The organism is Streptomyces niveiscabiei (genome assembly GCF_033794345.1).
Taxonomy (GTDB): Bacteria; Actinomycetota; Actinomycetes; order Streptomycetales; family Streptomycetaceae; genus Streptomyces; species Streptomyces niveiscabiei.
Genome location: NZ_JARAYJ010000028.1, coordinates 57,672 through 115,342, shown reverse-complemented (window position 1 = coordinate 115,342; position 57,671 = coordinate 57,672). Strand labels below are relative to the sequence as shown.

The 57,671-nt window shown below is 73.4% G+C and carries 45 protein-coding genes and 1 pseudogene (1 of these 46 only partly in view); 31 read left to right on the top strand and 15 right to left on the bottom strand.

Going from position 1 to position 57,671, the window contains the following annotated elements:
* Positions 1-182: 182 nt before the first annotated feature.
* The gene (locus tag PV682_RS31180) at positions 183-1,352 is read left to right on the top strand and encodes a PucR family transcriptional regulator (protein WP_319735116.1); all 1,170 of its coding nucleotides are present in this window, start codon (positions 183-185) and stop codon (positions 1,350-1,352) included.
* Positions 1,353-1,373: 21 nt separating this feature from the next.
* Here the strand turns inward: PV682_RS31180 and PV682_RS31175 are convergent, their stop codons facing one another.
* The 6 genes from PV682_RS31175 to PV682_RS31150 form a co-directional block, all read right to left on the bottom strand.
* Complete coding sequence (locus PV682_RS31175; RefSeq protein ID WP_319735115.1) at positions 1,374-1,922, bottom strand: hypothetical protein; 549 nt, start codon at positions 1,920-1,922, stop codon at positions 1,374-1,376.
* Between the two features lie 31 nt (positions 1,923-1,953).
* Positions 1,954-3,303: a hypothetical protein gene (locus tag PV682_RS31170; protein ID WP_319735114.1), complete on the bottom strand. Its 1,350-nt coding sequence runs from the start codon at positions 3,301-3,303 to the stop codon at positions 1,954-1,956.
* On the bottom strand, positions 3,300-4,100 hold the full coding sequence (locus PV682_RS31165) for an ATP-binding cassette domain-containing protein (protein ID WP_319735113.1): 801 nt from the start codon (positions 4,098-4,100) through the stop codon (positions 3,300-3,302). The genes PV682_RS31170 and PV682_RS31165 overlap by 4 nt, the downstream gene beginning before the upstream one ends.
* A complete protein-coding gene (locus PV682_RS31160) occupies positions 4,094-4,894 on the bottom strand; it encodes a zf-HC2 domain-containing protein (RefSeq protein ID WP_319735112.1) in 801 nt (266 codons plus the stop codon). The genes PV682_RS31165 and PV682_RS31160 overlap by 7 nt, the downstream gene beginning before the upstream one ends.
* A complete protein-coding gene (locus PV682_RS31155; protein ID WP_319735111.1) occupies positions 4,891-5,451 on the bottom strand; it encodes an RNA polymerase sigma factor in 561 nt (186 codons plus the stop codon). Before PV682_RS31155 ends, PV682_RS31160 begins: the two co-directional genes overlap by 4 nt.
* A 114-nt stretch (positions 5,452-5,565) precedes the next feature.
* Positions 5,566-8,745 carry a family 78 glycoside hydrolase catalytic domain gene (locus tag PV682_RS31150; protein WP_319735110.1) on the bottom strand — a complete coding sequence of 1,060 codons (3,180 nt, stop codon included), beginning with the start codon at positions 8,743-8,745 and terminating at the stop codon, positions 5,566-5,568.
* 409 nt (positions 8,746-9,154) lie between these two features.
* On the opposite strand from PV682_RS31150, the gene PV682_RS31145 reads away from it, so the two are divergent.
* Positions 9,155-9,805 (top strand): TetR/AcrR family transcriptional regulator, encoded by a 651-nt coding sequence (locus tag PV682_RS31145; protein ID WP_319735109.1) that lies wholly within the window; start codon positions 9,155-9,157, stop codon positions 9,803-9,805.
* A 62-nt stretch (positions 9,806-9,867) separates the two neighbouring features.
* Here PV682_RS31145 and PV682_RS31140 read toward each other — a convergent pair whose 3' ends face one another.
* Positions 9,868-10,065 (bottom strand): hypothetical protein, encoded by a 198-nt coding sequence (locus tag PV682_RS31140; RefSeq protein WP_319735108.1) that lies wholly within the window; start codon positions 10,063-10,065, stop codon positions 9,868-9,870.
* Positions 10,066-10,081: 16 nt separating this feature from the next.
* Positions 10,082-10,897 (bottom strand): hypothetical protein, encoded by an 816-nt coding sequence (locus tag PV682_RS31135; protein ID WP_319735107.1) that lies wholly within the window; start codon positions 10,895-10,897, stop codon positions 10,082-10,084.
* A gap of 522 nt (positions 10,898-11,419) precedes the next feature.
* Between PV682_RS31135 and PV682_RS31130 the strand changes: the two are divergent.
* Together PV682_RS31130 and PV682_RS31125 are read left to right on the top strand one after the other, a co-directional pair.
* Positions 11,420-11,482 (top strand): annotated as a pseudogene (locus tag PV682_RS31130) (hypothetical protein); the annotation flags it as partial.
* Between the two features lie 169 nt (positions 11,483-11,651).
* Positions 11,652-12,074, top strand: a complete 423-nt coding sequence (locus PV682_RS31125) for an exo-alpha-sialidase (RefSeq protein ID WP_319735137.1) — start codon at positions 11,652-11,654, stop codon at positions 12,072-12,074.
* Here the strand turns inward: PV682_RS31125 and PV682_RS31120 are convergent.
* The gene (locus PV682_RS31120; protein WP_319735106.1) at positions 12,071-12,913 is read right to left on the bottom strand and encodes a helix-turn-helix transcriptional regulator; all 843 of its coding nucleotides are present in this window, start codon (positions 12,911-12,913) and stop codon (positions 12,071-12,073) included. The two genes, PV682_RS31125 and PV682_RS31120, sit on opposite strands and share 4 nt — an antisense overlap.
* A 139-nt stretch (positions 12,914-13,052) precedes the next feature.
* Here PV682_RS31120 and PV682_RS31115 point away from each other — a divergent pair, with 139 nt between their 5' ends.
* Entirely contained in the window at positions 13,053-13,832 is a 780-nt protein-coding gene (locus PV682_RS31115) for an NAD(P)H-dependent oxidoreductase (protein WP_319735105.1), read from the top strand.
* On the opposite strand, the gene PV682_RS31110 is transcribed toward PV682_RS31115, so the two are convergent.
* Entirely contained in the window at positions 13,751-14,962 is a 1,212-nt protein-coding gene (locus PV682_RS31110; RefSeq protein WP_319735104.1) for an MFS transporter, read from the bottom strand. The two genes, PV682_RS31115 and PV682_RS31110, sit on opposite strands and share 82 nt — an antisense overlap.
* Before the next feature lie 54 nt (positions 14,963-15,016).
* Between PV682_RS31110 and PV682_RS31105 the strand changes: the two genes are divergently transcribed.
* On the top strand, positions 15,017-15,757 hold the full coding sequence (locus PV682_RS31105; protein WP_319735103.1) for an AraC family transcriptional regulator: 741 nt from the start codon (positions 15,017-15,019) through the stop codon (positions 15,755-15,757).
* Here PV682_RS31105 and PV682_RS31100 read toward each other — a convergent pair.
* Entirely contained in the window at positions 15,743-16,720 is a 978-nt protein-coding gene (locus PV682_RS31100; protein WP_319735102.1) for an NAD-dependent epimerase/dehydratase family protein, read from the bottom strand. The genes PV682_RS31105 and PV682_RS31100 overlap by 15 nt on opposite strands.
* Before the next feature lie 345 nt (positions 16,721-17,065).
* On the opposite strand from PV682_RS31100, the gene PV682_RS31095 reads away from it, so the two are divergent.
* From PV682_RS31095 to PV682_RS31085, 3 genes are read left to right on the top strand one after another with little or no spacing between them, the layout of a single operon-like run.
* Entirely contained in the window at positions 17,066-18,445 is a 1,380-nt protein-coding gene (locus tag PV682_RS31095; RefSeq protein ID WP_319735101.1) for an acyltransferase domain-containing protein, read from the top strand.
* Positions 18,442-23,796, top strand: a complete 5,355-nt coding sequence (locus tag PV682_RS31090) for an SDR family oxidoreductase (RefSeq protein ID WP_319735100.1) — start codon at positions 18,442-18,444, stop codon at positions 23,794-23,796. Before PV682_RS31095 ends, PV682_RS31090 begins: the two co-directional genes overlap by 4 nt.
* Before the next feature lie 8 nt (positions 23,797-23,804).
* On the top strand, positions 23,805-24,578 hold the full coding sequence (locus PV682_RS31085; protein ID WP_319735099.1) for an SDR family NAD(P)-dependent oxidoreductase: 774 nt from the start codon (positions 23,805-23,807) through the stop codon (positions 24,576-24,578).
* 1 nt (position 24,579) lies between these two features.
* Here the strand turns inward: PV682_RS31085 and PV682_RS31080 are convergent, their stop codons facing one another.
* Positions 24,580-26,475 carry a protein-arginine deiminase domain-containing protein gene (locus PV682_RS31080; protein ID WP_407705767.1) on the bottom strand — a complete coding sequence of 632 codons (1,896 nt, stop codon included), beginning with the start codon at positions 26,473-26,475 and terminating at the stop codon, positions 24,580-24,582.
* 115 nt (positions 26,476-26,590) lie between these two features.
* The gene (locus PV682_RS31075) at positions 26,591-28,006 is read right to left on the bottom strand and encodes an amidohydrolase family protein (RefSeq protein WP_319735098.1); all 1,416 of its coding nucleotides are present in this window, start codon (positions 28,004-28,006) and stop codon (positions 26,591-26,593) included.
* 675 nt (positions 28,007-28,681) lie between these two features.
* Here PV682_RS31075 and PV682_RS31070 point away from each other — a divergent pair.
* From PV682_RS31070 to PV682_RS30970, 21 genes are read left to right on the top strand one after another with little or no spacing between them, the layout of a single operon-like run.
* Entirely contained in the window at positions 28,682-30,133 is a 1,452-nt protein-coding gene (locus PV682_RS31070) for a sugar transferase (protein WP_407705771.1), read from the top strand.
* Positions 30,134-30,164: 31 nt separating this feature from the next.
* Positions 30,165-31,475 carry a nucleotide sugar dehydrogenase gene (locus tag PV682_RS31065; protein WP_319735097.1) on the top strand — a complete coding sequence of 437 codons (1,311 nt, stop codon included), beginning with the start codon at positions 30,165-30,167 and terminating at the stop codon, positions 31,473-31,475.
* A 1-nt stretch (position 31,476) separates the two neighbouring features.
* Positions 31,477-32,682, top strand: a complete 1,206-nt coding sequence (locus PV682_RS31060; protein ID WP_319735096.1) for a glycosyltransferase family 4 protein — start codon at positions 31,477-31,479, stop codon at positions 32,680-32,682.
* Positions 32,679-33,998, top strand: a complete 1,320-nt coding sequence (locus tag PV682_RS31055; RefSeq protein WP_319735095.1) for a Wzz/FepE/Etk N-terminal domain-containing protein — start codon at positions 32,679-32,681, stop codon at positions 33,996-33,998. Before PV682_RS31060 ends, PV682_RS31055 begins: the two co-directional genes overlap by 4 nt.
* Positions 33,995-35,470, top strand: a complete 1,476-nt coding sequence (locus PV682_RS31050; protein WP_319735094.1) for a Wzz/FepE/Etk N-terminal domain-containing protein — start codon at positions 33,995-33,997, stop codon at positions 35,468-35,470. The genes PV682_RS31055 and PV682_RS31050 overlap by 4 nt, the downstream gene beginning before the upstream one ends.
* A gap of 3 nt (positions 35,471-35,473) precedes the next feature.
* On the top strand, positions 35,474-37,387 hold the full coding sequence (gene asnB / locus PV682_RS31045) for an asparagine synthase (glutamine-hydrolyzing) (protein WP_319735093.1): 1,914 nt from the start codon (positions 35,474-35,476) through the stop codon (positions 37,385-37,387).
* Between the two features lie 19 nt (positions 37,388-37,406).
* Entirely contained in the window at positions 37,407-39,581 is a 2,175-nt protein-coding gene (locus PV682_RS31040; protein WP_319735092.1) for a bi-domain-containing oxidoreductase, read from the top strand.
* Entirely contained in the window at positions 39,578-41,518 is a 1,941-nt protein-coding gene (locus tag PV682_RS31035; protein WP_319735091.1) for a heparinase II/III family protein, read from the top strand. The genes PV682_RS31040 and PV682_RS31035 overlap by 4 nt, the downstream gene beginning before the upstream one ends.
* Before the next feature lie 15 nt (positions 41,519-41,533).
* Positions 41,534-43,042 (top strand): right-handed parallel beta-helix repeat-containing protein, encoded by a 1,509-nt coding sequence (locus PV682_RS31030; RefSeq protein ID WP_319735090.1) that lies wholly within the window; start codon positions 41,534-41,536, stop codon positions 43,040-43,042.
* A gap of 1 nt (position 43,043) precedes the next feature.
* Positions 43,044-44,237, top strand: coding sequence for an O-antigen ligase family protein (locus PV682_RS31025; RefSeq protein ID WP_319735089.1), 1,194 nt, complete (start codon positions 43,044-43,046; stop codon positions 44,235-44,237).
* Positions 44,238-44,239: 2 nt separating this feature from the next.
* Positions 44,240-45,442 carry a glycosyltransferase gene (locus PV682_RS31020; RefSeq protein ID WP_319735088.1) on the top strand — a complete coding sequence of 401 codons (1,203 nt, stop codon included), beginning with the start codon at positions 44,240-44,242 and terminating at the stop codon, positions 45,440-45,442.
* Entirely contained in the window at positions 45,443-46,678 is a 1,236-nt protein-coding gene (locus tag PV682_RS31015; RefSeq protein WP_319735087.1) for a class I SAM-dependent methyltransferase, read from the top strand.
* Positions 46,675-47,451, top strand: coding sequence for a glycosyltransferase family protein (locus PV682_RS31010; RefSeq protein WP_319735086.1), 777 nt, complete (start codon positions 46,675-46,677; stop codon positions 47,449-47,451). Before PV682_RS31015 ends, PV682_RS31010 begins: the two co-directional genes overlap by 4 nt.
* Positions 47,448-48,095, top strand: coding sequence for a PIG-L deacetylase family protein (locus PV682_RS31005; RefSeq protein ID WP_319735085.1), 648 nt, complete (start codon positions 47,448-47,450; stop codon positions 48,093-48,095). The genes PV682_RS31010 and PV682_RS31005 overlap by 4 nt, the downstream gene beginning before the upstream one ends.
* A gap of 2 nt (positions 48,096-48,097) precedes the next feature.
* Positions 48,098-49,123 carry an NAD-dependent epimerase/dehydratase family protein gene (locus PV682_RS31000; RefSeq protein ID WP_319735084.1) on the top strand — a complete coding sequence of 342 codons (1,026 nt, stop codon included), beginning with the start codon at positions 48,098-48,100 and terminating at the stop codon, positions 49,121-49,123.
* Entirely contained in the window at positions 49,111-50,388 is a 1,278-nt protein-coding gene (locus PV682_RS30995; protein ID WP_319735083.1) for a DUF4910 domain-containing protein, read from the top strand. Before PV682_RS31000 ends, PV682_RS30995 begins: the two co-directional genes overlap by 13 nt.
* Complete coding sequence (locus PV682_RS30990) at positions 50,385-51,638, top strand: MATE family efflux transporter (RefSeq protein WP_319735082.1); 1,254 nt, start codon at positions 50,385-50,387, stop codon at positions 51,636-51,638. Before PV682_RS30995 ends, PV682_RS30990 begins: the two co-directional genes overlap by 4 nt.
* A complete protein-coding gene (locus PV682_RS30985) occupies positions 51,635-52,582 on the top strand; it encodes a glycosyltransferase family 2 protein (RefSeq protein WP_319735081.1) in 948 nt (315 codons plus the stop codon). Before PV682_RS30990 ends, PV682_RS30985 begins: the two co-directional genes overlap by 4 nt.
* Positions 52,579-53,769, top strand: coding sequence for a polysaccharide pyruvyl transferase family protein (locus PV682_RS30980; protein WP_319735080.1), 1,191 nt, complete (start codon positions 52,579-52,581; stop codon positions 53,767-53,769). The genes PV682_RS30985 and PV682_RS30980 overlap by 4 nt, the downstream gene beginning before the upstream one ends.
* Positions 53,766-54,317: a dTDP-4-dehydrorhamnose 3,5-epimerase family protein gene (locus PV682_RS30975; RefSeq protein ID WP_319735079.1), complete on the top strand. Its 552-nt coding sequence runs from the start codon at positions 53,766-53,768 to the stop codon at positions 54,315-54,317. The genes PV682_RS30980 and PV682_RS30975 overlap by 4 nt, the downstream gene beginning before the upstream one ends.
* Positions 54,314-55,621, top strand: a complete 1,308-nt coding sequence (locus tag PV682_RS30970) for a glutamate-1-semialdehyde 2,1-aminomutase (RefSeq protein ID WP_407705766.1) — start codon at positions 54,314-54,316, stop codon at positions 55,619-55,621. The genes PV682_RS30975 and PV682_RS30970 overlap by 4 nt, the downstream gene beginning before the upstream one ends.
* A gap of 473 nt (positions 55,622-56,094) precedes the next feature.
* On the opposite strand, the gene PV682_RS30965 is transcribed toward PV682_RS30970, so the two are convergent.
* A complete protein-coding gene (locus PV682_RS30965; RefSeq protein WP_319735077.1) occupies positions 56,095-56,727 on the bottom strand; it encodes a phosphatase PAP2 family protein in 633 nt (210 codons plus the stop codon).
* Positions 56,728-56,803: 76 nt separating this feature from the next.
* On the bottom strand, positions 56,804-57,424 hold the full coding sequence (locus tag PV682_RS30960) for a DJ-1/PfpI family protein (protein WP_319735076.1): 621 nt from the start codon (positions 57,422-57,424) through the stop codon (positions 56,804-56,806).
* A gap of 89 nt (positions 57,425-57,513) precedes the next feature.
* On the opposite strand from PV682_RS30960, the gene PV682_RS30955 reads away from it, so the two are divergent.
* Positions 57,514-57,671, top strand: the 5' portion of a protein-coding gene (locus PV682_RS30955) for an aminotransferase-like domain-containing protein (RefSeq protein ID WP_319735075.1). It continues 1,180 nt past the right edge of the window; 158 of the gene's 1,338 nt are visible here — the first part of the coding sequence; it begins with the start codon at positions 57,514-57,516; its stop codon lies beyond the right edge, outside the window.

Below are 57,671 nucleotides of genomic sequence, written 5' to 3'. Positions count from 1 at the left end.
ATTAAGCGCGCGGGCCTGCCCGCGGGCAACCGGTAACAGCGACAACGATGCCCCGTCCGGGGAACTTTGCGCCCCCTGACAAACCCACGGCCTCCACACCCTTCACACCTTCACCCTGACTGATAAACACAGGTCCGGTTTTCTCCTATGAGCCTCCCCCGCACCGGTGACATGCTCGCGCCATGGGAGGTCTCTTCATCGAACTGGCCCGGCAGGCGCCGGCCAACGCCCGTCGCGAGGTCGAGGCGTACACCCGTGAGTTCCCGGAGTTCGCCTCCCTCGACTCCGACCCCCGGGCGAAGGCCCAGGCCCTGGAGTACGCCGTGTGGTTCAGGCGCCGCACGATCGAACTCGCCCCGGACAACGGCGTGTTGACCGACAGCGACCTCGACTACATCGCGTCGATGGGCGAGTTGCGGGCCGGTGCCGGGATGTCCCTCGCGTCGCGGCAGGGGGTGCTGCGCGTGCACGCGGAGCTGATGCTGCGCGAGATCGACGAGGCGACGCGGGCCCGCAGCGACGGGAGCCTCGACGAACTCATGGGCGTCATGGGCTGGTTCGCCCCGCAGGGCGAGCGCGGCATCGACGCCTACTGCCGGGGGTTCGTGACGGCGCTGCGCCGGCGGATGCCGTACGTCGCCCAGGTCGCCCTGCTCACCAAGGCGTTGCTGGACGAGGACCCGGTGGCGAAGGAGCTGGCGCGGGTCGCCGGGGTCGAACTGGCCGACGCCTACGAGGTGTCGGTGGTCCGGGTGCCGGACCGGCCCGGCGACGAGCGGGACCTGGACGCGGAGGTCGAGGCCCTCGCGCAGGCGCACCGGGTGCCGCTGTGGTGGCGCCCCGCCGCGGCGGGCCGGGGCGGCGAGCTGATCGCGCTGACTCCCGAGGGGCATGACATCGCCGTCCTGGTACGGGACTTCGCCGAGGCGCTGGGGCACCCCTGCGCGGCCGGCACCGCCGACGGGCCGGTGCTCGCCGACGCCCTCGACCGGGCCCGGCACATCAGCCGTACGGCGCCCCTGCACCGGGCGCCGGCCCGGCTGCGCCCCCGCACCCTCGCGGACGTCTTCGTCGAACTCGCGGTCGCCGACGCCCCGTTCACCGACGCGTGGCTGCGGCAGGTGGCCCGGCTCCTCGCGCCCGGGCCCGACCTGCTCCTGACGCTCGACGCGTACTACCACTGCGACATGAACCGCGCCCTCACCGCGACCACTCTCAACGTCCACCCCCGCACCCTGGACTACCGTCTGCGCCGGGTCCGCGACCTCACGGGCCTGGACCCGGCGTCGACGCGGGGTGTGCGGGTGCTGAGCACGGTGGTGACGCGGGATCTGTCGGGGGCGTGGAGCTGAGGGTGCCTGGGCCGCCAGGCCTCAGCGTCTCGGTCCCGCCAGGGCGTACGCCGTGACCCCGGTGGCCGTGAGGGTCAGCGCGGTCCAGGCGGCTGCCGTCGAGTCGGGCGGCAGCAGGGGCCAGGACACGATCCGGGCCGCCGTGCTCGTCGGGGGCGGGGCGACGAACGCGAGGGCGAGCCAGGCGAAGGGGAGGGTCCAGGCGTGGTGGGCGCCGTGCAGGGCGGCGCCCAGGGCCGCGAGGCCCATCAGGCCCGCGCTGTCGCGGGCGACCAGGGCGGCGGATGTGCCCGTCCCCAGCAGGGCCGCTGCCAGGAGTGCGGCGGCCAGCAGGACGTGGGCGGCTCTGCGGGTCGTCCAGCGGATCGCGGCGGTGCGGTCGAGGGCGGGGTCCTGGCCGCCGAGGCCGATGGAGGCGGCCATCGCGCCCGCCGCGAGGGCGAGGGCCGGCAGGCGTGGGTCGCCGGTGCCGCCGCGGGTGGCCGCCCAGGCCAGGACCGTACCGGTCAGCACCACGGCGAGCGTCGCGGGGACGTGGCGGGAGCGGGCGTACAGCGTCAGCCATCTCATCGGCCCGCCCCCTTCAGCGCCGTCAGCCGCCTCATCGGCCCGCCCCCTTCAGCGCCTCGAACGGTTCGCCCCGGCAGGTGTACGCGGCCGTCCGCATCGCGTCGATCCGTGCGAGCTGTTCGGGGTGCGGCCGTGACGTCAGGTCCTGCCATGCCGTACGCGCCTCGGGGTCGGCGGTGGGTTCGAGGGCTCCGAGGACCCATGCCACGGCGACGGTCCGGGCGGTGTCCTCCGGCCCGATGCCCTGCCAGCCGACGGGTGTGCAGCCGGGGACCATCCCCCGTCCGATGAGTGCCCGGGTCAGGGCCTGGCCCTTGCCGGTGGGGAGGGTGTCGAAGTCGACGAGGACGGTGTCGCGGGACCAGCGGGGTGGGGAGCCCTCGGGCAGGAGGGCGGTGTTCTCGCGTACGGCGGTCGGCGCGCTGTCGCCGAGCGCGGTGTGCAGGCGGCGGAGTGCTTCCTTGCCGGGGCCGGCGAGGCCGGTGAGGCGGTCCCGGTGGCTTCTGGTGACGCAGACGGGTCCGTCGCAGACCGGTGCGGCGGCGGCCCGGTCGACGACGTACATGCGGGCGGGGTCCGTGGGCAGGAGCGGCAGGGCGAGGGCCGTGCAGGCGAGGGCCGGGGTGAGTGCGAGCAGCCGGGTGTGGGGTGTCGCGGCGACGAGCAGGGCGAAGCCGGTGGCGGCGAGGCCGAGGAACCAGAGGGTCTGGCCGAGGTCGACGGCGCCGGAGAGGGTGGCGAAGGCGGAGCGGATGTCCTCGGTCGTCGGGGAGAGGAGGGAGAGGCGGTTCGGCCGGGAGACGGGGAAGCCGTCCGGTGTGGTCGTCTCGGTGCGGCCCAGGGACATGTGCAGGAGCGTCGTGAACGCGAACGCGCCGACGGCCAGGGCGGGCGGGGTGAGCGGGAAGGGCAGGGCGCGGCCGATGCCCATGCCGAGGACGGCTCCGGCGGCGAGGGCGAGGACGGCGACCAGGGAGACCGGGAGCCAGCCCAGGTGCTGATAGGGGGCGTGGGCCAGTACCCGGACCCCGCCGGTGAGGACGAGCAGGGTGAAGCCGGCGGCCAGTGTCGCCGCCGTCGTACCGGCCTGGACGGCGGCGCGGTGCCAGGCGGGGCGCGGGGTGCTCGTCAGGAGTTCGGACATGGTGGAGCGGTGGTCGCGCAGGCCCTGGAGGGCGCCGATGCCGACGGCCATCGGCCACAGGTAGTAGAGGAGGGAGCGGGTCCACAGGGCGAGGGTCGTCCACTGGGCGGTCCATGCGGTGGTGCCTCTCCACCATTCGCCGTCGACGAGGTGGAGGAAGGCGAGCGAGGTCGTGAGGACCAGGGCGCCGGCCCAGGGGGCGGCGGAGCGCTTCAGTTCGGTGCGCAGGACGCTCACCAGGAGTCCTTCCCTCGTCCGGGGTGCTGGAGCAGGGCGGAGTAGCCGCGTTCGAGAGGGCTGTCGCCGATGTGGTCCGGGCCGCCCGCCGCGGCGAGTTCCTCGGGGGTGCCCTGGATGACGAGGCGGCCTTCGTCGAAGAGGACGACGCTGGTGCAGGCGGCGGCGACGTCCTCGACGAGGTGGGTGGAGACGACGACGCAGGTGTCCTGGCCGAGTTCCTGGAGGAGTTGGCGCAGGCGCAGGCGCTGGGCGGGGTCGAGGCCGACGGTGGGTTCGTCGAGCAGGAGGACCGCCGGGTCGTTGACGATGGCCTGCGCGATGCCGACGCGCCGTACCATCCCGCCGGAGAGGGTCTTCATGCGCGCGTCGGCGCGGTCGGCGAGGCCGACGCGTTCCACGGCGCGCTGCACGGCGTCCGGGACGGCGGCCTTGGGCACCTCTTTCAGCCAGGCCATGTACTCGACGAACTCGCGGACGGTGAACCGCTTGTAGTAGCCGAACTCCTGCGGCAGATAGCCGATCCGGCGTCGTACGGCCCGGTGTTCGCCCCGCTCCCCCACGGACTGTCCGAGCAGTTCCAGGCTTCCTTCCGCCGGTCGCAGGACGGTGGCCAGGGCCCGGATGAGGGTGGTCTTGCCGGCCCCGTTCGGCCCGAGCAGGCCGTGCACTCCGGTGCCGAGCGACAGGCCGAGCCCGTCGACGGCCATCCGGCTCCTGCCGGCCCTGACCCTCAGTCCGGTGGCCCGGATCTGCCAGGCGTACGCCGTCGGCGCGATGTCGGCCGCGTTCACCATGTCGTGTTCCTTCCCGAATCGGCGTACGCCCCTCGGCGCACGATGACGATGCCCACGCCTGCGGCGAGGACGATCCCCCACACCGGCATCCCGTCCGTCCCCAGGGCGGCGGTCGTCCGGCCGGCGGCGAGCGTCGGCGCCACCACCGCCCCGGCCCATCCGGCGGCGAGCGCGACGGCGGCCCGGGTCACCCCGACGAGCCCGCCGAGCGCCAGCGTCGTCGTGGTGAGCGCGAGGCAGGGCAGCAGCCACTGCGCGGCGCTCGCCCCGGTCGCCCAGCCGCACAGCAGCAGGACGGGGACGACGACGGCGAGGACGGACGCGGTGCGGCGCAGCACCAGGTAGAGCCCGGATCTCGGGGTGGAGGCGGTGAGTTCGTACGCCGGGTCCAGGCCGCGCGACCAGGACGCGGCGACGCCGAGGACGGGCAGGACGGGGGCGAGCAGCAGGACGAGCGAGACCTGGCCGGCGCCGGTCAGGTCCAGGAGCAGGGCGATCAGGGTGACGCTGACCGCCATGGCGAGCCAGGGGACCATCGCGGGGGTCAGCCAGCGGGCGAGGCGTGCGGAGCGGCGGCGCCGGGCGGGCGGTGGGGTGAGGCGGGGTTCGAGGGCGGTCCACACGGATTGCGTGAGGGCCGTGACGGCGGGGGGGACGGCGTGCGCGAGCTTCTCGCGGCAGGCGGGGCAGGTCTCCAGGTGGGCCTCCAGGGCCCAGACCTCGTCGGGGGCGAGGTTCGTGTCGCCGCGGGCGTATCCGTCGACGAGTCGTGCCGACGCGTGGTGCGGGGTCATGTCAGCGCCTTCCGCAGCTCGGTCCGGGCCCGGCGGGCGCGGGTCTTGACGGTGCCTTCGGGCAGGCCGAGCAGGACGGAGGTCTCGCGGACGGAGAGGCCGTCGAGGACCAACGCCTGGAGGACGTCCCGCAGTTCGGGGGCGAGGCGGTGCAGGGCGTCGCCGACCTCGCCGCCGACGGCCCTGGCGAGCGCCTCGTCCTCGGCGGCGGGGGCCGGGTGGCGCGGGGCGGCCTCGGGCGGGGGCTGCGCGTGGTGGGCGCGGCGCCGGAACGCGTCGACGAGGCGGCGGGCCGCGATCGTCCACAGCCAGCCGACGGCGCTCCCGCCGGCCGCGGTCCCGACGAAGGCGCCCGCCGCGCGCCACACCGCGAGGTACGTCTCCTGCATGACCTCGGCGACGATCTGCTCGTCGGCGCAGCGCCTGCGCAGCCGTACGGCCATCCAGGGCGAGGTGCGCCGGTACAGCTCCTCGAACGCGGCCCGGTCGCCGCGGGCGATCCGTCGGACGAGGTGTTCCTCGTCGAGTTCGCCGGGTGGTTCTCCTCGTGCTCTCACACCCCCAAGACGTGGGGCGGGGGCGTCAGGTTTTCCTCGGGGGGTGATCCGCGTCACATGTGGCGCGTGCAGCCGTACGCCGGCCGGGATACCCCGGCCGGCGTACGGGTCTGCTCAGGAGATGCGGGAGACGAAACGATACGTCCCGGAGCCCGCCCGGTAGACGGCCCGGTCTCCCTCGATGCCCTGGAGGACCGCTCCCCCGCCGGCGGCGGGCGGGGCGCCGCCGCCGGTCAGGACGCGGATCTCGGCGCTGGTGTTGGGCGGGATGACGACCGTGAGGCGGAAGACGCCGCCCTGGCGCGTCCACTCGGTGGTGACCTCGCCGTAGGGGCTGCGGTAGCGGCCGGCGGCCTCGGTGAGGTCGCCGACCGGGCGGGGGTCGATGACGAGGTCGCGGTAGGCGACGGAGGTGTCGGTCTGCCGGATGCCCGCGAGGGCGCTGTGGAACCACTCGTCGATCTGGAGGAGGATCATGTGGTTCTTCGAGTTGAGCAGGTCCCACTGTTCGGGGACGGTGGTCAGGCCCTGGGGGTTGGCGGTGGTGGGGGCCATGAAGTAGCCGTAGCTGGGGCGGGTGTTCTCCTGGAGGACGCGCCACAGGAGGTCGTCGCGGCCCCCGGCGATCAGGGACCGGATCACCGGGGACAGACCGATCGTCCCGGCGCCGAGGTGGGGGCCGCCGCCGAAGGGGTGGAAGCCCTCGACGAGTTCGGCCAGCGCGTCGAGGACGCGCCCGCGTTCCCCGTCGGGGACGAGCCCTTCGTCGAGCGCGAGGCCCTGGGCGGCCTGGGTGGCGCCGGCCGTGCCCTGGTCGCCCTGGCTGGTGTAGCGGCCCAGCGCGCTGTTGTAGAAGGCGTCGTTGAAGGCGCGCTTGATGGACGAGGCGAGGTCGCGGTACTCGCTCGCGTCGCCGTCACGCCCGATCAGTTCGGCCATCCGCGCCATCCGGTCGGCGACCTGGTGGTAGGCCCAGGTGCCGGTGATCCGCCCGGAGGTGGGCTCGGCGGAGCTCCAGTCGGCGAGGGCCGCGTCGACGATGTGCGCGTCGGCTCCCGTGCCCGCCTTCTTGGTGCGGATGTAGGTGAGGAATGCCTGCATCCGCGGGTAGACGCGGGCCATGGTCTGCGTGTCGCCGTACGTCCGGTACAGCAGCCACGGCGTGAGGACGATCCCGTCGCCCCAGTTGATCTCGTCGCCGTACCGGCCGAGGTAGCCGTAGTCGTACACGGGCGCCTTCAGCGCGACGTTGCCGATGTTGTCCCCGGCCCGCGACTGGCCCTCCACCAGGTGGCGGGCCATGGTGCGCAGGTAGGCGCCGTAGCCGAAGGTGCGGTGCAGGGCGCCGAAGGGCTGGAGGTAGTCGGCGGGGTAGGCGAGTTTCTCGCGGCCGGGGCAGTCCGTGAAGGTGGACATGGTGTTGCTCATGATCGAGTAACGGGCCATGCGGTGGACGCGGTTGACGCGCTCGCTGGAGGTGCGGACGTCGCCCGCGACGGGGACGTCGGCGTGCAGCTGGAGTCCGGTGAGCGTGTCCTCGGTGGGGGTGTAGCCGGCGGGCAGGCCGGTGACCTGGACCCACTGCATGCCGAAGTAGTGGAACCGGGGGTGCCAGGTCTCGCCGCCGGGCGCGCCGTACGTGGTGTAGGCGTCGAAGACGTCGGTGCCGCGCACGGGGCCGCCGCCCATGACGGAGAGCTGGTTGACGGTGCCATCGGCGTTGAGGGACTCGGCGGGCCGCATCGTGACGGTCGTCCCGGCGGGGAGGGGGTCCAGGCGGAGCTGGGGCCAGCCCGCGAAGTTCTGGCCGAAGTCGAAGACCCACACGCCGGGCCGGGGCTGGGTGATGCTCGCCGGGCGGAGGCGGGCGGTGATCTTCACGGGTTCGCCGATGCGCCAGACGAGGCTGGTGGTGAGGTTGGGCGGTGGGGCGAAGCCCGCGGCCGTCCAGCCGGTGGGGGTGCCGTCGCGGCGGCGCGCGGCCGGGGTGAGGTCGGCGCCGGGGGCGTCCCAGCCGGGTTGTTCGCGGCGGGCGTCGTAGTCGGTGCCGGAGAACCAGTTGGCGGTGGTGTCGGGGCCGAGTGCGGTGCGCCAGGTGCGGTCGCTGACGATCGCGGTGACCGTGCCGTCGGCGCCGGTCAGTTCGAGGCGGGCGATGAGGCGGGGGGTGACTGCGGCGCCCGCGCTGGGGTCGGTGCTCGCGAGGGGGTTGCCGGAGCCGGTGACCCGTGCGCCGGTGGCGTGGGCGTGGGTGAGGCCGGGTTCGAAGGTGATGCCGGTGCCGTCCGCGCCCGCCGTGCCGATGGCGGTGATCCTGCGGGACTCCAGGCGTACGCCGCCGTCGCCGGTGTCGACGTTGACGGTGCCGCCGAGGTGGTAGCCGGCGACGCCGCTCACCTTGACGGTGGTGGCGCCCGCCTCGGCCGGTGCCACGAGCGTGCCGTCGCCCTTGAACTGGCTCTGCCACCAGGTGTACGGCGCGGTGCGCCCGGTCGCCGGGCTGGTGACGGAGCGGGTGACCAGGGCGGTGCCGTGGCCCAGGGCGACGCCGAGGGTGTTGGGGCCGGGGCGGACGAGGTGCGTCACGTCGTAGGCGCGGTACTCGGTGGAGAGCTGGTAGTTGGAGTTGCCGGGGGCGAGGACCTCGTCGGTGACGGGGGCGCCGTTCAGGGTGGCCTCGTGCAGGCCGACGCCGGAGAGGTACAGCCGGGCCCTGGTGGTGCGGCGGGGTGCCTCGAAGGCGCGGGCGAAGAGCGGGAGGGGCTGGTCGAGGGTGCGGGCGGGGTGTTCGATCCAGCGGGCACCGCCCCAGTCGGAGGGTCTGAGCAGGCCCGTCTCCCAGGTCGCCGGGGTGCTCCAGCCGGTCGCCGAGCCGTCGGTGCCCCAGGTGCGGACCTGCCAGACGACCTCCTGCCGGGAGAGCGGCGGCGGCCCGCCCCAGGGGATGTCGTGCTGGGCCGCCGAGCGGACCGTGCCGGAGTCCCAGAGGTAGCGTCCCGCCGCCATGTCCCGTGCGCCGCGCGCGGCGCGGATGCGGTACGCGGCCTGGGTCCAGCCCCGGTTCACGCCCGCCGTGCGCCAGCCGAGCCGGGGCGCGGTGTCGTCGACGCCGAGGAGGCGTCCCGTACGGCCGTCCACGGTCAGGTCCCTGACGGTGGGTCTGGGGACGGCGTCGGGTTCGGCGGCCTCCGCCTCGGCGGGCAGCCCCGGAGCGACGGCCAGCGCCACTCCCGTCGCCGCCAGCCCTCCGACGACCTGTCTGCGGCTGAGGATGCCGCTGCGTTCCTCGGACATGCGAGCTCCTTCGAATCGGCCGTTCAGGGTGCGTCGCCTCGATCGGGCCCTACGGCGGGGGCGGTGTGCGAGTCGTCCAACTCCCCCTCCCCGCAAGCCGGAACCGATCCCTCCAAGGCTGCCCGGATCGGCGAGATCGCCAAGCGTGACGCCTGGGTCCGCAGGGGTGTGGCGACTCATATGAGCCGATCTCCCGACAGCCGTCGCCATTATGCGGAGCGCCTGCCGGTGTCCTGCCGCGACGCGCTGACGAGGCGTCAGTGTGTGTTCCGCGCAGATCACGGCGTCCTTCCGGCGCCGTCGAGGTTGTCCGGTTCCGCCGCCTCGCCCGGCGGGGGCCTTGCGCCGGGCGGGTCCGGGGTCCAGGGCGGTAAAGTTGGTGGTGCCGTCAAGTTATGAGGAGGGTTCGATGGCCCAGGCCACCACCTTGCGGGCGGACGCGCGCCGCAACATCGAGAAGCTGAAGGCGGCGGCCGTCGAGGTGTTCCGCGAGAAGGGGCTGCACGCGCCGCTGGAGGAGATCGCCCGGCGGGCCGGGGTCAGCGCCGGGACCCTCTACAACCGGTTCGGCTCCCGCGAGGCGCTCATCGACGCGGTCGTGCCGGACCTCGCGAAGGACACGCTCGACAAGGTCGTCGACAAGGCGCTGGCCTGCGCGGACCCTTGGGAGGCGTTCACGGGGTACGTCGAGGACGTCTGCCGCCTCCAGGCGTCCGACCCCGCCCTCAACGACGTCGTCTCCCGCCGTTACGCCGCCGAGCGGCTGGCCGTCGTGTGCCGGGTCACCGAGGAACGGGAACGCCGGATCATCGAACGGGCCCAGGCGGCGGGGGCGTTGCGGGCCGACTTCACGCGCGAGGACATGCTGTTCGTGTGGTGGTCGACAGCGATGCTGGTGCGCAACACGGGCGGGGTGGCGCCCGAGGCGTGGCGGCGCGGCGTCGGGTTCCTGCTCGACGGGCTGCGGGCGGAGGCCGCGCATCCGCTGCCGGTGGGGGCGCTGACGCCGGGGCAGACGGATGCGGCGATGCGGGGGTTCGGGGAGGCGGGGGCGGTGTAGGCGGCGAGGGACGAGTACTCCAGGACGTCGATCGGCCCGACGGGGGCCGTGCGCGCGGGCGTTCAGTGCTCGTCCGGGGGACGGTCGCGTACCGCCGCCTCGATCCGCAGGCCCGAGCCGAGGACGGTGAGGGAGACGACCAGGGGGGACACCCACACGTGGCCCCCCGTGGTCAGACTGTCGAGGGCGAGGACCAGGGCCGCGACGACGAGGGCCATCGTGCCGGTGGCCCTCGTCGCGTCGGCGCCGGGGCGCGTCATGGTGTGCCGGGTCCGTTCAGCTGCCGGCGGGGTTGTTGTAGTAGATGTCCGTCGACTTCTGCATCGTGTCCCCGCCGGATCCGGTGTAGGACAGGCTCATGCCCAGGACGGTGATGGAGACGCCCCAGCCGCCGTTGCCGTCCTGGTTGTGCTCGTAGTGGTAGGAGGCCGAGAACTTCTGGGAGTCGTCGCAGCCGTAGCCGATGCGCTTGAAGTGCAGCAGGTGCGAGCCGTGGTCGGCCTTCATCGCGAAGCCCTGGGTGGCGTCGTCGATGTTCCACACGTTCTCGGTCTTCGTGGCGGTGTGGCGCCACATCTGATCGTAGGGGTTGTTCTGCCAGTCCGCGGCGAGGAGGTTGCTGCCGTCGTTCTGCCAGCATTTGAAGTCGACGTCGTCCACCGCGAGGCCTGAGGCGTCGTCGGGGTCGGAGCCGTTGACGTAGTCGTCGCGGAAGTTCCACTGGCCGGAGGCCGTCCACCATTCCCCGTACTGGTCCTGGGTGTGGTACCAGGAGCCGGAGACCTGGAAGGCGTCCGTGGGGATGTCCTTGGTGGACGCGGCCCGGTCGTACGCCTCCTGGACCTGCGCGGCGGTGGCGCCGTGTAAGCCGACGGCGGGGACGTCGAAGCGGAGGCTGTCGCCGCCGGCGTCCGTGACGGCCCGTTCCAGGGCCAGGTAGTCGCCGGGGTGTTCGCGCCAGGACTCGGCGTACGCGGCGGCGGCCCTTTCCTTCGCCGTCCTCGGCGCGGCGTCGGCCTGACCGGTCAGGGTCACGGGGATCAGCGCGGTGGCGGCGAGCACTGCGAGGGCGGTGCTGGTCTTGCGGCTCAAGGCGGCACTCCTCCTCCCCGGTCTCCCGGGGCGTGTCCTGGGGCACGCCTGTGTCGGCGTGCCGACTGTCGAGGAGCGTTGTGGGTGCGGTCGGGGAGAGCCAGGAGGAAGCGCCTTTCCGCACACAAAGGTTTCACCGTGCACGCTGCTGTCCCAAACGGACGATCCGCTTCTGTCAGAGCGAGGCGCCGCCGCGCTCGCGGACGTCTTCGAGGCGGCGCGGGCGGGTGTCGCCGCCGGTATCCACAACCCGGACGGGTCGCGGGCGGCGAAGCGGCTCGCGGAGGGCTTCACGTTCGCGACCGCCGCCTGCGGCCTGGTGCACCTGGAGCAGTCCGCCCGCGACCACCTGGCCTCGGCCCGCACGCCTGGAGCAAGCCTGTGCCGACCGCACTCCCCGCCACGTACGACCGTGACGACACGGTCCTGCCCACACCGACCGTGCAGAGCCACGCCGCGAACCTGACCGTCCTGCCGGGCGGCGGCCTCGGCTGTGTCTGGTTCGGCGGCACGCAGGAGGGCATGGCGGACATCTCCGTCTGGTTCTCCCGCCTCGCGCCCGGCGCCACGCGGTGGACGGAACCGGTGCGTCTCTCCGAGGACCCGGCCCGCTCCGAGCAGAACCCGGTCCTCTTCCCCCCACCCCTCGGGCGCCCTGTGGCTCCTGCACACCGCCCAGCGCGGCGGCGACCAGGACACCAGCGCCGTGAAGATCAGCGACGACGACGGCGAGACCTGGACCTAGCCCGAGCCGCTGGACCTCCCCAACAACAACTCGTCGATCCAGTACGTCCCGCTCGCCGACGGCCGCCACGCCATGAGCAGCGCCCTGGACGCCACGGACCGGCGGGTCTCCCTGTACGGCGAGATCGACGGGGCGGGCGGCCTCGCCGCCCAGGAGGACACCGCCGACTCCCCGGTCTCGTCCGCGTTCTGGGGCGCCCCGAGGGCCCCGCTGTCCCTGGCCTTCTCCGACGACGCCGGCCTCACCTGGCCCGCGCGCGCCGACCTGGTGACCGGGGACGGCCACTGCCTCACCAACGACTCCCGCGACGGCCTGAACCGCGAGCTGTCGTACCCGTCGATCGTCCGGACCCCGGACGGGGATCTGCACATCGCGTACACGCACCACCGCAAGGAGATCCGGCACCTCCGGCCGCGCACGTCCCTCGGTTAGGGCAACGGCCGTACGCTGTCGGGCCGTTCTTCGCGGTCCGCGCCGAGGCGCGCGAGCAGCCGGACCCCGTCCTCGGCGGCGCTGCCGGGTGCCGCCGAGAGGACGATCAGCTCCATGCCCGACTCGTCCGGGAGGGCGAAGTTCTCCTGGTGGAGTTCGAGGAGGCCGACGAGGGGGTGGTGGAAGGCCTTGCGGCCATGGGTGCGGGCGCGGACGTCGGCGCGGGCCCAGAGGCGGCGGAAGCGTTCGCTGCCCATGGACAACTCGCCGATGAGGGAGGCGAGTCGGGGGTCGTCGGGGTATTTGCCCGCGGCCAGGCGGAGGTGGCCCACGACGTCGAGGGTGCATACCTCCCACTCGGGGTACAGGCCGCGTTCCTTCTCCTCCAGGAAGATGTGGCGGGCCGTGTTGAAGCCCGGGATCGGGCGGCCGAAGAGGAGCCCGGCGAGGCGGTTGCCGGCGAGGGCGTTCAGGCGGTGGTCCAGGATGAACGCGGGCGCGTCGGTGACGAGGTCGAGGACGCGCAGGAGCTGCGGCCGTACACGCCCGGCCGGGGCCTTCGCGCGGCGGCGGGGCTGGTGGGCGAGGCGGTGCAGGTGGTCGTGTTCGGTCTCGTCGAGGCCGAGGACGCGGGCGAGGGCGTCGAGGACCTGTTCGGAGGGCTGGGTGGCGCGGCCCTGTTCGAGGCGTATGTAGTAGTCGACGCTGACGCCCGAGAGGTGCGCGACCTCCTCGCGGCGCAGGCCCGCGACCCGGCGGCGCCGGTCGACGGAGATGCCGGAGGCCGCCGGGTCGACCCGGGCGCGCCGGGTCCGCAGGAAGCCCGCGAGATCGTCCATGGGCTCCAGTATGGCCCCGGTGGCGGGCGCGAGGGTGGTCCCGCGAATACCAGGAAGTCCGGTCCGACGGTATGGGCGGCCCTGAACAACGAGCGTTCGTGGCCCCAGGATCGACGGCATCCGATCCGAAGGAGTTCCCGTGAAGACGCTGATCGTCCACGCCCACCCCGAGCCGCGGTCGCTCAACGGCTCGCTGACGGACCTCGCCGTGCGGACCCTGGAGGGTGCCGGGCACGAGGTGCGGGTGAGCGACCTGTACGCGATGCGCTGGAAGGCGGCTGTGGACGCCGCCGACTTCGGCCCCGCCGCCTCGCCCCGGCTGAACGTGGCCCTCGACTCGGGCCGCGCCTTCGACTCCGGGACCCTCACGGCCGACGTCCGCGCCGAGCAGGAGAAGCTGCTGTGGGCGGACACCGTCATCCTCCAGTTCCCGCTGTGGTGGTACACGATGCCGGCGATCCTGAAGGGCTGGGTGGAGCGGGTGTTCACCTACCACTTCGGGTACGGCGTCGGCGAGCACAGCGACACGAAGTACGGCGAGCGGTACGGCGAGGGCACCCTCGCGGGGAAGCGGGCGTTGTTGTCGGTGACCACCGGTGGCCCCGAGTCGCACTACTCGGCACGCGGCATCAGCGGCCCTCTGGACGACCTGCTGTTCCCGATCCAGCACGGCATCCTCTACTACCCCGGCATGGAGGTGCTCCCGCCGTTCGTGGTGCACCGCGCGGACCGGATCACCGAGGAGGGGTTCCGGGACGTCGCCAAGGCGTGGGAGGAACGCCTGCTCACCCTGGAGTCGACGGAGCCGATCGCGTTCCGGCGGCAGAACTTCGGTGACTACGAGATTCCGTCGCTGCGGCTCAAGGAGGGGCTCGAGCCGGCGGGGCGGACGGGGTTCGGGCTGCACGTGCGGGGCTGACCGCCGGGTTCGGGCAGCCCGCGCAGGAACAGCAGGCTCAGCACCGGCATCAGGACGAGCGGGGTCAGCGCGGTTTGCAGGCTCGTGGCGTCGGCGAGGGCGCCGATGGCGGGGCTCGCGAGCCCGCCGACGCTGACGGTCAGGCCGAGGGTGATGCCGCTGGCTGTGCCGACGCGGGAGGGGAGGTAGTCCTGGCCGAGGGTGACCTGGAGGGAGAAGGGGACGTACAGGCCGATCGAGGTCAGGGCCACGAACAGGTAGAGCGCCGGGCCCGGTGTCCCCACGACGCCCGCGACGGACACGGCGGTCAGGACGTACGACCAGCGGGAGACGGTGACCCGGTCCCAGCGGTCGGCGAGGGCGCCGCCCAGCAGGGAGCCGACGGCGCCGCCGAGGTAGAGGACGGTCAGGGCGGCGGTGCCGGCTGCCGTGCCGCCGCCCACGCGCTGGCGGGCGTACAGGGCGATGAAGGTGCTCAGGCCGACGAAGGTGACCGACCGGAAGACCACGGCGAGGGACAGTTTCACGAAGGAGGCGGTGTCGTCGGGGCCGGGCGGGAGCACCGTACCGGGTCCCGCCGTGCGCTGGTGGAGGGCGTGGACCACCGGCAGGCACAGGGCGGTTCCGGCGAGGGCGGGCAGGAGCAGCAGGGGGGTCCAGCGCAGTCCGCCGGTGGCGATCACGGCGGTGACCAGGAGGGGGGCGAGGGCGAAGCCGATGTTGCCGCCGGTGGCGAACCAGCCCATCGCGCGGTGGCTGCCGCCGGCGGCGAGGCGGGCGACGCGCGCGGACTCCGGGTGGTAGGCGGCGACGCCGATGCCGGAGAGGGCGACGGACGCCAGGGTGAGCGGGTAGGAGCCGGTCAGGCCGCTGAGCGCGATGCCGAGGCCGCCCAGGAGGGTGCTCGCGGGGAGCAGCCAGGGCAGGGGCCTGCGGTCGGTGAGGACGCCGAACACCGGCTGGGCGACCGAGGAGAGCAGGGAGGCGGCGAGGACGATGCCCGAGGCGGCGGCGTACGGGTAGGCGCGCTCGGCGACGAAGAACGGCACCAGGGCCGCCACGGCGCCTTGGTAGACGTCGACGCAGGCGTGGCCCACGGACAGCAGGACGATCGAGGTGTTCCTTCGCATGCCGTCATGCTCCGGGCCGGACGCCCTGTCGCGCTTTCGATAAACTGCCAGGTGATGACGGAATTCCGCCACGATCCGGTGGCCCCGACCCGCACCCAGTGGCTGGCGTCCGGCGCGGCGATCGACGCGCACCGGCACGACGACCACCAGATCGTCTACGCGGGCCGTGGCGTGCTGTCCGTCACGACCGACGCCGGGTCCTGGGTCGCGCCGGGCACGCGCGCGATCTGGGTGCCCGCCGGCACGGTGCACGCGCACCGGGCGTACGGCGGACTCGACCTGCACCTGGTGGGGTTGCCCGCCGCCGAGAACCCGCTCGGCCTCGACGCGCCGACCGTCCTGGCCGTCGGCCCGCTGCTGCGGGAGCTGCTCATCGCCTACACCGGCACCGAGGGCGGCGACACCCCCGAGCGGTCCCGGCTGCGTGCCGTCCTCCTCGACCAGTTGCGTGCCTCGCCGCAGCAGCCGCTGCACCTCCCGGCGCCCACCGCTCCCCTGTTGCGCCGCCTGTGCGGCATCCTCCGGGCCGACCCCGGCGACAGCCGCACCCTCGCCGAACTCGGCCGCGAGGTCGGCGCGAGCGACCGGACGCTGTCCCGGCTCTTCCGCGCCGACCTCGGCATGACGTTTCCCCAGTGGCGCACCCAACTCCGGCTGCATCACGCGCTGGTCCTGCTGACCGAGGGGGTTGCGGTGACGGCGGTCGCGCACCGCTGCGGCTGGTCCTCGGCGAGCGCGTTCATCGAGGTCTTCCGCCGTACGTTCGGTCACACGCCGGGCTCACACGGCGGGTAGCAGCGGGGCGGCGACCTCCAGGCGGTCGTGGTCGATCAGCCAGCGGACGGATTCGAGGACGGCGGCCTCCGGTTCGTAGCACGGGGCGTAGCCGATGAGGGTCCTGGCCTTCTCGATGGTGAGGCAGTGGCTGCGGTGGAGGTGCTCCCAGCTGTTGCGGGCGTGGTCGGGGGTGGTGGTCGTACGGAACTCCTCCCAGGTCACCGGCTCAAGCCGCGCCGTCCGCCCGAACCAGCCGGCCGCGATGTCCGCGTAGCCGCGTACGGTCAGGGCGGTCGGGGCGACGACGTTGAAGTCCTCGCCCGCCGCCGCGTCCCGGTGGCCGATGGCGCGTTCGAAGGACTGGGCGACGTCGTCGGCGTGGACGTGGTGCATCGACTCGGCGCCGATGCCGGGGACCTTCAGGGGCTGTCCGGCGGACAGGGCGTACCAGACGGCGGGGTCGAGGTTGCCGAGCGCGTTGACCGGTTCCCAGCCGGGGCCGACGATGTGGCCGGGGTGCAGGGACGTGGTGACCAGGCCGCCGTTCGCGGTCTCCGCCTTCAGCATCCGGGCGATGCGGTCCTTCTGGATGCCGTACTCCCCCACCGGGGGTGTGCCGCCGGTCTCGGAGATCGGCAGCTTGTCGCTGGGGCCGTAGCGCCACAGGGTGCCGCAGTGCAGGAGGTGTCCGGCCCTGCCGCGCAGCCGTTCGACCAGGGCGGTCGCCGAGTCCAGGGTGAAGCAGACGAGGTCGACGACGACGTCCGGCGCGAGGGCGGCGACCCGGTCGCCGAAGGTGCCCTCGGCGTCCTCCCGCTGCCGGTCGGCGACGACCTGCCGCACCTGTTCCCATTCGGGGGCGGCGGCGTAGGCGGTGCTGGTGCCCCGGCTGATGTTGATCACTTCGTGTCCGGCGCGCACCAGACGGGGTACGAGGAAGGTGCCGATGTGGCCGCTTCCGCCGATGACGACGACTCGCATGCGTCTCCCGCTCCTTGCCTCGTCCTTGCCGTTCATGGCGCCAACCCTAAAGCCGGCCGGGGTGACGGGGCCCGTGCCGGAACCTTCCGCTCCGCTCCGGCGCACGACCCGGCGGGTCCGTGGGCGCCGGGGTCATGGCGACTGCCTTTCGGCGCGTGCGGCTCGTGCGGTGAATCGCGCTCCGGTGAAAGCGCCCTACACGCACCCCCGGGGCGGCACGGAGCATGACAACCGGTTCCCGGGATCTTCGGCGGGCGGCGCGTCCGGCGCTTCTTCGTGCCCTGCGCTTCTGCGTGTCCTTCGGCCTTCGTGTTCTTCGGTCTTCGTGTCCTTCGAGGGGTGTCCATGTCCAAGTGTGTCGTGTTGTTCCCTGGTCAAGGGGCCTATGTGCCGGGGGCGTTGCATGCGCTCGCCGAGTCCGAGCCGGTGGTGGGCGAGGTGTTGGCGGCGGTCGACCGGGCTGCTGCCGGGGTGGGGCGGGAGCCGGTTTCGCGGTTGCTGCTGGATCCGGGGGCGCCCGCGCTGGGGGAACTCGTGGACCGTGCGCCGCAGGATCTGCATCTGGCGATCTTCGCGTCCGAGATGGCGCTGTTCCGGCTGCTCACCGAGCGGCTGGGGGTGCGGCCCGACGTGCTGCTCGGGCACAGCTTCGGGGAGTTGGTGGCGCTCGTCGCGGCCGGCGCGCACGATCTGGAACAGGGGGTCGCGCTGGTGGCGGCGCGGGACGAGGCGTTCGCGGCGTGCCCGCCCCGGGCCGGGGGGATGGTGGCGCTGGAGGTCTCGGCGGGGCGGGCGGGGCATCTGCTGGCGGCGCTCGCGGAGGGGGAGGTGTGCGTGGCGGCGGACAACGGGCCCCGGCAGTGCGTGGTGTCCGGGCCCGAGGAGGCGTTGAGGCGGGTGCGCAAGGCGGCGGAGGCGGTGGGCATCCCGGCGACGGAGTTACGGGTGCCGTATCCGTTCCACAGCCACGGGCTCGCCGGGGTGGCGCACGAATTCGCCGCGCGGGCCGGGGAGTTGGTGCCGCGACCGCTGCGGCACCGGCTGTACTCGGCGATTCTGGGCCGGTACTTCGCCGACGACGCGCATTCCACGCTGGCCGCGGGACATCTCGTCCGGCCCACCCGGTTCGCGGACGCGGTGCGGGTCTTGCACGCGGAGGGGGCGGAGGTGTTCGTGGAGTGCGGGGCCAAGGGAGTGCTGAGCGACCTGGTGACGGGGATCGTGCCGGGGGTACGGGCGGTGGCGCCGCTGCGCAGGCGGGTGGGGGCGCGGGAGTTCGTGGCGGCGCTGGGCGAGCTGGTGGCGGAGGGGGCGGCAACAGGCAGGGCGGTGCCGATGGAAACGGCTACGACCTGGCCGGTGCCGAAGGGGGCGGCGCCGGGTGGGGCGGTGTCCGGGAAAGGTGCGCTGCGGCCACGGGCCGTGAGCCCTGCGAGCGACTCCCCGGCCGGTCCGGCCCCCCTGCCCGGTCACGCCGAACTCGTGGGCGCACTGCGGGACTTGTACGTCAGCGCCCTCGGCTATCCCCCGGACGTCCTCACCCCCGGCGCCGATCTGGAGGCCGACCTCGGCATCGACTCCATCAAGCAGGTCGAGCTCTTCTCCCGGGCCCTGGAGCGCTACGGCCGCCGTCTCCCCCCGGGCGGCAGCCGGCTGACCAGCTACACCTCCCTCGACGACCTGGCGACCCTGCTGCGGGACCTGCCGACGGCGGTGGGCCGATGACGTACGCGCAGCTCCCGGCGGCCCGCGACCTCGACGGCCGTATCGCGCTGGTGACCGGCGGCGGCAAGGGCGTCGGCGCGGCGATCAGCCGTGAACTGGCCCGGCACGGCGCCCATGTGATCGTGAACTACTTCCACTCCCCCGACCGGGCCGAGGAGACGGTCGCGGCGATCCGCGCGGCGGGCGGCTCGGCCGAGGCGCTGCGGGCGAGCGTCGCGAAGCCGGAGGAGGTCGCGGAGATGTTCGGGGCGGTCGCCGACGCGCACGGCGGTCTGGACGTCCTGGTCAACAACGCGGCGCGGGGCGTCTTCGCCAGGTACGACGAGCTGACCGACCGCGAGTGGCGGCGGGCGCTGGACACGAACGTGCACGGCGCCCGCTGGTGCGCCCTGGGCGCGGTCCCGCTCCTGGAGCGGCGCGGCGGCGGGGCGATCGTGAACGTGTCGTCCATCGGCGCGGGTCTGGCGATGGACGACTACTTCCTGGTCGGCGTGTGCAAGGCGGCGCTGGAGGCGATGACGCGGTATCTCGCGGCGGATCTGGGGTCGTCGGGGATCCGGGTGAACACCGCGGCGGCGGGGCTGCTCGACAACCCGACGGCCGCGCTGTTCCCGCGGGCCGAGGCGTTGCGGCGGGTGTACGCGGGGGCGGCGCCGCTGGGGCGGGTGGGGACGGAGGAGGAGCTGGCGCGGCTGGTGGCGTTCCTGGCGTCGCCGCAGTCGGGGTGGGTGTCGGGACAGTCGTTCCTGGCGGACGGGGGTCTGTCGGTGGGGCGGGCGATGCTCACGTCCCGTGTCCCGGTCGCGGGAGAGGCGGCCGGGCAGGAGGAGACGGTCGCTGTCGTCGGCATGGGGGTCGTGGCACCCGGCGTCGACGGCCCGGACGCCCTGTGGGGGCGGCTCGTCGAGGGCCGCCCGGTGTTCTCGGAGCCGGGGGAACGCTTCGCGCTGGACGACTTCTGGTCCGCCGAGCGCGGGGCGACGGACCGCACGTACAGCCGGGTCGCCGGGTACGCGCACGGCACCGGGGACTTCCTCACCGACTGGCTGCGCGCCGCGCTCCTCCAGTGCGGGCCCGCGGCCGGCCTGCGGGCGGCGTGCTTCGTGGGCGCGTGGAACGAGGGCAGCCAGCATGTCGAGGAGAGCGTCCTGGTGGAGGCCGTGGCCGAGGGCACCGGCTCCGAGGAGGTCCGTGAGGCGCTGCGCCGGCGGTATCCGCACGCCGGTGTCCTGGCCGACCACCTCCCCCTCGCCGCGGCCCGGGCCGCCCTGGAGGGCATCCTCCCCGCCGGGACGCCCGTGCAGATCGTCGACAGCGCCTGCTCGTCGTCCCTGTACGCGATCGACCTCGGCGCGAAGAGCGTCCTGGACGGCGACTGCGACATCGCGTACTGCGGGGGCGCCTTCTCCCAAGGGCCGCGCTACAGCGTGCTGTTCGCCCAGCTGAACGGGTTGAGCCGGGCGGGCCGGGTGCGGGCGTTCGGCGAGGACGCGGACGGCGTGCTCTTCTCCGACGGCGCGGGTCTGGTCGCCCTCAAACGGCTGGACCGTGCGCGGGCCGACGGGGACCGGGTCCTCGCGGTGCTCGCCGGGTTCGGTGCGGCGTCGGACGGGCGGGGCAGGGCGGTCCACGCACCCAACCGGACCGGGCAGGAACGGGCGTTGCGGCGGGCACGTGCCGTGAACGCGGTGCCTGCCGGGCAGCTCGACTGGGTGGTGGCGCACGCGACCGGGACCCCGGTGGGGGACGCGGTGGAGCGTTCGGTGCTGGAGGAGGCGAGCCCGGGCGTCCTGTGCACGTCGAACAAGTCGGTGGTGGGGCACACCGGTTGGGCCGCCGGGGTGCTGTCGGTCGTCCACGCGCTCCAGGGCCTCGCGCATTCGACGGTGCCCGCGCAGGTCCCCTGCGAGGGGATCGCCCCGTCCGCGCTGCGCATCCCGGCGCACGCGGCTCCGCTCCCCCGCCGGCCGGACCGGCCCCGGACGGTGGGCGTCTCGGCGTTCGGGTTCGGCGGCACCAACGCGCACCTCCTCCTCCAGGACGAGTCGACGCCCCGCTCTCAGCCCCCGGTGCTCGACGGGGACCCGGTGGTCGTCGTCGGCTGGTCGGCGCATCTGCCCGGGACGCCGGACGAGGCGGAGGTCTTGCGGCGGCTGGCGGGCGGACTCCCGCCGGCGGAGCGGTCGTTCGGGTCGCCGTACCCGGTGCCGCCGGTCGGCGAGGTGCGGATGCCGCCGCGTACCGCCGCCGTGATCGACCCGGCCCAGTTGATGGCGTTGCAGGTCGCGGCGCGGGTCGCGCCCTTCTGGGAGGGGCTGGCGGAGACCACGGGGGTGATCGCCGCGCACACCGGGGTGCCGGTCAACTCGGCGGACGTCAGCGTGCGTTGCTATGCGCGCTCCCTCGGCCGCGAGCCCGTGCGGGCGTTCGTGGAGAGCGTCCTGGAGCGTACGGAGGCCGCGGTCGAGGACACGCTCGCGGGGCTGATGCCGAACGTGGTCCCCGCGCGGGTGGCCGCCGCGCACGATCTGCACGGGCTGACGATGACCGTGGACACGGGGCCCACCTCGGGGCGTACGGCGCTGAGGACCGCGCGGAAGTACCTGTCCAGGGGGGAGTTGGACGTGGCGCTCGTCGTCGGTGCGAACGGCGGCAGTACTCCCCTGTTCGCCCGCCTCCACGGTGTGCCCGAACCCGCCCCCGCCGAAGGCGCTTTCGCGTTCGTCCTGACCCGCGCGTCGGTCGCCCGCACCCGGGGCTGGGCCGTCCTGTCCCCGCTGGACGACCTGCTGTCGGCGCTCCCGGACCGGCAGGGCTTCGCCACGGACCGCACCTACCTGGCGGCGGACGACCTGGTCGACGCCCTGCTCCGGCTCCCCCTCGCCGGACCCCGGCTGACTCGCCGTCACACGGTCGCCTGGGTCCGCTCCGGAGCCGTACCGGCCCCTCCGGCGCGCCTCACCCCGGACACCCTCGTCCTCTCCGACTCCCCCGTCCCCGAACTCCCCGCCGCCTCCCGCCTGTTGACCTTGCGGCCCGGCGACGACCCCCGGACGTCCGTCGAGAAGATCCTCGCCGAGAACCCCCGGGGGTTCCGTCACCTCCGTGTCCTCACCGACCTGCGCACGGCCCCGGCCTGGCCCGCGCCTCCCTCCGGGACGCTGCTCGCCGTGCAGGAAGCGGCGTTCCTCGCGACCCGGGAGCTGCGGGACGCGCTCGTCGACGGCGGGACGCTCGGGGTGGCGGTCCTCACCGGGCCGGTCACACCGCCGCACGCCCATCTGTTCACCGGGTTCGTGAAGAGTCTCGCGTGGGAGCTGACCGGGTGCACGCCGCTCGCCCTGCTGACCGACGCCGGCACTCCCGGGGCTGGACTCGCCGCGCTGGAGGGCGAGTTGGGGCGGGCGCAGGAAGGGTTGCCGGTCGTCGTGCACCGGGGCGGGGTGCGGCTGGTCCAGCGACTGCGCGAGGACGACGTGCCGGTCGGGCCGGTCGCGTTGGCGCCGGGGTCGGTCGTGGTGGCGACCGGGGGTGCGCGGGGGATCACCGCCGCGTGCCTGATCGGGCTGGCCGGGCGGGTGCCGGTGCGGCTGCACTTGATCGGGTCCAGTCGGCTGGAGGACGTGCCGGAGGAGTTGTTGGCCGCCAGGGATGGTGAACTGCCGCGGCTGCGGGCCGAGTTCATCGCCGGCCAGCGGGCCGCGCTGCCCGGGCTCTCGGTGCGGGAGATCAACCAGCGGTTCGAGCGGCTGCTGAACGCGCGGGAGTCGCGGGTGAACCTGGCGCGGCTGCGGGAGCTGTGCGGCGCCGAGAACGTCCGCTTCCACACCGCCGACGTGACAGACGCGGAGGCCGTGCGGCGCGCCGCCGAAGCGATCGGGCCGGTGGATCTGCTGGTCAACGGGGCCGGGGTGCATCATCCCGGGGACATCACGCGGAAGGACCTGCCGGGGATGCGGCGGGTGCGGGACGTGAAGGTGGCCGGATATCACCATCTGCGGGACGCGTTCAGCGGGGTGTCGGCTCCCCGGCTCTGGTGCAACTTCGGGTCGGTGACGGGGCTCGTGGGGCTGCCCGGGGAGAGCGACTACTCGCCGGCGAACGACTTCCTCGCGGGGGCCGCCGAAGCCGCCGGGAACGACGGCGAGTTCACGATCGCGTGGACGATCTGGGACGAGACCGGGCTCGGTTCGGGCAGTGTCGTCCAGTCGTACACCGCCCGCACGGCCCGGCTCAGCCGGATGACGACGGCGGAGGGGGTGGCGCACTTCCTCGACGAACTGGCGCGGCCCCGGGGCGACCGGCTCGTCACGTTCCTCGGAGAAGCCGAACACGCCTCCTTCGACCGGCAGTTCCCCGGATTGCGGGACTCCCCCGCTCTGCCGCCCTCACCCGGTCCACGAAACCCGCCCGGGCGGCGATCCGCGTCCGGTCTGCCGGGTTCCCCGGGGGTGCCCATCTCTCCGGAACTGCCGGCTTCTCCAGCGCTACCGGCGTCTCATGGGTTACCGGCCTCCCCGGAGCGGCCGGGCTCCCCGGGGCTGCTGGGCGAGCCGTCCGGGCCGGGGCTCTGGCAGTTCTCCCTCGATGTCCGCACGCACCCCTTCCTGCTGGACCACATGATCGACGGCCGCCCCACGCTGCCCGGTGTGATGCTGGCGGACCTCGCCGTGCAGGCGGCGCGCGCGCTCGTTCCGGGGCTGCCGGTGCGCGCGGTGGAGAACCTCGTGTTCTCGGCGTGGGTGCGGGCACGCCCCGACGGCACTCCGGCGGCCTACCGGGTGACGGCCAGGGCCGGCGGCGGCACCGGCCCCCGGTCCGTCGCCGTCGTCGTCCGTTCCGACACCGTCGCGCCCGACGGCCGGGTCCTCGCCCGGGACCGCGAGCACTTCCGGGCGGTCGTACGGCTCGGCGGCCCGGCGCCCCTGCCCGTGCCGACCGGTGAGCCCGGCGCGGACTGGCCCGCCGTCACCGATCCCTACTACCAGGACACCTCGCCCGCTCTCCTCACCGGCGTCTTCCGGGCCACCGAGGACTGGCGTGCTGGTCCCGGCGGAAGCTCCTGCCGCTGGCGCCCCGGCGCCGGGCTCCCCCGGCTGGGCACGCCGTGTGTCCTGCTCGACAGCCTCGCGCGGACGCGGTGGCTGGCGAGGACGGCGGCCGTACCGCGCCGCGCCACGCGGATCGCGCTGCACACGGACGCGGACGACACCTCGCTCGCCCGCGCCCATCCCGAGGGGCTCGTCCTGTCCCACTGCGCGGCGACCGGCGTGTGCACTGCGCGGACCGCCGACGGGCGGGTCCTCGCCCAGATCACCGGCCTGACCGGCACCGAACTCACCTCGAAGTGAAGGGCATCATGGAACTCACCGGACAGACCGCCCTCGTCACCGGCGGCACGCGCGGTATCGGGCTGGCCATCGCCCACCGGCTCCTCGCGGCGGGCGCCCAGGTCGTGATCAGCGGCCGGGACGAGCGGGCCGGACGCAAGGCGCTCACCCAGCTGGACGCGGGTGACGACGCCGTGCTGTGCACGGGTGACGCGACGGACCGCGCGGACGCCGAACGGGCCGTGGACACCGTGCTGGAGCGGTTCGGGCGCCTCGACATCGTCGTCAACAACGTCGGCGGGGCCTCGGAGTTCGCGACGGTCGCCGAGATCAGCGACGAGGTGTGGCATCACACGCTGTCGCTGAACCTCGACCCGGCGCTCTACACCACGCGCAGGGCGCTGGGCCCGATGGTCCGGCAGCGGTCCGGGCGGATCGTCAACATCGCGTCGATGGAGGGCCGGGACCCGGACCCGGGCCTGTGCGCCTACGCGTCGGCGAAGCACGCGCTGATCGGGTTCACCCGGGTCCTGGCCAAGGAGGTCGCCGCGCACGGCATCACCGCCAACTGCGTCTGCCCGGGCGCGGTGCTCACCGACTGGGTGCGGGAGAAGGGCCCGGTGGCCGCCGAGGTACTGGGCACCGACTTCGACGGCCTGATCGGGCACCTCACCGGGCGCACCCTCACCGGACGGCTCACCCTGCCGGACGAGGTCGCGGCGGCGGTGCTGTGGCTGGCGTCGCCGGCCGGGGCGGGGGTGACGGCGGCGTCGATCCCCGTGGACGGCGGCACCACGCTGTGAGCTACGGCCGCGCCCACCAGGCGGCCGACGTGTCCCGCAGGGTGTTCGTCCCGCAGTGCACCTCGCCCATGCCCAGGTGGTACGTGTAGTAGTCGTCGATGTAGGACACGGTCATGCCCGCGCTGCGGTAGGCGGCGGTGACGGCCTCGGTGAAGATGTCCTTGCCGCCGATGACCGGCCCCCACTGCCGGGGGGCGAGGTAGCGGGTGCGGGACAGGACGACGCCGTTGACGGCGCCGGGGATGTACGCGCTGGTCGTGACCGTCCCGGCGGCCTTGGCGGACGTCAGCCACTGGTGCTGGCCGTGTTCCTGGAGCCGTTCGGCGAGGTCGGGGCCGACGCGGGTCAGGCGCGGGGCGCGCAGGCCGGTCGGCTGGTACTCGCGCAGGTAGAGGGCGGGGACGCGGACGACCTCGGCGTCCGTGATCCCCGTCTCGCGCTTGAGGATCGCGAGGTTCGCGGCGATGCGCTGGGCGGCCTGCTGGTTGTCGGCGAGGAGGTCGCGGGAGGCGAGGGCCTGGTCGATGGTCGCCTTCGGGGCCTGCGCGCCGGACTTGACGGGGACGGAGAACACCTTCGTCGTCCCGTGCCCGGCCTGCTGGGCGGCGCGCAGGAGGCGCAGGCCCGCGTCGGGGTCGGCGAGGCCGACGCGCCAGCCGCGCGGGGTGTCGGCGGGCAGGAACTGCACGAACTCGTCGACGTGGCCGACGCCGAGCCAGGAGGTGTCCAGGAGCAGCGGGTCCTGGAGGCCCTGGGAGGCGAGGAGTGTCCGCATCTTCTGCGAGGGGCGGGCCCCGTTGTCCTTGCGCTCGCCCATGATGATCCGGCCGGCCGGGTAGGCGCGGCCGTTGTGGGTGTAGGGCGGGATGGTCTCCAGGTTGCCGAAGGAGTTGAGCGACCAGTCCTTCGGCTGGTCGGGGTTGGCGAGCTGGACGGCGCCGATGTCCCGGCCGCGCAGTTTCTCGAAGAGTTCGCGGCCCGCCTCGCGGTCGGGCTGGGGGGAGCGGAGCATGACGCGCATGGCCTGCCGTTTGCCGCCGGGGCCGGTCATGCTGACGTAGGCCGGTTCGACGAAGTCCTGTGCCCAGGGGTCGTTGTACTTGGTGAAGGTGATCAGGGGCGCGGTGATGCCGGCCCGTTTGACCTCCCCGGCCAGGTTCTTGACGAACTTCGCCTGTTCCTGGCCGTAGAGGTCGTCCTCGTCCCCGCTCATCTTCGTGACCATCACCTGCTGGGTGTTCTGGAGGTGGTGGTGGGTCAGGAGGGGGGCGACGCGCAGGGTGACGGAGTCGGTGGTGGAGCCCTTCGGGGTGGTGACGGTCAGGCGGATCACCGCGCGGCCGTCCCAGGTGGCCCTGTCGCGGATGATGTCGGTGGCCTCGACGCCGAGTTCGACGCCGGTGCGCAGTTCGGCGGCGGTGAGGCGGGTGCGCGGGGTGACGAGGGTCCACGTGCCGGCGCGTTTGAGGAAGAGGTGCGTGTACTTGGCGCCGGTGGTGAGCGCGAGGCCGGCTCTGGTGCTGGGCTTCGCGTCCGGGAGGGGGACCGTGCGGAGGCGGGCGAGGTCGGCGGCGTCCGCATCGCCGTTGACCCGTGTGTCGGAGGCGTCGTTGCAGGCGGCGAGCTTGGCGTCGGTGCCCGTGCGGGGGCAGCGGCGGGAGTCGTCGTCGAGGTTCGGCAGGAAGAGCGCGCCGCGCGCGACGGTCCAGGTGTCCTCCCCGGCCGTGTCGCCGCTCCCGGTGACGTCGACCTTCCCGTCCCGGTTCACGTCCGCCCTCAGATCGGCCTGCGGTACCCGCTCCGCGCCGACCGCGGCCGGGACCGCGAGCACCGAGCCGGCGGCGGCGAGGGCGAGCACGAGTGACCCGGCGGGGCGTATCCGTGTACGACGACGCACGGTGAGTTCCTCTCACTGGGGGAGCGTTTCCCAGCAAGAGGCGAAGAGTTGGCTGTGCGTTGCCTGTGGCGGGGGTGGAGTTCGTCGTAGCGCGTGCCGCCGTGGTGGCCGAGGGCTAGAACATGCCCTGCCACGCGCCCGCGATCACCTCCTGGGGCAGGGTGGCGTAGCGGGTGCGGATGGTGTGGAGGGCCTGTTCGGTGCGGGGGGCCAGGGTCGCGGGGGTGTGGCCGACGAGTTCGCCGGCGCGTTTGCGGGGGACGCCGTCCACGAGGACGGTCTCGATGTCGGAGGGGCTGGTGTGGAAGAGGAGGGTGACGGCCGGGTCGCCGAGGGCGCGGCCCCGGATCGGGTCGGGGGCGACGACCGTGATGTTGGCGCGTTTGCCGGGGGTGAGGGTTCCCGCCTCGTCGTGGAGGCCGACGGCCCGGGCGCCGGTGCTGGTGAGGAGTTCGAGGGCGGCGCGGGCGGGGAGGGGTTCCTTCGAGAGGCTGTCGGCGGCCCGGCGTTCGGCGAGCAGGAGGGCGCGGGCCTCGGCGAGCAGGTCGGACCGGGTGTAGCAGGAGGTGTCGATGCCGATGCCGGCGGCTCCGCCCCGTTCGGCCAGGCGGCGGGCGAGGAACGGGCCGAGGGCCATGCCGCCCTCGGTGCCGGGGGTGGTGGCGAGGCCGATGTGCGCGCGGGCCAGGACGTCGAGGTCGTCGTCGTCGAACTGGTTGCAGTGGGAGAGGACGGTGGGCTCGGTGAAGAAGCCCTCGTCGACGAGCGCGGCGAGGGTGGAGACGTACCGGCCGCCGTGGACGGCCGCGTTCCAGTGCGCGGTGATGAACTCGGCGCCGAGGGCGCGGACGCGTCCGAGGAGGGTGCGGGCGGCGTCGAGGGGGAGGTAGGCGGCGGTCTCGGGCAGTGCGAGGCCGAGCCGCAGCCGGTGGGTGCCGGTGTCGTCGAGCCCGGCGAGGGTGGTGCGCGCGGCACGGAACCGGTCGTCGTGGTGGGCGTCCGGGGTGCGGGTGAGGAGGTCGTTCAGCGCTTCGGGTCCGGTGGGGGCGTCGCCCAGCCAGTCGGGGGCGTTCTGGAGGGCGTAGGCGAAGTATCCGCCGATGCCGCTGTCCCACAGCCCGCGCAGCAGGGCGTCGCCGGTCTCGGCGGTGGTCTGGAGGTGGGCGTGGTCGACGACGGTGGTGACCCCGGCGCAGATCGACTCCAGTCCGCCGAGCAGGCTGCCCAGGTAGGCCTCCTCGGGCCCGAAGCAGCCGCCGTACCCGCCGCGGACCTCGCGCATGTACCGGGCGAAGCTCCAGTCGCCGGCGAGTCCGTGCAGGAAGCCCTGCCAGACGTGCTGGTGGGTGTCGACGAAGCCGGGGACGACGATCCTGCCGCCGGCCTCGACGACGTCCGCGCCGCGCGCGGGCAGCCGGGTGCCGATGTCCGCGATCCGGCCGTCGCGTACGAGGATGTCGGTGTCCGGCAGGTCGCCGCGTTCGGGGTCCATGGTCACCACGTGGCCGCCGCGCACGAGGACGGTGTTCATCCGCTCTCCCTGAGTTCCGTTCCCCCTTTGCTTTTGTACGTGCCCCGTTCGCGAGGGTGCCGGTACACGCTTTCCGGCCTTCCTCAGGGGGCCGTACGCCGGTCGAACGCGCTGTGTGACGCCGTCTCGACGCCCTGTCTTCATGCGGTCGCCGGCCCGCCGACACGCCTGACGACCCGTCAGAATTCCCGGCAATTCGGTGTCAAGAGCGGGTAAAGCGCCAGGTCGAATCCGCATTTCGGGGACAGTGTCGAACGTTTCGCCCGCCGATTCGATGCTCCCGGCCACCTGGGGTCCCCGCAGGCACTCACCGATCGGTCGATTCAGTCTCAAAACAAGAGCACAAATTCCACACAACTTCTCTTCATACGGCCGCCGATGGTCTAGATTGACCGTGCTTCAGGTGTTCGGGCACGAGGCGGCCAGGAAAGATCAATTGGTCCCGCGCCATGGAAAGTGCCTGGAGCCCGGGGGGCCTTGGGCGCGGGGAGCGTCCGGGGTTTCGGCGGGTTTCCGCGAGCGAGTTGCTCATGCACCTCTGAAACAGCCGGATTGTCGTGCGCAAAGGAGAGGAAAGCACGGGAGGCAGGGGCCTCCCGAGGGGGAGCAACAGTGTGAGGCATACACGTCGAACCACTGGGGACCCGGGGGGGTTCTGTGCGACGAGGGGGAACAATCGGCCCTATCGCGCCGACGCGCAGGCGTCTGGCGGACGGGACGATCAGTCAGCCCGAGATCGACTGGGAGCAGCGCTACCGACGTACCGTGGTCGTCAGTGACACGGTGGCGACCGCGTTCGTGGTGGCGGCCATCGGCAATCTGTTCGGGGCCAGGGACGCGGCCAACTGGCACGAGAAGTGGGGGATCCTGGCGTTCGGCACCGAGGTGCTGGTGCTGGGGGCGCTCGCGGTGGGCCGGGCGTGGGTGCCGGCCGTGCTCGGCCAGGGCGCCGAGGAGTTCCGCCGGCTGGGGCGCTCGCTGTTCGCGGCGACCGTCGTGCTGGCGCTCGGCGGGATCGCCCTGACCTCGCGCAACATCAAGCTGTGGATCTTCGTGGCGATCCCGGCGATCGCGCTCACCACGATGACCGCGCGCTATGTGCTGCGGCTGTGGCTGCACCGGCAGCGCAAGGAGGGCCGGTGCCTGAGACCGGTGCTCGCGGCCGGGAGCCCGGCGACCGTACGGGACCTGATCACCAGGACCCGCAAGTTCCCGCACATCGGCTGGCGGGTGGAGGCGGTGTGCACGACCGGCGCGGACGGCGGCCAGCTGGACGGCGTCCCGGTGGTGGGCCGGCTCGCGGACGTCGCCGGCCATGTGCACCGCGACGGCTACCGGGTCGTCGCCGTCACCCCGGACCCGCACTGGTCCCCGGACCGGTTGCAGCGTCTGGCGTGGAACCTCGAAGGCAGTGACGCCGAGATGGTCGTGGCGCCGGTGCTGATGGAGGTGGCGGGGCCGCGGCTGCACGTGGACGCGGTGCTCGGCATCCCGCTGCTGCGGGTCAGCATGCCAGCGTTCACCGGGGGCCGGCGGGTCGTCAAGGGGATCGTCGACCGGACGGGCGCGGCGCTCCTGCTGGTGCTGCTCGCGCCGCTGATGGTGTGCGTGGCCCTGCTCGTGGCGCTGGACAGCCGGGGCGGGGTGTTCTACCGGCAGCGGCGGACCGGCAAGGACGGCCAGGAGTTCACCATGGTCAAGTTCCGCACCATGGTGGCCGGCGCCGACCGGGCCAAGGCGGCGCTCGCCGCCTTCAACGAGGGCGCGGGGCCGATGTTCAAGCTCCGCCGGGACCCGCGGGTGACCCGGGTGGGGACGCTGCTGCGCCGCTACTCGATCGACGAACTCCCGCAGTTGTTCAACGTCCTGACGGGCTCGATGTCGCTGGTCGGGCCGCGGCCTCCGCTGCCGGAGGAGTCGGCCGTGTACGGCCCGGACATCCGGCGGCGGCTGCTGGTGAAACCGGGGCTCACCGGTCTGTGGCAGATCAGCGGGCGCAGTGATCTGTCCTGGGAGGAGGCGGTGCGGCTCGACCTCAGATACGTGGAGGACTGGTCGCTCGCGCTGGACACGGTGATCTTGTGGAAGACGCTGCGTGCCGTGGTGCACGGACAGGGGGCCTACTGATGCGCGCGACGCGCAGGGGGAGGAACGGGGCATGAGAGTCAGCGTGTTCGGGCTCGGCTACGTGGGCTGCGTGTCGGCCGCGTGCCTGGCCGGTATGGGGCACGAGGTGATCGGGGTGGACGTGAACCGGGTCAAGGTCGACCTGGTGAACGCGGGAAAGGCCCCGGTCGTCGAGGAGCGGATCGGCGAACTGATCGCCGACGTCGTGGGGAAGGGGACGCTCAGGGCCACCACCGACGTCCGGGAGGCGATCGCCGGCAGCGAGGTGTCGCTGGTGTGCGTGGGGACGCCGTCGGAACCCAACGGCAGCCTGTGCACGACGTACCTGGAGCGGGTCACCGAGGAGATCGGTACGGCGCTCGCGCAGCGCGGCGGGCGGCACACGGTCGTGTTCCGCTCCACGATGCTCCCGGGGACCTGCCTGAACCTGCTGGTGCCGATCCTGGAGAAGCACGCGGGCGCCGGGGTGGACGTGGGGGTCGCGGTCAACCCGGAGTTCCTGCGCGAGGGCACCAGCGTGCGGGACTTCTTCGACCCGCCGAAGACCGTGATCGGCGAACTCGACGCGGCGAGCGGCGACGTGGTGGCCGCGCTGTACGAGGGGCTGCCGGGCGAGGTGTTCCGGGTGTCGGTGCCGACGGCCGAGGCGATCAAGTACGCGGACAACGCCTTCCACGGCCTGAAGATCGGTTTCGCGAACGAACTGGGCGCCGTCTACCAGGCGCTCGGGGTGGATTCGCACCAGGTGATGGACGTGTTCCTCGCCGACCGCAAGCTCAACATCAGCCCCGCCTATCTGCGGCCGGGGTTCGCGTTCGGCGGGTCCTGCCTGCCGAAGGACCTGCGCAGCCTGGTGCACGCGGCGCAGCGGGCCGACGTGTCGGTGCCGATCCTGTCCCACGTGCTGCCCTCGAACTCCGACCACCTCCAGCGGGCGGTGGAGCTGGTGGAGCGCACCGGCAAGCGGCGGGCGGGGATCTTCGGCCTGTCCTTCAAGCCCGGCACCGACGACCTGCGCGAGAGCCCGCTCGTCGAGCTGGCGGAACGTCTCTTCGGCAAGGGGTACGACCTGAAGATCTACGACGCGAACGTGAGCCTGTCGCGGCTGCTGGGCGCGAACCGCGAGTACATCGAGACTCGGCTGCCGCACTTGGCGCAGCTGCTCGCGGACTCGGTGGAGGAGGTCCTCGACCACGCCGAGGTGTGCCTGGTCGGCACCCGCGACCCGGAGGTCCTCGCGGCGCTCCCGCACGGCGGGAGCCCGCTGATCGTCGACCTCGTCCGCCTCCCCGACGCCGAGGCGCGCCGGGCCGAACCGGGGTACGTGGGCCTTGCCTGGTGAGATGAGCGCGCGGCGCGCGCTGGTGCTGGTGGAGAACCTGTCCGTGCCGTTCGACCGGCGCGTGTGGCAGGAGTGCGCGACGCTGCGCGACGCGGGCTGGCGGGTCGACGTGATCTGCCCGCAGGGCGGCAAGCGGGACACGGAGCCGGAGGCGGTGATCGACGGGATCCGCATCCACCGCTACCCGCTGCACGCGGCGACCGGCGGCCCGGCCGGCTATCTGCGGGAGTACGGGACGGCGCTGTGGCACACGTTCCGGCTGGCCCGCGCGGTGGGCCCGGTGGACGTCGTGCACGCCTGCAACCCGCCCGACCTGCTGTTCCTGCCCGCGCTGTGGCTCAAGCGGCGCGGGGCGCGGTTCGTGTTCGACCAGCACGACCTGGTGCCGGAGCTGTACCTGTCCCGGTTCGACCGGGGCAAGGACCTGCTCTACCGGGGCGTGTGCGCGCTGGAGCGGCTGACGTACCGGGTCGCGGACGTGGTGCTCGCGACGAACGAGAGCTACAAGGCCGTCGCCGTACGCCGGGGCGGGCGCAGACCGGAGGACGTGTTCGTCGTGCGCAGTGCGCCGGACGTCGAGCGGTTCCATCCGGTGCCCCCGGAGCCGGAGTTGAAGCGCGGCAAGCCGCATCTGCTGTGCTACCTCGGGGTGATGGGCCCGCAGGACGGCGTGGACTACGCGCTGCGGGCGCTGGCGAAGCTGCGTGACGAGTGCGGGCGCGACGACTGGCACGCGGTGTTCGTGGGCGGCGGTGACACCTTCGACGCGATGGTGGAGCTGTCGCGCACGCTCGGCCTCACGGACCGGGTGGAGTTCACGGGCCGTATCCCGGACGCCGATCTGGCGCGCTACCTGTCGTCGGCGGACGTGTGCCTGTCCCCCGACCCGCACAACCCGCTCAACGACGTGTCGACGATGAACAAGGTCCTGGAGTACATGGTCATGGGCCGGCCGATCGTCTCGTTCGAGCTGCGGGAGGCGCGGGTCTCCGCCGGGGAGGCCGCCGTCTACGCGCCCGCCAACGACGAGTCGGCGTTCGCGAAGCTGATCGTGGAGCTGCTGGACGACCCCGAGCGGCGGGCCCGCATGGGCGAGGCCGGCCGGGAGCGGATCAACGGCCCGCTGTCCTGGCGCAATTCGCAGACGGCGCTGCTCGCCGCGTACGCCGCCGCCTCCCGGAGCACGGGAAAGAGGCAGCACCGTTGAGCGACGACACCATACGGCTGGTCACGGTCGGGCGGATCCTGAGCCGGCGCCGGCGGCTGCTGATCCTGCTCGCCGTGCTGGGCGCGCTCGCCGGCTACGGCGTCTCCCTGCTGTTCCCGCCGAAGTACACGACGTCCGCGTCGGTGCTGCTGCCCGGGGCGTGGGAGGAGCGGGAGCTGCTGACGCAGGCGCAGATCGCGACCAGTTCGGTGGTGCTCGACCGGGCCGCCGCCGCCCTGGACCGGCCCGGTGTCGACGGCAGCGGCCTCAAGGACCGGGTGGGCGCGACGGCCGCCGACGGCAACATCGTCAAGATCTCCGCCACGGAGACGACGCCGCAGCGGGCGCAGCGGCTCGCCGACGAGGTGGCGCGGCAGTTCGTGGCGTTCGCGGCGCGGGTCGCGGGCGAGAACAGCGACCCGGAGGCGGCCTCGGGGCCCGAGGAACTGCGCCGGCTCGTGACGCAGACGGGGCGCCGGATCTCGGAGCTGGCGGACGCGGCCGGTACGGGGCAGTCCGTGGAGAGCGTGCAGACCCGTACCGAGCTGACGAAGCTGCGGACGGCGTTACAGGAGGCCGTCACCCAGCTGAACGAGGCGGGCCCGGCGTCCGGGAAGGCGGCCATGGTCGTCATGGGCCCGGCCCCGAGGCCGACCGGTGAGGCGCCGCCGACGCGGATGCAACTGACCGTCGGCGGGGGCCTGTTGGCGTTCCTCCTCGCGGTGATCGGGCATCTGACCGCCGCCCGGATGAGCCGCCGGCTGCGCACGGAGCCGGAGATCGCGGCGGCGCTGGGCTCGGCGTTCCTCGGCACGGTCGACGTGCCCGCCACGCAGCGGGCGCGTGGCCGTGGGCTGCGCCGGCTGCTGGGGACGGACGTCCGCTGGGACGTGCCGCCGCCGCAGCCGTCCGGTGACGAGGCCGACCGGCAGATCCGCTTCCGTCGGGTGTGCGCCCGTATCCGCGAGCAACTGCCCTTCGCTCACAGCCTGTTGGTGCTCGTCCCGGACGGCGACGACACCGCCCGCGAGGCCGCCGAGCAGCTCGTGGCCGTGTCCGGCGGTGATCCCCTGCTGACCGTGGCCGGGGTCTCGGTGCAGCGGCCGGTCGTCCCGGACTACGACGCGGAGTCCGGCGCCCTCGTGGTGCTGAGCGCGGGCGAGTGGACGGCGGCGGAGCTGTCCGGCATCGCCGAGGCGTGCGCGGACGCGGGGCACGCCGTCGTCGGCGTCGTCCTGTCGGCGCCCGTCACCGCACGCGCGGCACGCTCTACGGGCCGGCGTCAGAAGGCCCTCGCGGCGGGGGGCACGGTATGACGACTCCGGACTCCGCTCCCCTGCTCGACCTCCAGGCGCTGGTGGTCGCGGTGCGCAGGCGCCGCCGGCTGTGGTGTGCGACGGCCGTGCTGGGACTGACGGCCGGCGCCTCGGTGCCGGTGCTGCTGCCGCCCGCGCCGACGGCGGTGGCGAAGGTGCTGGTCGCCCACCAGGCGGACCAGCCGAACGACCCCGGGACCCTGATCCGTACGGACGTCGCCCTGCTCAGTACGACGCGGATCGCCGACGCCGCGCTGAAGGCCCTCAGGTCCCCGGAGCGGCCGGAGGACTTCATGCGGGACTACAGCGGTCTCGGCCTGACGAACAACCTGCTCCAGATCACGGTGACCGGCGCGAGCGACGCCGAGGCGGTGGCCCGCGCGGGGGCGCTGGCGGACGCGTTCGTCGCCGACCACGTCCGGCGCATCCAGCAGGCGGCGGACGCCGAGGCGAAGGGGTTCCTCGACCAGCGCGCCCGGCTGGAGGCCGAACTCGCCCGCGTCGACGAGGCGATCGGCGACAGCTCGGGGCAGACCGGGCCCCAGGCGTCGGCGGACCTGGAGTCGCTGTTCGCCCGCCGCGCCGAACTCACCTCGCGGGTCACCGACTTCGGGCAGCGTGCGGCGGAGGCGCGGATCGGCACGCCCCGGCTGGTGGCTGGCACGCAGATCGTGGACGCGCCGCGCGCGCTGAGCCACTCCCTGCCGAAGGCCGCCGCCACGGACGGGGTGATCGGCCTGGTCCTCGGGTTCGTGCTGGGGCTCGCGGTGGCCGCCGTGGGCACGGTGGTCGCGGACCGGCCCGTCCTGCGCCGGGACATCGCGGCGCACCTGAACGCCTCGGTCATCGCCGAACTGCCCCGCCGCTCCCCCAGGTTGTGGGGGCGCCGCCGGGACAGGGCGGCCCGTGAGCGCCTCACCGCGTCGCTGGCCCGCACGGTGCGCGCCTCGGCGCAGCCGCTGTCGGTCCTGGAGCTGGGGTGCGCGCGGGGCGCGGAGGCAATCGCCCTGGACCTGGCCCGCGCCCTGGTGGCGGAGGGCCCGGTGACCGTCGTGGACGCGCTGCCGGGGTCGCGGCTCGCGCGCCGCAAGCCGCAGCCGGGTGACCCGACCGTCGTCACGCGGGCCCCGGACGTCCCGGCGTCCCCGGCCGAACGGCAGATCGGCGTCGGCTCGGTGGCGCCCGGCACCGCGTGGACCGACCTGCGCCACCTCGGCACGCGGACCGTGCTCGTGGTGCGGGCCGGGCACGGCAGCGCGGCGTGGCTGCACACGGTGGCCCGGCAGCTCGCGGACCAGCGGGTCGAGGTGGCCGGCGTGGTGCTGATCGACCCCGATCCGCGGGACCGGACCGACGGCACGCTGTGGGAGGGGCGGCCGGCGGCGGCGCCCAGGCCGTTACGGAGGAACGGGGTGGAGCGGCTGCCGAAGTGGGCGACGCGGGTCCCGGACAGCGACCAGGAGGCGCGGTAGGACATGTGTGGCATCGCAGGCACGTACCGCTGGCCGGACGGCAAGGCCGTCACGGACCGGCTGACCGGCGTCCTGGCCCACCGGGGCCCCGACGGGTCCGGGCATTACGGCCACCCCGTCGGCGACGGCGAGGTGCACCTCGGGCACCGCAGGCTGGCCATCATCGACCTGTCGGAGACCGGCGCCCAGCCGATGGCGAAGGCCGGCCTGGTCCTGACGTACAACGGGGAGCTGTACAACGCGCCCGAGCTGCGCGCCGAGCTCGAAGGGGCCGGGGTGCGGTTCCGGGGCACCTCCGACACCGAGGTGCTGCTGGAGGCGTGGCGGCGCTGGGGCACGGACTGTCTGCCCCGGCTGCGCGGCATGTTCGCGTTCGGGGTGTTCGACGAGCGGACCGGTGAGCTGGTCCTCGCCCGCGACCAGCTCGGCATCAAGCCGCTGTTCGTGATCCGGCGCGGCGAGGGCCTGGTGTTCGCCTCGGAGCTGAAGGCACTGGCAGCGGTGACGGGCGGTTCGCTGGAGGTGGACCACGCGGCGCTGGTGGCCTCGCTGCTCTACTACTGGGTGCCGGACTCGCGGTGCGCGTTCCGCGAGGCGGAGAAACTGCCGCCGGGGAGCTGGCTGCGGATACGGCCCGACGGGCGGGTGGAGCGCGGCCGGTACTGGAACCTGCGGGACGTCGCCGCCGAGGCCCGGCACCAGGAGGAACCCGACATCGCGGCCGTCGTCGAGGAGTCGACGCGCCGTCACCTCCTGTCCGACGTCCCCGTGGCGACGTTCCTGTCCGGCGGGCTCGACTCCAGCTATCTGACCGCGCTCGCGGCCCGGGACCGGCCGGGGATCTCCGCCTACACGATCGGGTTCCGCGCCGAGGACGCGAAGTTCGAGGCGATGCCGGACGACCTGCGCTACGCCCGGCAGGTCGCCGAGCGGTTCGGGGTGGACCTGCACGAGATCGAGATCGCGCCCGACGTCCTGGACCTGCTGCCCCGGATGACCTATCACCTGGACGAGCCGATCGGGGACCCGGCCGCGATCAACACGTTCCTGATCTGCTCGGCCGCCCGGGACGCCGGAGTCAAGGTGATGCTGTCGGGGATGGGCGCGGACGAGCTGTTCGCCGGGTACCGCAAGCACCTCGCGAACCTCCTCGCGCTGCGCTACCAGCGCGTGCCGGGTCCGCTGCGGCGCGGCCTTTCGGGGGTCGTGGACCGGCTGCCGGTCGCCTCCGCCCGGCGCGGCTACCGGTCGGTGCGGTTCGCGAAGCGGTTCCTGTCCTTCGCGGACCTGCCGGAGGAGACCGCGTTCCGGCGCAGCTACACCCTGTACGACCGCTCCGAGCTGCTCGGCCTGATCGCCCCGGACCTCGCGGGCACCGTCGACGACGTCCTGACCGAGCACGCGGACATCTACGAGGACAACCGGCTCGACGACTTCGTGAACCGCATGTGCCTGGGCGACGCCCGGATGTTCCTGCCGGGCCTCAACCTCGCCTACACGGACCGCTCCAGCATGGCCGCGTCGACCGAGGTGCGGGTGCCGTACGTGGACGTCGAGGTCGTGAAGGCCGCGTTCGCGGTGCCAGGCGAGCGGAAGATCGCCGGGCGGCAGGGCAAGGCCGTGCTGAAGGAGGCGGCCACCTCGGTCCTGCCCCGGGAGATCGTCTACCGGCCCAAGGGCCTGTTCAGCGCGCCGCTGCGGGCCTGGATGAGCCGGGACCTGGCGCCGCTGGTGCGGGAGGTGGTGCACGACGGGGTGCTCGTGCGGTCCGGGTTCCTGCGCCGGGAGGCGCTGGCGCGGATGGTCGCCGAGGACGCGGCAGGTCAGCACGACTTCTCCAAACATCTGTGGCACGTCCTGACCCTTGAGTACTGGTACCGAGGCGCGACCTGCGGGTCCGCTCCCCTGACGGCGTAGAGAGACGAAGAGGCTTCGGGTGAAACAGGTCGTACAGAACTACAAGAGCGGCGAGCTGGCTCTCCTCGACGTGCCGGTGCCGGGGTGCAAGCCGGGCGGGGTGCTGGTGCGCACCGCCTACTCGCTGATCTCCACCGGCACCGAGCTGATGAAGGTCTCCGAGGCCGGCATGTCGATGCTGGGCAAGGCCCGTTCGCGCCCCGACCAGGTCGCGAAGGTCGTGCAGAGCGTCGCCGTGAACGGGGTGCCCGCGACCTACCGCAAGGTGATGGGCAAGCTGGACTCCTACACGCCGCTGGGCTATTCGCTGTGCGGGGTCGTCGAGCAGGTCGGCGACGGGGTCGACGACGTGAAGGCCGGGGACCTGGTGGCGTGCGCGGGCAACGAGCACGCGCTGCACGCCGAGCTGAACTGGGTGCCGAAGAACCTGTACGCCCCGGTGCCGGACGGCCTCGCGCCCCGGCACGCCGCGTTCGGGACGGTCGGGTCGATCGCGTTGCAGGGCGTGCGGCAGGGTGAGTCGCGGCTCGGTGAGGTCGCGCTGGTGATCGGCCTCGGGCTGATCGGGCAGCTCGTGGTGCAGTTGCTGGCCGCCTCGGGGGTCCGCGTCGTCGGCGCCGACCCCGACCCGGCGCGCTGCGAACTCGCCGAGCGGCTGGGCGCGGTGGCCTGCGGCGACCCGGCGTCCCCGGCCGTGGAGTCCGCCGTGGTGGACCTGACCGGCGGTCACGGCGTGGACCAGGTGTATCTGGCGGCCGGCGGCGGCAGCAACCAGCCCGTCGAGCTGGCCGCCCGGCTCAGCCGGGACCGGGGCCGGGTCGTCGACATCGGCAAGTGCCGCCTGGACCTGCCGTGGAACGCGTACTACGAGAAGGAACTGGACGTCCGCTTCTCGCGCAGCTACGGGCCGGGCCGCTACGACCCGGAGTACGAGCTCGACGGGCGGGACTATCCGATCGGGTACGTCCGCTGGACGGAGCGCCGGAATCTGGCGTGCTTCCTGGATCTGGTCGCGCGCGGCCGGGTGGATGTGGAGCCGCTGGTGTCGCATGTCGCGGACTTCGACGACGCGGTGGAGACGTACCGGAGCCTGAAGGACGGCGACCTCAAGGCGGTGGCCGTGCTGTTCCGGTATCCCGAGACCCCCGGGAACACAGCCGTGGCCGAGGCGCCGACGGTGACCGTCCCCGCCGTGCGCATCACGCCCAAGGCCCGAACGCCCAAGGCGACATCCCCCGTACGGCTCGCCTTCATCGGCGCCGGCAACTACGCCACCTCCATGCTCCTCCCCCACCTCACTGGCCGCGACGGCGTCGAACTCTCCACGGTCGTCACGACCACCGCGCTGTCCGCCGCCAACGCGCAGCGCAAGTTCGGCTTCGCCGAGGCGACGACCGACCTGGACGCGGTCCTCGGTGACAAGGCGATCGACGCGGTGTTCGTCGTCACCCGCCACAGCTCGCACGCGGACCTGACCCGCAGGGCGCTGCTCGCGGGCAAGGCGGTGTTCGTGGAGAAGCCCCTCGCGCTGAGCGAGGAGGAGCTGTCCGGGGTGCTGTCGGCGGTGGAGGAGTCCGGCAACGACCGGCTCCAGGTGGGGTTCAACCGCCGGTTCGCGCCGCTGCTGCGGGAGGCGAAGGAGCGGTTCGGCGCCCGCAGCGGCCCGGCGTCGCTGCGCTATCTCGTCAACGCGGGGCAGCTGGCGCAAGGGAGCTGGTATCTGCGGCAGGGCACCGAGGGGTCGCGGTTCGCCGGGGAGGGCGGGCACTTCGTGGACACGGCGAGCTGGCTGCTCGACGCGGACCCGGTGTCGGTGTACGCCGTCGGCGGCGAGGACCTCCAGGTCGTCCTGGGCTACCCGGACGGCTCGACCGCGACGATCAGCTATGTCACGAGCGGCGCGTCGAGTTTCCCGAAGGAGACGCTGGATCTGGTCGCCGACGGCAAGGTGCTGCGCCTCGACGACTTCGTGCGCGCGTCGGTCTACGACCGCAAGCGGTGGGTGAGTTCGCGCCTGCCGAAGGCCCGGGACAAGGGGCAGAACGCCGAACTCGCCGCGTTCGTGAAGGCGGTGCGGACCGGTGGCCCGATGCCGGTGCCGCTGGAGTCGCTGGCCGCCACCACGGCCGCGACCCTCGCCGTGCGGGCCGCTGTGGCCGACGGGGTGCCGGTGACGCTGGCGGGGGCGCGATGAGCATGGACGCGGGGTGGTACCTGCGGCGGCTGTCGCGAATGGGTCCGGCGGAGGTCGCGGGGCGGGCCGGGGACGTGGTGCGGCGTCGGCGGTGGCGGTCGGCGCGGCCCGTCTGCCCGGACGTGACCGGCGCCCGCTTCACCGCCGTCCTGCCGCCGGGCGCGCTCGACGCCGTGTCGCCGGACGCGGTGAAGCGGCTGGTGGCGGAGGCGGACCGGCTGATGGCGGGGCACGGCGAGTTCTTCGGGGTGGTCCGCGACGACCTGGACGCCCCGGACTGGTGGTACGACCCGAAGACCGGGCGGCGCGCCCCCTGGGGGTACGCCTTCGACGTGCCCTACCGCGACGAGGAGGCCGTCGGGGACATCAAGCAGATCTGGGAGCCGTCCCGGCACCAGTACCTGACGGTCCTCGCCGCCGCCTACGCGGTCACCGGCAACGAGCGGTACGCGGAGCGGGTCGCCGCGCATCTGCGGTCGTGGTGGTCGGCCAACGCGCCCCTGCGCGGGGTGCACTGGACGAGCGGTATCGAGCTGGGCATCCGGCTGCTGTCGTGGGTGTGGATACGGCGGCTCCTCGACGAGTGGCCGGGCGTGAGCGGCCTGTTCGAGGGCAACCCGGTGGCGGTGGCGCAGATCTGGCACCACCAGCGCTGGCTGGCCGCCTTCCCGAGCCGGGGTTCGTCGGCGAACAACCACGTCGTCGCCGAGGCGGCCGGGCAGTTCGCGGCGTCCTGCGCGTTCGACTGGTACCCGGCCTCGCGGCGCTGGCGCGACGACGCCCTGCGCTCCCTGGAGCGGCATCTGCGCCGGAACACGTTCCCGTCCGGCCTCAACCGCGAACTGGCCACCGAGTACCACGGGCTGGTCCTCGAACTGGGCCTCGCCGCACTGGCCGAGGCGGACACGGCGGGTGTTCCGGTCCCGGCGTCGGTCCGGCTGGTGCTGCTGCGGATGACCGACGCGCTCGCGGCCGTCGTGGACAGCCGCCTGCGCCCGCCCCGGCAGGGTGACGCGGACGACGGGTACGGCCTGGTCGTGGACGGCGCGGGCACCGACCGGTGGGCGTCGCTGCTGGCCACGGGGGAGGCGCTGTTCGGGCGGCTCGACTGGTGGCCGCAGGTCACCGGCACCGACGTCCGCACCCCGCTGCTGGCCGCGCTCGTCGAGCCGTACAAGCGCGGGAGGCGCCCCGCGAGCCGGCCGGCGCACTTCGCGGACGCCGGGCTGACCGTCCTGCGCGGGCCGGGAGAGATCTGGTGCCGGTGCGACGGCGGCCCGCACGGGTTCCTGTCGATCGCCGCGCACGCGCACGCGGACGCGCTGTCCGTGGAGGTGCGCCACGACGGGGTGGACGTGCTCGCCGACCCGGGGACGTACTGCTACCACGGCCAGCCGGCGTGGCGGCGGTACTTCCGCTCGACGCTCGGCCACAACACGCTCCAGGTCGACGGCGAGGACCAGTCCGTGTCCGGGGGCCCGTTCCTGTGGACCCGGCACGCGCGCAGCCGCGTCCTGGTCGCCGACACCTCTCAGGCGGGGGTGGGCCGGTGGGGCGCCGAGCACGACGGGTACGGGCCCTCGGTGCACCGCCGCTGGGTCGAACTGACGTCGGCGGACCGGGAGATACGGATCGTCGACGAGGTGTCCGGCGAGCCGCGTGCCGTGCGGCTCGCGTTCCACCTCGGCCCCGCGGTCACCGCGCGCCTGGAGGCCGGCCGGGCGCTGCTGACGTGGCGCCGGGACGGCGAGGAGCGGTCCGCGACGCTCGATCTGCCGGGGCGGCTGGACTGGCGGGCGCACCGGGGCGAGAGCGATCCGCCGCTGGGCTGGTACTCCCCCGGCTTCGGGCGCAAGGAGCCCGCGACGACGCTGGTCGGCACCGGTTTCACGGGGAGCGTCGAGGGGTTCGTCACCGTGCTCAGGTTCCAGGGCTGAGGGGGGAGGGTGGGCATGAGGTGGTGGTACGGGGCGGCGGCGCTCGCCCTCCTGGCGGTGACCGGCTGCGACAGCACGCGGGACGCGCGGCCGGAGCCGACCTCGACGCAGGCCACGTCCGTGTCGTCGGTGGCCCGGGTGTGCGCCGGCCCGGCGGCGGGTCCGGCGTCGGCGCCGCGGGGCGCGGTGAGCGTCGATCCGGCCGTGCCCGGCGATCTGGCGGCGAAGACGAGGAGCAGCCCGCCGCACACGACGTTCTGGCTGCGCCCGGGCACGCACCGGCTCGCGGGGGACCGGTACGCGCAGGTCGTCCCGAAGGACGGCGACCGCTATATCGGGGCGCCGGGTGCGGTGCTGGACGGGCGGAAGGTCAACCAGTACGCGTTCGGCGGGCCCGCCCGCGATGTGGTCCTGCGCCATCTGACCGTGCAGAACTTCGTCGCGCCGCACGACGAGGGGGTGGTCAACCACGACTCGGCCGACGGGTGGGTGATCGAGCACTCGACGATCCAGCACAACTCGGGGGCGGGGCTGATGGCGGGGGCGCGGCAGCAGGTGCGCGCGAACTGCCTGCGCGGCAACGGGCAGTACGGGCTGAACGCGTACAAGTCCGGTGACCGGATCACGGGTCTGGTGGTCGAGGGGAACGAGATCACCGGGAACAACACCGGCGACTGGGAGCGCCGGCAGCCGGGCTGCGGCTGTACGGGGGGCGTGAAGTTCTGGGCGGTCGACGGGGCCGACGTGCGGGGCAACTGGGTGCACGGGAACCGGGGCACCGGGCTGTGGGCGGACACCAACAACAACGACTTCCTGATCGAGGACAACGTCCTGGAGGACAACGACGGGGCCGCGCTGATCTACGAGACCAGCTACAACGCGGTGATCCGCGGCAACACGATCCGGGGCAACAACAAGGTGGAGGGCCGCCGGTACGCCGATCGCGGTGACTCCTTCCCGCTCGCGACGGTCTATCTGTCGGAGTCGGGCGGCGAACCGCGTATCCGTGCGCGCACGGACAAGATCGACGTCTACCGCAACGTCCTGGAGAACAACTGGTCCGGCATCACCCTGTGGGAGAACGCCGACCGGTTCTGCAACAGTCCGGCGAACACGTCGTCCGGCGACTGCACGCTCCTGGTGAAGGACACCCGGCGCTGCGCGCGCCCGGGGATCGCGAAGGCGCCGCTGTACGCGGACTGCCGGTGGAAGACGCAGCGCGTCCAGATCCACGGCAACCGGTTCGTGCTGGACAAGGCGGCCGTCGGCTGCACGACGCTGTGCGACCGGATGGCGGTGCTGGCGAACTACGGCACCTATCCGGACTGGTCGCCGTACCAGGGCGACCAGGTCGCCGACGCGATCACGCTGAAGCAGGGCAACCGCTGGTCCGACAACGCGTACACCGGCCCGTGGACGTTCGTCGTCCACGACCCGAGCCGCACCCTCGACGCCGGGCAGTGGCGCAGCGCGCCCTACCGGCAGGACGCGGGCAGCACCTTCGCCGCGCAGGGGGGTGGCTGAGATGGGGGCGCCGAGGCTCGTCGGGCTGGTGTGGGGGCTGCTGATCCTCAACACGCTGGGTTCGGCCGGGGCGAAGACCGTCGTGCCGATCCCCCGGTCGCTGATCCAGATGGTGACGATGGGCGCGCTGGTGGCCGCGTTCACGCTGGCGCTCGCGCTGAACCCGCGGCTGCGCGTCCGGGGCAGCGCCTATCTGCTGGCGCTCAGCCTGCTGGTGGTGGTGAGCGTCATCTCCAGCGTGCACCTGGAGGCCGGGTTCGGGGCGCTGTTCCGGTGCGCCCGCCTCGCGCTCTTCGTGGGCACGCTGTGGCTGCTGACGCGCTGGTGGGACGGCGGCGACACGTTCGTACGGCACCACATCCGGATGTACTTCGCGGTGCTGATGTCGGTGGCGGCGGGCCTGGCGGTGTCGCCTGGGGCGGCGATGCCGGAGCTGTACGGGGGGCGGCTGGTGGGGGCGCTGTGGCCGCTGACGCCGCCGCAGATCGGGCAGTACGCGGCGGTGATCATCGGGCTTTCGGTACTGCTCCTGCTGGGCGGGCGCACCGACCGGGGCAGTGCGGCGCTGGTGGTCGTGCCGTCGCTGGTGATCCTCGCGCTGACCCACACCCGGACGGCGACGCTCGGGCTGCTGGTCGGGCTGACGCTGGCGATCGTGTCGCTGGTGCTGACGAGTTCGGCCGCGCGCCGGTTCTTCTCGTGGTCGGTGCTGGTCGCGACCGTCGCGGCGGTGGGGTTCAGCTCGCTGCTCCAGGCGTGGTTCCTGCGGGGGCAGAGCCAGGAGAACTTCACGAGCCTCACCGGGCGGGCGAAGGTGTGGGACGCGCTGCTCTCGGCGCCCCGGTCGACGTCGGAGCAGCTGTTCGGGCTGGGTCTGGGCGACAAGTCGTTCGCGGGGCTGCCGATCGACAACAGCTGGCTGGCCGTCTACAACGAGCAGGGCTTCGCCGGGGCCGGGCTGGTGGCGGCGTTCCTCGTCGTGCTGGCCGCCGTCGCGCTGCTGAGGCCGCCGTCGCTGGCACGGGCCTGCGCGATCTTCCTGATCAGCTACTGCGCCATCGCGTCGTACACGGAGGCCGGGCTCGGTGACGCCTCGCCGTATCTGCTGCATCTGGCGGTCGCCGCCTCCCTGCTGGCGGCGCCGGCGCCGACGGCTCCCGAGGTCCCATCGCGTCTGTCGTCGGAGGTGAACTGACCGTGCACGTCCTCGTGGTGCACAACCGCTATGCCTCGGCGCAGCCGAGCGGGGAGAACAAGGTCGTCGACCAGGAGGTGGCGCTCCTGCGGGAGGCCGGTCACCGGGTGGGGGTGTTCGAGCGGCGCAGTGACGACATCGCCGGCCGCTCCCTGCCCGCCAAGGCGGCGATCCCGCTGCTGGTGCCGTGGAACCCGGGCGTGCGCCGGGAGCTGGCCGCGCGGCTGCGGGCCGAGCGCCCCGACGTGGTGCACGTGCACAACGTGTTCCCGCTGCTGTCCCCGGCCGTGCTGGCGGCCTGCGCTGACGCGGGGGTGCCCGCTGTGGCGACCCTGCACAACTACACGCAGGTCTGTCCGCCGGGCACGCTCCAGCGCGACGGCCGGCCGTGCTCGGCGTGCGTCGGGAAGGCGGCGCCGCTGCCCGCCGTACGGCACGGCTGCTACCGGGGTTCGCGGCTGGCCACGGTGCCGCTCGCGCTGAGCCTGTCGGTGAACCGGCGGCGCTGGTGGTCGGGGGTGGAGCGGTTCTTCTGCATCTCCGCCGCGCAGCGCGACGTCCTCGTGCGGTCGGGGCTGCCGGCCGAACGGCTGGCGGTGAAGCACAACTTCGTCCCCGAACCGGGCATCGCCCGCACGGGCCCCGGCGAGCACCTGCTGTTCCTGGGCCGGCTCGCGGAGGCCAAGGGCGTGCGGGTGCTGATGGCGGCGTGGGACGAGGTCGCGGCCGGCGGCGGGGTGGGGGTGCCGCTGGTGATCGCCGGGACGGGCCCGCTGGAGGCGGAGGTGACCGCCTGGGCGGCGGGCCGCCCCGATGTGCGCTGCGTCGGCCTGTACGACACGGACCAGTGCCGGGAGGCCATCGCCAGGTCGGTCGCCGTGGTCGCCCCGTCGACGTGGATGGAGGCGTTCGGCCTGGTCGTCGTGGAGGCGATGGCGGCCGGGGTGCCGGTGGTCGCCGCCGGGCACGGGGCGTTCACCGAACTCGTCGAGGACGGGGTGAGCGGGCTGCTGCACCGGCCGGGCGAGGCGGCCTCGCTGGCGTCCTGCCTGCGCCGGATCACGGGCGCGGACCAGGCGATGGGGGTTGCGGCCCGGCGCCGTTACGAGCAGGGGTTCAGTCCGGCCGTCGGCCTTGAACGCCTGCTGGAGGGGTACCGCTCCGCGATCGCGGGGCGGACACAGTCGAGTGGGGGGAACCACTAGATGACACGATGCCGACTCTGCGGCTCACAGGCGCTGGCGAGCGTGGTCGACCTGGGGGCGACACCGCCGTGCGAGAGCTTCCTCGCCGCCGACCAGCTGGACCTGCCGGAGCAGACGTACCCGCTGCACCTGCGGGTGTGCACGGACTGCTGGCTCGCGCAGATCCCGCCGCTGATCACGCCGGAGGAGACGTTCACGCAGTACGCGTACTTCTCGTCCTACTCGACGTCGTGGGTGGAGCACGCGCGTGCGTTCGTCGAGGGCGCCGTCGAGCGCCTGGGGCTCGGCCGCGACGCGTTCGTGGTCGAGGTCGCCAGCAACGACGGGTATCTGCTGAAGCACGTGGTGGACCGGGGGATGCGCTGCCTGGGCATCGAGCCGTCGGTGAACGTGGGCGCGGCGGCGCGGGAGGCAGGGGTGCCGACGATCACCCGGTTCCTCGACCCGACAGCCGGCGCCGAGGTGCGCGCCGACCACGGTCCGGCGGACCTGGTGGTCGCCAACAACGTGTACGCGCACATCCCCGACGTGGTCGGCTTCACCCGGGGCCTGCGCGCCCTGGTCGCCGACGACGGCTGGGTGTCGATCGAGGTGCAGCACCTGCTGACGCTGATCGAGGAGAACCAGTACGACACGATCTACCACGAGCACTTCCAGTACTACTCGGTCGCCGCCGCGATCCGCGCGCTGGCCAGCGGGGGCCTCGCGCTGGTGGACGTCGAGCTGCTGCCGACGCACGGCGGCTCGATCCGCCTGTGGGCGCGCCCCGCCGAGGCCGCCGGGGAGCCGTCGCGGCGGGTGGCGGACGTCCTGGACCGGGAGAAGGCCGCGGGTCTCCAGGAGCTGTCCGGGTACACGGAGTTCTCCGCCCGGGTGGCGACCGTACGGCGTGACCTGCTGCGGTTCCTCGTCGAGGCGGCCGAGCGCGGCGAGACGGTCGTCGGGTACGGGGCGCCGGGCAAGGGCAACACGCTGCTGAACCACTGCGGCATCCGCCCCGACCTGCTGCCGTACACGGTCGACCGCAACCCCTACAAGCACGGCCGGTTCACGCCCGGCACGCGTATCCCGATCCTGGCGCCCGAGCGGATCGCCGCCGACCGGCCGGACTACGTGCTGGTCCTGCCGTGGAACCTGCGGGCCGAGCTGACCGAGCAGCTGTCGTTCGTGCACGAGTGGGGCGGCCGGCTGGTCTTCCCCGTCCCGGAACTGAGCATTGTCGAGGTGAAGTCGTGAAGGTCGTCCTGTTCTGCGGCGGTTACGGGCTGCGGATGCGCAGCGGTGCCTCCGACGACGTGCCCAAGCCGATGGCGATGGTCGGTCCGCGCCCGCTGATCTGGCATGTGATGCGCTACTACGCCTACTTCGGGCACACGGAGTTCATCCTGTGCCTCGGGTACGGCGCCGACCACATCAAGAACTTCTTCCTCACCTACGAGGAGACGACGTCCAACGACTTCGTCCTCAGACGCGGGCGGACCGAGCTGCTGTCCACGGACATCGCGGACTGGACGATCACGTTCGTGCAGACCGGCGTGGAGTCGCCGATCGGGGAGCGGCTGCGCCGGGTACGCGAGCACCTGGACGGGGACGAGATGTTCCTCGCGAACTACGCGGACGTGCTGACCGACGCCCCGCTGCCGGAGATGATCGACCGGTTCACGCAGCGGGACGCGGGGGCGTCGATGATGGTCGTGCCGCCGCAGTCGTCGTTCCACTGCGTGGACCTCGGCGACGACGGTCTGGTGGGCGGCATCACGCCGGTGAGCGATCTGCCGCTGTGGGAGAACGGCGGCTACTTCGTGCTGCGCCAGGAGGTATTCGACCACATACCGGAGAACGGCGACCTGGTCGCGGACGGGTGCGCCGAACTCGCCAAGCGGGGACGGCTGGTGGCGCACCAGCACCGGGGGTTCTGGAAGCCGACGGACACCGTGAAGGAGCGGGCCGCGCTCGACGAGGCGTACGCGCGCGGTGAGCGCCCGTGGGCCGTGTGGGAGCGCGCGTGATCCGCCTCGGCGCCGGGCGCCTGACCCGGGTCGCCGCCGTGGGGGCGCACTGCGACGACATCGCGATCGGCGCGGGCGGCACCCTGCTGGCGCTGTGCCGGGCGCGTCCGGGCCTTCAGGTGGACGCGCTGGTGCTGTCCGGTGCCGGGACCGAGCGCGAGCAGGAGGAGCGTGACGCGCTCGCCGCGTTCTGTCCGGGCGCCGACCTGCGGCTGACGGTGCTGAAGCTGCCGGACGGCCGCCTCCCGGCGCACTGGGAGGAGGCCAAGGCGGCCGTGGAGGAGCTGCGCGAGCGCACCGACCCGGACCTCGTGCTGGCGCCCCGCACCGACGACGCCCACCAGGACCACCGGGGTCTCGCCCAGCTCATGACGACGGCGTTCCGCGACCACCTGGTCCTGGGCTACGAGATCGTCAAGTGGGACGGCGACCTCGGCCGCCCCAACGCCTACCAGCCGCTTGCGGTGGAGCTGGCCGAGGAGAAGGTGCGCCTGCTCCAGGCCCACTACGCCTCCCAGCGCCACCGGCCCTGGTACGACCGCGAGGCGTTCCTCGGCCTCGCGAGGATTCGCGGCATCGAATGCCACGCCCGCTACGCCGAGGCGTTCGCGGTCACCAAACTCACTCTCGACCTGGGGGATTGAACGTGCGTGTACTGCTGACCGGGCACCAGGGCTACCTGGGCACCGTCATGGCCCCGGTCCTCACGGCCGCCGGGCACGAGGTCACCGGCCTGGACGCGGGCCTGTTCGCGGACTGCGTGCTGGGCCCGGCGCCCGCCGACCCGCCGGGCCTGCGCGTGGACCTGCGCGACGTCACCGCCGACCACGTCGCCGGCTTCGACGCCGTCATCCACCTCGCGGCCCTCTCCAACGACCCGCTGGGCTCGCTGGCGCCCCAGCTCACCTACGACATCAACCACCACGCCTCCGTCCACCTGGCCCGCCTCGCCCGCGACGCGGGGGTACGGCGGTTCCTGTACGCGTCTACGTGTTCCGTGTACGGCGCGGCGGGCGGCGACGACCTGGTGGCCGAGGACGCGCCGCTGCGCCCGGTGACGCCGTACGCGGAGTCCAAGGTGCGCGTCGAGGACGACCTCCACACGCTGGCCGACGGCGACTTCAGCCCCGTGTACATGCGCAACGCGACCGCGTTCGGGTTCTCGCCCCGCCTGCGCGCGGACATCGTGCTGAACAACCTGGTCGGGCACGCGCTGCTGTCCGGTGAGGTGCTGGTGCTGTCGGACGGGACGCCGTGGCGTCCGCTGGTGCACGCGGCGGACATCGCCCGCGCGTTCACGGCCGCGCTCGGCGCCGACCGGGACGCGGTGCACGACCGGGCGTTCAACATCGGCAGCGAGGCCAACAACGTCACCGTCGCCGACATCGCCGGGCAGGTCGCGGAGGCGGTGGCCGGGTCGAAGGTGCGCATCACCGGCGAGACGGGCGCCGACCCGCGCTCGTACCGGGTCGACTTCTCCCGGTTCCGTAGCGCGGTTCCCGGTTTCGGCTACGAGTGGACCGTCAAGCGCGGCGCCCTCGAACTCGCCGACGCCTACCGCGAACACGGCCTGACCCGGGAGGCGTTCGAGGAGCGCTTCACCCGGCTCGCGGTGCTGCGCGCGGCCTCCGAGGCGGGCGCGGTGGACGACACGCTGCGGTGGCGCCGGTGACCGCGGCCGGCGAGGAGATGCACGCGCTGGTGGAGCAGCTGTACCCGCTGTGCCGGAGCATCACCGGGGACGGGGTGCGCGCGACGCTGGAGATCGTCGGCGAGCACGTGCCGCTGGAGGTCCACGAGGTGCCGACGGGGACGCAGGTCCTGGACTGGACGGTGCCGCAGGAGTGGAACATCAAGGGCGCGTACGTCGCCGACGCCACCGGCCGCAGGGTCGTCGACTTCGCCGCGTCCAGCCTCCATGTCCTCGGCTACAGCGTGCCGGTGGCGCGGACCATGCCGCTGTCCGAACTCCGCGAGCACCTGCACACCCTGCCGGAGCATCCGTCGTGGGTGCCGTACCGCACCAGCTACTACAAGCCGACGTGGGGTTTCTGCCTGGCCCAGGACACCCTGGACGCGCTCCCGGACGGCGAGTACGAGGTGCGGATCGACTCCACGCTCGCCGACGGCCATCTCACCTACGCCGAGCACGTGATCCCCGGCCGGGTCCCCGACGAGGTGATCGTCTCCTGTCACGTCTGCCACCCGTCGCTGGCCAACGACAACCTCGCCGGGATCGCGGTGGCGACGTACCTGGCGAAGGCGCTGGCCGAGCAACAGCCGTACTACACCTACCGGTTCATCTACGCGCCCGGCACCATCGGGGCGATCACCTGGCTGGCCCGCAACGCGGAGCGCGTCGACCGGGTCCGGCACGGGCTGGTGCTGGCCTGCGCCGGGGACGCGGGGCAGCTGACGTACAAGAAGAGCCGGCGCGGCGACGCGGAGATCGACCGGGTGATGGCGCACGTCCTGGCCGGGCGCCCGCACATGCTCAAGGAGTTCAGCCCGTACGGCTACGACGAGCGCCAGTACTGCTCCCCCGGGTTCGACCTCGGGGTGGGCTCGCTCAGCCGGACCCCGTACGCGGGCTATCCCGAGTACCACACCTCGGCGGACGACCTGGACTTCGTGTCCCCGGCGGCGATGGCGGACACCCTCGCCGTGTGCCGGGAGGCGTTCGCCGTGCTGGACCGCAACCGGCGGTACGTGAACCTCAGCCCGTACGGCGAACCGCAGTTGGGACGCCGGGGGCTGTACGACTCGCTCGGCGGGCGCAGTGACGCGCAGCAGGCGCAGATGGCGATGCTGTGGGTGCTGAGCCTCTCCGACGGGGAGCACTCGCTGCTGGACGTCGCCGAGCGGGCCGGCCTCGGGTTCGACTCGGTCGTCGCGGCGGCGGACGCGCTGCGCGACGCGGGTCTGATCAAGGCATGACACCGGCCCGGGGGTTCGTGAAGCGGCTGTCCTGGGGGCTCGCCGACCAGGCGGCCTCCAGCATCAGCAACTTCGCGGTGGGCCTGTACGTGGCGCGCTCGCTGGGGGTGAGCGCGTTCGGCGTGTTCAGCCTCGCGTGGGTGACGTACGGCGTGGTCCTGAACGTCTCGCGGGGCCTGGCCACCGATCCGCTGGTCGTGCGGTTCAGCGGGGTGCCGGAGCCGGCGTGGCGGGGTGCGGTGGCCCGCTCGACGGGGACGGCGCTCGGCGTCGGCGCTGTGCTCGGCGCGGTGTCGGTGGCCGCCGGGCTCGCGCTCGGCGGCGGCGTGGGGCCCGCGTTCGCGTGCCTGGGCGTGATGCTGCCGGGGCTGCTGCTCCAGGACGCGTGGCGGTACGCGTTCTTCGCGGCCGGCGCCGGGCGCAAGGCGTTCGTCAACGACGTCGTGTGGGGTGTCGCGCTGGTCCCGGCGCTGCTGGTCGCGGCCCGGGTGGGGAGCGTGGCCGCGTTCGTGCTGGCCTGGGGAGCGTCGGCCACAGTGGCCGCCGGGTACGGCTACGTCCAGTCCGGCATCCTGCCGCGCGCCGGCCGGGCTCGCGGCTGGCTGCGTGAGCAGCGCGACCTCGGTTACCGGTACCTGGTCGAGAACGTGAGTCTCAGCGGGGCGAGTCAGCTGCGCGCGTACGGGCTCGGCGTGATCGCCGGGGTCGGCGCGGTGGGGGCGGTGCGGGGGGCGGAGCTGCTGATGGGGCCGTTCCTCGCCGTGCTGATGGGGCTGTCGCTGGTGACCGTGCCGGAGGCGGCGCGGGTGCTGCGGCAGTCCCCGCACCGGCTCGGCCCGTTCTGTCTCCTGCTGGGCGGCGGGCAGGCCGCCGGCGCGCTGCTGTGGGGCGGGGCGCTGCTGCTGGTGCCGGGCGCCCTGGGCGAGGCGGCGCTCGGCGAGGTGTGGCACTCGGCGTCCGCGCTGATCGTGCCGATCGCCCTCGGTGTCGCGGGCGCCGGTCTCGGCACGGGCGCAGCGGCCGGGCTGCGCGCGCTCGGCGCTGCCCGGCGCAGCCTGCGCGCCCAGCTCTTCGCCTCCGCCTGCTACGTCGGCGGCGGCCTCGGCGGCGCCGCCCTGGCCGGCACGGCCGGTTCGGCCTGGGGGGTCGCCGCGGCGACCGTCACCAGTTCGGCCGTGTGGTGGCTGCACCTGCGGACCGCCCTGCGCGAGCGCCGCCCTGAACCGATTCCCGAAGTGAGGACGCCATGACCGACCGTCCCAGGCTGAGCATCGGCCTGCCCGTCTACAACGGCGAGGAGTACCTCGCCGAGTCCCTCGACGCCCTGCTCGGCCAGACCTACGAGGACTTCGAACTCGTCATCTCCGACAACGCCTCGGCCGACGGCACCCAGGACATCTGCCGCAAGTACGCCGCCCAGGACTCCCGTATCCGCTATCTGCGCCTGCCCCGCAACATCGGTGCGACGCCGAACCACAACCACGTCCTCGCCGAGAGCCGGGGCGAGCTGTTCAAGTGGGCCTCGCACGACGACCTGTACGCCCGCGACCTCCTCAAGCGGTGCGTGGAGGCGCTCGACGAGCGGCCGGACGTGATCCTCGCCCACGCCGACCAGGCGGTCATCGACGAGGACGGCCAGGTGAAGGTGCCGTACGCGTACACCCTCGACACCGCGTCGCCGGACGCGCCTAAGCGGTTTCGCAGCGTGCTGTTCGAGCCCGGCGGGGACGACTTCTACGGGGTGATCCGGACCGAGGCGCTGCGGCGGGTGAAGCCGATGGACAGCTACCACCACGCGGACCGCACGTACGTCGCCGAGATCGCCCTGCACGGGCGGTTCCACCAGGTGCCGGAGCTGCTGTACTTCCGGCGCGACCACCCGACCCGCGCCGAGCGCGCGAACCCGTCGAAGCGGGCGCGGTGCGTGAACCTGGACCCGCGCCGGGCGGGGCCGCTGCATCCGACGCCCCGGCTGCTCGCCGAGTACGTGTGGGGGTTCGCCTCCGCGATCCGGCGGGCGCCGCTGTCGTCGGCGGACCGGCGGGCGTGCTTCGGGCATCTCGCGGCGTGGCTGACGAGCCGGGCGCGCACGGGCGGCGGTGAGCGGGTCGAGGACCGGGCGCCGGTCGACCCGTCGGAGCTGTCGGTGTCCGTGGACGACCTGGTCGCCGGGCGCGAGGGGAGGCGGGCGTGAAGCCGGTGCGCGTCGGGGTGTTCGGGCTGCTCGGCTCCGGGAACCTCGGCAACGACGGCTCGCTGGAGGCCGTCCTGCGCCATCTGCGGGACCGGCATCCGTCGGTGACCGTGGACGCGCTGTGCGGCGGGCCCGAGGCGGTGACGGCGAAGTTCGGCATCCCCGCGACCCGGCTGCACTGGTACCGGGGCGAGTACCGGACGGCGTCGCGGGCGGGGGCGGTCGCCGGGAAGGGGCTGGGGAAGGTCGTCGACATCGTCCGTACGGCCGCCTGGGTGCGGCGGCACGACGTGGTGATCGTCCCGGGCATGGGCGTCCTGGAGGCCACGCTGCCGCTGCGGCCGTGGGGGTTCCCGTACGCGCTGTTCCTGCTGTGCGCGAGCGGGCGGCTGCTGGGGACGCGGGTCGCGCTGGTCTGCGTCGGCGCCGCCGAGATCCGCAGCCGGCCGACGCGGGCGCTGGTGCGGTGGTCGGCGCGGCTCGCGGCGTACCGCTCGTACCGGGACGGCAGGGCGCGCGACGCGATGCGGGCGATGGGTGTGGACACCTCGCGGGACGAGGTCTATCCGGACGTCGCGTTCTCGCTGCCGGTGCCCGTCGCGGCACCGGCCCCGGGGACGGTGTGCGTCGGCGTCATGGACTTCCACGGCGGCAACGACGACCGGGCGCGGGCCGACGAGATCCACGGCCGGTATCTCGACGGGACGATCCGGTTCGTGCGGGTCCTCGTCGGGGAAGGGCGGCGGGTGCGGCTGCTGACCGGCGACACGTGCGACGCGCCGGTGGTCGCCGCGATCCTCGACGCGGTCGGCTCGCCGCTGGTCAGCGCCGCCGAACCGGCCTCGCTTGCCGACCTGATGGCGGAGACGGCGGCGGCCGACGCGGTCGTCGCCGTCCGCTACCACAATCTGATCTGCGCCCTGCGGACCGGCACTCCGGTCCTCGCGCTCAGCTACGCCGCCAAGAGCGAGGCGCTGATGACGTCGATGGGGCTCGGCCCGTACTGCCATCCGGCGCGCGCCGTCGACGCCGACCGGCTCCTCGAACAGTTCCGGGAGCTGGAGAAGCGCTCCGCCGAGGTACGGCGGACGCTCGCCGACCGCAACCTCGCCACCGCCCGGCGTCTGGAGCACCAGTTCGCCGCCCTGACCACCGTGCTGTACCCGTCCCGCCAGGAGGCTCCTTGAAAGCGACCGCGGTCCCCGAGATCACCGGCGCGTACCTGTTCGAACCGACGCCGTACGCCGACGAACGCGGCTTCTTCTGCCGCACATTCGACGCCGACGTCGTCCGGTCGGTGGGCATCGACCCGGACGCCTTCGTGCAGGACAGTCTGTCGCGGTCGGTGCGCGGGGTGGTGCGCGGCCTGCATCTGCGCTCCGGCGCGGGCGAGGCCAAGCTCGTACGGTGCTCGTCCGGGCGGGTCTTCGACGTCGTCGTGGATCTGCGGGCGTCCTCGCCGACGTACCTGAACCGGGCCTTCTTCGAGCTGTCCGGGCAGACGCAGGCGAGCCTCTACATCCCGGCGGGGTGCGGGCACGGCTTCCAGGCGCTGACCGAGACAGCCGACACGTCGTACCGGATCGACCGGCCGCACGACCCGTCCGAGGACGTCACGATCGCCTTCGACGACCCCGAGTTGGGCATCCCCTGGCCGCTGCCCGTCACCTCGCTGTCCCCCCGGGACCGGGAGGCGCCCGGGCTCGCCGAGGTTCTCAAGCGGCTGGAGGGATGACCGTGGGCACCGAGAAGTCACGCCGGGCCAACGAGCGGCTGCACGCCCTCATCCCCGGGGGCGCGCACACCTACGCCAAGGGCGACGACCAGTACCCGGAGAACCTGGCGCCGGTCATCAGCCACGGGCGCGGGGCCCATGTGTGGGACGTCGACGGCAACCGGTACGTCGAGTACGGCTCCGGGCTGCGCTCGGTCAGCCTCGGCCACGCGCACCCCCGGGTCACCGAGGCCGTGCGCCGACAGCTCGACCGGGGCTCGAACTTCGTCCGGCCGTCGGTCGTCGAGGTCGAGGCCGCCGAACGGTTCCTCGCGACCGTGCCGACCGCCGAGATGGTCAAGTTCGCCAAGAACGGCTCCGACGCGACCACCGCCGCCGTACGCCTCGCCCGCGCCGCCACCGGCCGCTCCCGGGTCGCCCTCTGCGCCGGCCATCCCTTCTTCTCCACCGACGACTGGTTCATCACGACCACCCCGATGTCCGCCGGCATCCCGCCGAACGACCTCACGGTGTCGTTCCCGTACGGCGACCTCGCCGCGACGGAGGCGCTCCTCGCCCGCGACGGCGACATCGCCTGCCTGATCCTCGAACCGGCCACCCAGACCGAGCCGCCGCCCGGCTACCTCGCCGGTCTGCGCGCACTCGCCGACCGGTACGGGTGCGTGCTGGTCTTCGACGAGATGATCACCGGGTTCCGGTGGTCCGAGGCGGGGGCGCAGGGCCTGTACGGTGTCGTGCCCGACCTCTCGACGTTCGGCAAGGCCCTCGGCAACGGCTTCGCCGTCTCCGCGCTCGCCGGGCGCCGCGAGCTGATGGAACTGGGCGGGCTGCGCAGCTCCGGCGACCGGGTGTTCCTACTGTCCACGACCCACGGCGCGGAGACGCACTCGCTGGCCGCCGCCATGGCCGTGCAGAGCGTGTACGTCGAGGAGGGCGTCACGGCACGGCTGCACACCCTCGGCGACCGGCTGGCCGCCGGGGTCCGCGACGCCGCCGCCGGGATGGGCGTCGGGGAGCACGTCGTGGTGCGGGGACGGGCCAGCAACCTGGTCTTCGCGACGCTCGACCCGGAGGGCCGGCCGTCCCAGGAGTACCGGACGCTGTTCCTGCGCTGCCTCCTCGCGGGCGGGGTCCTCGCACCGTCGTTCGTGGTGAGCAGCGCGCTCACCGACGCGGATGTGGATCGCACGGTCGAGGTCGTGGGGCAGGCTTGCGCGGTGTACCGGAAGGCGCTGGACGCGGGGGATCCGACGCCGTGGATGGGGGGGCGGGCGGTGAAGCCGGTGTTCCGGAGGCGGGTGTGAGGGGGCGTCGGGGCGGGGGTGACGGGCCCTCGGCTGCGGAGGCACGCTGCGTTGGGGCCCGGAGGGAGAGGCCGTCGGCGATCGGTGGGCAAGGGCGTCGAAGGCGGGAACGACCGGCCTTCGGCCGTGAGGGCACGGGCCTCGGCGCCCCAGCGGGACCGGCCGTCGGCGATCGGTGAGAGAGGGGGCGCCGGGGGCTGCGTCGACGGGCCTTCGGCCACGAGAGCGCGGGGCATCGGGGGCAAGGGTGACGGGCCATCGACCGCAGGGGTCGTCGGCGCCCCCGAAGGGAAGGGGCATCGGCGGCTTCGATGACCGGCCTTCGGTCACGAGAGCACAGGGCGTCGGAGGTAACGGTGACGGGTCGTCGACCGCAGGGGCGCCGGTGCCCCGGGTGGGCGGGCCCTCGGCGATCGGCGACAAGGGGCGTCGAGGGCTCGGGCTGGGCGGCCCCGGCTCCCCCTCCCGTGCCGTCAGCGGCGTCTGTGGTGGGCCGCGTCCAGGGTCCATGCCGTCGCCGGTGTCGTGGTCAGTGCCGTGCACCAGCCGCCGAGGACGTCCGTCGGGTAGTGGGCGCCCAGGGTGACCTGGGCCCAGCCCATGGCGGTGCCCGCGATCAGGGCGGCGCCCAGGACCAGTGCCAGGCCCGGGAGTCTGCCCAGACCCAGTCGGCCGGCCGTGAGGAGTGCCACCGCCAACGCGAGCGAGGTGAGGAAGGCGGTGTGGCCGCTCGGGTAGGACAGGTTGTCGGGGCCGTGGATCGTGCGGCCCACGGCGTGCTTGAGGAGCGTCGCCGTCACCACGCCGACGGCGACGGACGTGATGACGAGGAGCGCGGCTCGGGGCCACCGGAGCAGGAGGCAGCCCGTCAGGGCGGCGCCCACCAGCAGCGCGGCGCCGAGGGGTTCGCCCAGGAAGTCGACGGTCAGGGCGATGTCCCGCCAGCCAGGGCCCGCCTTCTCCAGTGCCGTCGAGATCGGGGTGTCCGCGCTACTGGGTTCGCTGTCACCGGCGTACAGGATCGCGAGGACGGCGACGGCGAGGGCCGCGAGGAGCGCGGTCAGCCCGAGCCAGCGGCGTAAGGGAGGGGGGAGCGCCGGGGTCACAGGCCGCTGCTCCGCCGTCGGACCACTGGCACGGGAGCCCCCCTCGTCGTATCCCCTCGTCACCCTAACGCGGGGCTCACCTCGTCAGGGCCGGAGCCGGGAGATACGGCGAGATATTGCGCCACGCCCGCTCGACGTACTCCTCCTTCTCCCCGACCGGCGCGACGTAGTGCAGCGCGCTCTCGGCGGCCTCGTGTCCCTTGAGGCGCGCGAGGAGCCACCCGGCGAGGTAGTGGGAGGCGAGGCAGCCACCGGCGGTGGCGATCGTGTCGTCGGCGTAGAAGGGCTGGTCGAGGACGTCGACCCCGGCCGCGAGCACCCAGGGTTTGCTGGCCAGGTCCGTGCAGGCGGGGATGGTGTCGAGGAGTCCGAGCCGGGCCAGGACGAGCGCGCCCGAGCACTGCGCGCCGATGAGCTGGCGGGCGGGGTCGAGCCCGCGCAGGACGTCCATGATCGCCGGGTTCTCGACGACCTCGCGGGTGGCGATGCCGCTCCCGACGATCACGGCGTCGGCGGCGCAGGCCTCTTCGAGGGTGGACATCTGCTCGACGACCACGCCGTTCATGGACGTGACCTTGGGGGTGGGGGTCGCGAGGGTGACCTTCCAGTCGTCGTCCTTGACGCGGTTGAGGACACCGAGGGCGATGAGGGAGTCGAGTTCGTTGTAGCCCTCGAAGGTGAGGATGGCGATGTGCACGGCGGTGTTCCCTTCCGTGGGCGGGGGTGTCGACGGTAGGAACCGGTGGCCAGGACAGTCAAAGAATTGTCATGGATACACTTCGGCGTATGGCGGCACCCCGGTACAAGGCCCTGGTCGACACGTTCGCGTCCGACATCCGCGCGGGCCGCCTCGCGGCGGGCGTCCGGCTGCCGACCCACCGCGCGCTCGCCGCCCGCGAGGGCATCGCCCTGGTGACCGCGACGCGCGTGTACGCCGAGCTGGA

Coding starts and splice junctions, on each gene's coding strand:
- PV682_RS31180 (WP_319735116.1), top strand. CDS start 183: ATGGGAGGTCTCTTCATCGAACTGGCCCGGCAGGCGCCGGCCAACGCC.
- PV682_RS31175 (WP_319735115.1), bottom strand. CDS start 1,922: ATGAGATGGCTGACGCTGTACGCCCGCTCCCGCCACGTCCCCGCGACG.
- PV682_RS31165 (WP_319735113.1), bottom strand. CDS start 4,100: ATGGTGAACGCGGCCGACATCGCGCCGACGGCGTACGCCTGGCAGATC.
- PV682_RS31160 (WP_319735112.1), bottom strand. CDS start 4,894: ATGACCCCGCACCACGCGTCGGCACGACTCGTCGACGGATACGCCCGC.
- PV682_RS31150 (WP_319735110.1), bottom strand. CDS start 8,745: ATGTCCGAGGAACGCAGCGGCATCCTCAGCCGCAGACAGGTCGTCGGA.
- PV682_RS31145 (WP_319735109.1), top strand. CDS start 9,155: ATGGCCCAGGCCACCACCTTGCGGGCGGACGCGCGCCGCAACATCGAG.
- PV682_RS31140 (WP_319735108.1), bottom strand. CDS start 10,065: ATGACGCGCCCCGGCGCCGACGCGACGAGGGCCACCGGCACGATGGCC.
- PV682_RS31120 (WP_319735106.1), bottom strand. CDS start 12,913: ATGGACGATCTCGCGGGCTTCCTGCGGACCCGGCGCGCCCGGGTCGAC.
- PV682_RS31110 (WP_319735104.1), bottom strand. CDS start 14,962: ATGCGAAGGAACACCTCGATCGTCCTGCTGTCCGTGGGCCACGCCTGC.
- PV682_RS31105 (WP_319735103.1), top strand. CDS start 15,017: ATGACGGAATTCCGCCACGATCCGGTGGCCCCGACCCGCACCCAGTGG.
- PV682_RS31100 (WP_319735102.1), bottom strand. CDS start 16,720: ATGCGAGTCGTCGTCATCGGCGGAAGCGGCCACATCGGCACCTTCCTC.
- PV682_RS31095 (WP_319735101.1), top strand. CDS start 17,066: ATGTCCAAGTGTGTCGTGTTGTTCCCTGGTCAAGGGGCCTATGTGCCG.
- PV682_RS31090 (WP_319735100.1), top strand. CDS start 18,442: ATGACGTACGCGCAGCTCCCGGCGGCCCGCGACCTCGACGGCCGTATC.
- PV682_RS31085 (WP_319735099.1), top strand. CDS start 23,805: ATGGAACTCACCGGACAGACCGCCCTCGTCACCGGCGGCACGCGCGGT.
- PV682_RS31075 (WP_319735098.1), bottom strand. CDS start 28,006: ATGAACACCGTCCTCGTGCGCGGCGGCCACGTGGTGACCATGGACCCC.
- PV682_RS31065 (WP_319735097.1), top strand. CDS start 30,165: ATGAGAGTCAGCGTGTTCGGGCTCGGCTACGTGGGCTGCGTGTCGGCC.
- PV682_RS31060 (WP_319735096.1), top strand. CDS start 31,477: ATGAGCGCGCGGCGCGCGCTGGTGCTGGTGGAGAACCTGTCCGTGCCG.
- PV682_RS31050 (WP_319735094.1), top strand. CDS start 33,995: ATGACGACTCCGGACTCCGCTCCCCTGCTCGACCTCCAGGCGCTGGTG.
- asnB (WP_319735093.1), top strand. CDS start 35,474: ATGTGTGGCATCGCAGGCACGTACCGCTGGCCGGACGGCAAGGCCGTC.
- PV682_RS31035 (WP_319735091.1), top strand. CDS start 39,578: ATGAGCATGGACGCGGGGTGGTACCTGCGGCGGCTGTCGCGAATGGGT.
- PV682_RS31030 (WP_319735090.1), top strand. CDS start 41,534: ATGAGGTGGTGGTACGGGGCGGCGGCGCTCGCCCTCCTGGCGGTGACC.
- PV682_RS31025 (WP_319735089.1), top strand. CDS start 43,044: ATGGGGGCGCCGAGGCTCGTCGGGCTGGTGTGGGGGCTGCTGATCCTC.
- PV682_RS31015 (WP_319735087.1), top strand. CDS start 45,443: ATGACACGATGCCGACTCTGCGGCTCACAGGCGCTGGCGAGCGTGGTC.
- PV682_RS30990 (WP_319735082.1), top strand. CDS start 50,385: ATGACACCGGCCCGGGGGTTCGTGAAGCGGCTGTCCTGGGGGCTCGCC.
- PV682_RS30985 (WP_319735081.1), top strand. CDS start 51,635: ATGACCGACCGTCCCAGGCTGAGCATCGGCCTGCCCGTCTACAACGGC.
- PV682_RS30970 (WP_407705766.1), top strand. CDS start 54,314: ATGACCGTGGGCACCGAGAAGTCACGCCGGGCCAACGAGCGGCTGCAC.